Raw genomic sequence first — 46,351 nt, 5'->3', positions numbered from 1 at the left:
CATAATTTCTGATGCACAGTTTTGAGTTCATTCATGCAGTCGCAAGTTAAAATCTTGCATCACCGACCATTCTCCCTGAGTCTTAAATTTCCTATATAAAAATCTCATATCATCATAATTTCTGATGCACAGTTTTGAGTTCATTCATGCAGTCGCAAGTTAAAATCTTGCATCACCGACCATTCTCCCTAAGTCTTAAAATTCACGTATCATAATCTCTTATTACAATAATCTTTGATGCACAGTTTTGTGTTCATTCATGCAGTCGCAGGTTCAGCTCCGGTTCCATCGACCATTTTTATTTGTTACGCAACTTCCTTAAAAAAATTCTCTCTTTATGTCTCCAACCGGTCAGATTTTGACCATGCAAATGCGAGTTAAACACATGTCGTATCCGCAAAACTTCTTTATATAAAACAAATGCTTTAATTAATATGCCAACACCTCGCGCATCTCATTTAACGAGGGTTGTGTTCATGCTTGCAATGGTAATTGACATTTGCTGGACAGTTTTACTGCTCTCACTGAGCCCTAGTGAACAGGTGGCCATTTGGATTAGTGACAGGGCGTTATAACCACTATTCATCAGAATAATAGTAGTTTTTTATTTTTGTGATAATGGGGGGCGTTTTTGCAGAAAAAGTGAGCCGCGTGGATCTGTAATTTTGTTACAGTTATCAGGGGCTTCCTTTACATATTCTAGGTTTGAAAATACCGATGTTTTTTTCTAAATTAATGATAATTATCACTTATTTTTACTCCGTTAACTGTGGTTTTAAGTGTTGTACGCGTGGTGTTGGGTGGTAGGGCTAGGCTGTTTTTGTTAAACTATGCACCGATTTACATAACGGAGGAATTATGCTTAACCCATCCTGGCGTAGGGTTGTACTGAAAGTCGGCAGTGCCCTAATCGCGCCGGACAATGAAGGATGCAGCGAAAAGTATTTGCGTCCTATTGCCGAATTTATCCGCGAATGTCGCGCACTCGGTCGTGAAGTGATTTTAGTCTCTTCAGGCAGTGTAGCGGCTGGTCGACACCATTTTAATTTCCAGCATTATCGTGTGCCCATGGCTTTAAAACGCGCCATGGCTGCAGTAGGTCAAAATGAGATGATGAATTTCTGGAGCCGTTGTTTCGATTTTCCTTGTGCTCAGGTATTACTGACGCACGGTGATTTAAGCGATCGGGTACGCCACGTTAACGTGCAAAATACTATGCGCCGACTGCTCGATCATGGTGTATTGCCTATCGTTAACGAAAACGACACTATTGCCACCGAAGAATTAAAAGTAGGCGATAATGATAATTTAGCGGCAATGGTTGCAACGGTAACGCAGGCTGATGCCTTGATTATCTGTTCAGATGTCGATGGTTTGTATACTGCAGATCCAAACAAAGATCCGAAAGCGACCTTAATCCCTACTGTCAAAAAAATTGATCAACGCATTTATGACTTAGCCGGTGGTGCCACTTCATCAGTGGGTACGGGAGGGATGCGTACTAAAATTGAAGCAGCAGAAAAAGCCACCACACAGGGTGTTGATACCGTGATTTTAGACGGGCATCAGGCTGACAGTTTTCAGTGTCTTTTAGCGGGCAAGAATCCGGGCACCATATTTTATGCTCAAAAAAATCCGTTACCGGCTAAAAAACATTGGGTTAGACATACCTTACGTGCCAAAGGCGAAATTTGGGTTGATAGCGGTTGTATCGATGCGCTACGTGATAACGGTGCTTCTTTACTCAGCAGTGGTATTGTTGAAGTAAAAGGCGAGTTTGAATCAGGTGATGCGGTGATCGTTCGTTGCTCTAACGGCAAGCGCTCTATTGCTAAAGGCGTAACACGCTTTAGTGCGAGTGAACTGTTTTCGATTAAAGGACAAAAAACCCAGCATATTGCCGATTATTTAGGTTATTGTCCCAACGGTAGTAACGCCGTGATCCATCGCAGTGAAATGATGTTACTGGAGAAAATATGAGTAATGATGTTGCAGCTAAGCTTGCTGCAGAAGCCGCAGTGGCGGCAAAAGCGGTAGCGGTATTAAGCACCGAGCAAAAAAATATCGTATTGCAGTCGTTTGCCGATAAGATTCGTCAAGCCACGCCAACTATTTTAGCCGAAAACCGTGCCGAAGTAGCAGAGGCGACGGCCAATGGCACGGCCGCGGCCATGGTTGATCGTTTAACGTTAACGGCTGAGCGCATTGAAGCGATGGCCAGTGCCATTGAGCAAATTATCCAGCTGCCCGATCCGGTGGGGTTAACCCGCCAAATTGAGCAACGGCCTAACGGCATCAATATTGCCAAGCGTCGCATTCCGCTTGGCGTAATTTGCATGATCTATGAAGCGCGCCCAAATGTCACGGCTGATGCCGGTGCTTTGTGTTTCAAATCGGGTAATGCCGTGATTTTACGTTGTGGTCGGGAAGCGATTAAAACGAGCTTAGCAATTGCCGCTGCTATGCGTCAGGCATTAGCTGAGTATAATCTGCCTGATGCGGTGATTAGTATTGTGCCCGATCCTGATCGTAATTTATTACTAGCACTGTTAAAGCAGGATGATTACATCGATTTAGTGATCCCACGGGGTGGCGAAGGCTTAATTCGTTTTGTAACTGAGCATAGCCGTATCCCGGTGATCCAGCACTTTAAAGGTGTTTGCCATTTATTTGTGGATGCCAGCGCAAAACCCGAGATGGCCCTTAACTTATTAATTAACGGTAAAGTGCAACGTCCTGGTGTGTGTAACGCCTTAGAAGGCCTACTCGTACATCAATCGATTGCTGATAGTTTTTTACCTAAAGTTGCCGCGGCCTTAGCCGAAAATCACGTTAAGGTGCATGCTTGTGCACAAAGCTTACCGTATTTTAGTGGTGCCTCAGTTATTGCGGAAGATGAATTTGGCCAAGAATACCTTGCGCCGGAAATTGCCGTGCGGGTGGTTGCAGATTTTGACGGTGCCATTGCCCATATTGATCGTTTTGGCAGCCAACATACCGAAGTGATTTGTACAGAAGATCAAGCTAATGCTGACCGTTTTATTGCTACCGTCGATACTGCGGTGGTCATGCATAACGCCTCCTCACGTTTTTCAGATGGTGGCGAGTTAGGTTTAGGTGCAGAAATCGGTATTTCTACCAGTAAGTTACATGCTTATGGGCCAATGGGGCTTGAAGCATTAACCACCGAAAAGTATGTGGTTACCGGCGTTGGGCAAACCCGCGTTTAAAAGAACACGACGAAGTTATTACAGGCTTTATCTTTGATAAAAGCCTGTTTTTTTGTCTTGAAAAAGCATCGTATCTAAAGGCTCGACTAGCGGGTTATAGCTCGCTATAATGCCGCGTTAATTTTATAACAGGTCAGGTTCATCTTGAGTTTGTCGACACCCGGCCATCACAGTAAGGCGTATCAGAGCCGCCTGACATTGAATTTGAGGTAAAGAGATGCAAGTTTCTGTTGAAACCACCCAAGGTTTAGAGCGCCGTTTAAATATCGTCGTGCCAGCTGCCAGTATTGATTCAGAAGTGAAGAGCCGTTTACGCGAATTAGCTAAACGTCAGCGTATCGATGGTTTCCGTCCGGGCAAAGCCCCCGTTTCTATTATTCAGAAACGTTTCGGTTCTGCTGTGCTGCAAGAAGTCGCTTCTGAGCAAATGCAACGTTCATTCTACGAAGCTATTGTAGAAAACAAATTAACGCCAGCCGGTGCGCCACAGTTTGCACCTAGCGCCTTAGAAAGCGGCAAAGATTTAGCATTTACGGCTATTTTTGAAGTGTATCCAGAAATCACGGTAGCGGCTTTAGATAAAGTAGAAGTCACTAAGCCTACTGTTGAAATCACCGAGGCGGATTTGTCTAACATGTTAGACACTTTACGCAAGCAACACGCGAAATGGGAAGACAAAGCAGACGCTGCGGCTACTGGCGATCGCGTCACCATGGATTTCGTGGGTTCAATTGACGGCGAAGAATTCGAAGGCGGTAAAGCGACTGATTTCGTTTTAGAATTAGGCCAAGGCCGCATGATCCCAGGCTTTGAAGAAGGCGTTATTGGTAAAGCCGCTGGTGAAGAAACCACGTTAGAAGTGACTTTCCCAGCAGATTACCACGCTGAAAACCTGAAAGGTAAAGCCGCAAGCTTTGCTGTTACCGTGAAGAAAGTTGAAGGCCAGGTGTTACCTGAGCTGAATGATGAATTCGCCACTTTATTCGGTTTAGCCGATGCGTCTGTTGATGCATTAAAAGCTGAAGTAAAGAAAAACATGGAACGCGAACTGAAGCAATCCATCAAAGGCAAAGTAAAAGATCAAGTGATCAAAGGCCTGCTAGCAAACAACGAAGTTGAAGTGCCTAAGTCTCTGATCGCCAGCGAAGTTGATGTATTGCGTCAACAAGCATTACAGCGTTTTGGTCAAAACATGGATCCAAAACAGTTGCCAGAATTACCGGCGTCATTGTTTGAAGAACAAGCAAAAGACCGCGTAAAAGTAGGCCTGTTATTAGGTGAAATTATCAAGACTAATCAACTGAAAGTGGATGAAGCTAAAGTTCAAGAGCTGATCGACAACGTGGCCTCGGCCTATGAAGATCCAGCAGAAGTGGTACAGTACTACACCACTAACAAAGAGCTGATGCAAAGCATGCGTAATGTTGCGTTAGAAGAGCAAGCAATCGAAGTTGTCTTAGCTGCGGCTAAGGTGACTGAGCAAGCTGCCGCTTTTGACGAGATTATGAACCCAAAGTCCGCTAACTAAGATTGACTTCTTAGCGTGTGGCGGTTTTAATGGCTCGAACACGTGTTCGGGCCATTTTATTTTTAGGCACCGTCTTTTCGCCAGTATTACCCAGCTACAGCAGAGGGATCCCAGATTATGCCAATGTCTCGTGACATGAATGACATCGTAAATGCCTTAGTACCTATCGTTATCGAGCAAACGGCTAAAGGCGAACGTTCTTTTGATATTTATTCCCGCTTGCTGAAAGAACGGGTTATATTCTTAACTGGTCAGGTCGAAGACCATATGGCTAACCTGATTGTGGCACAGCTATTGTTTCTCGAATCAGAAAACCCAGAAAAAGACATTTATATTTATATTAATTCACCTGGTGGTTCAGTCACAGCCGGTTTATCGATTTACGATACCATGCGTTATATTAAACCCGATATCGCAACCGTTTGTGTTGGCCAAGCCGCCAGTATGGGCGCGTTCTTGTTATCCGGTGGTACCAAGGGTAAACGTTATTGCTTACCTAATGCCCGCGTGATGATTCACCAACCATTAGGGGGCTTCCAAGGCCAAGCGACAGATTTTGAGATCCATGCCAAGGAAATCCTGTATATTAAAGAGAAACTCAATCGCTTGATGGCTGAGCACAGTGGTAAGAGTTATGAGCAAGTATGTAAGGATACTGAACGCGACAACTTCTTAAGTGCGCAGCAAGCCTTGGAATATGGCTTAGTCGACTCCATATTGACCAATAGAGAAGCTAAATAATTGGATTATGCGGGCAGTATGTGCCCGCTGATTGGAAAAAGAGGTAGTTACATGTCTGATCACCGCACTGACGGCGACAAGAGCGGCAAATTACTGTATTGCTCTTTTTGTGGCAAATCACAGCATGAAGTGCGTAAGTTGATCGCAGGGCCACAAGTCTATATTTGTGATGAATGCGTTGACCTATGCAACGATATCATTCGCGAAGAAATCAAAGATATTTCACCTAAACGCGACGGTGAAAAATTACCGACGCCTCGTGAAATTCGGCAACACTTAGACGATTACGTTATCGGTCAAGAACATGCGAAAAAAGTGTTAGCGGTAGCGGTATACAACCATTACAAACGCTTACGTAGCTCGCAGCACAAACAAGACGTTGAATTGGGTAAAAGCAATATCTTGTTAATCGGTCCAACCGGTTGTGGTAAAACATTACTGGCTGAAACGTTAGCGCGTTTACTCGATGTACCGTTTACTATGGCTGATGCCACCACCTTAACCGAAGCCGGTTATGTCGGTGAAGATGTCGAAAATATCATTCAAAAACTACTGCAAAAATGTGATTACGACGTTGAGAAAGCCCAGCGCGGTATCGTGTATATTGATGAGATTGACAAAATATCGCGTAAGTCTGATAACCCCTCTATCACCCGTGACGTATCAGGTGAAGGGGTGCAGCAAGCCTTACTGAAACTGATTGAAGGTACTGTTGCTTCTGTGCCTCCACAAGGCGGGCGTAAACATCCACAACAAGAATTCTTACAGGTAGATACCTCTAAGATCTTATTTATCTGTGGTGGTGCTTTTGCCGGTTTAGATAAAGTAATTGAACAGCGTAGCGCCAAAGGTGCGGGTATTGGTTTCGGTGCTGAAGTAAAAAGCAAAGAAAGCAGTCGTAGCTTGAGCGAATCCTTCCGTGATGTTGAACCTGAAGATTTGGTGAAATATGGCCTGATCCCAGAGTTTATCGGGCGTTTACCCGTTGTTGCAACATTAACGGAATTGGATCTTGACGCTTTAGTGCAAATTTTAAGTCAACCGAAAAATGCACTAAGCAAGCAATTTGCGGCATTATTCGAAATGGAAAACGTTGAATTAGAGTTCCGTGACGATGCCTTAAAAGCTATTGCTCAAAAAGCGATGGAACGCAAAACCGGTGCGCGTGGTTTACGTTCTATAGTGGAAGGTGTTCTGCTTGATACCATGTATGAGTTGCCCTCTATGCAAGATGTGGCAAAAGTGGTCATTGATGAAACAGTGATCCGAGGTGAGAGTCAGCCCATACTAATCTATGAGAACAACGAACCGGCGGTTGCTGAATCACACTAAATAAAAAAGGAGCTGCAAAGCTCCTTTTTTATCAGATGAATTGAAGTTTGTAGATCCGTCCCCATATACTATTTATTGTCGCCTGCAGTAATTTAATTCGAGAGTAAATCAATGACCACAGAACATTCAGAACGTTTGCACATGCCGGTACTGGCGTTGCGGGACGTTGTTGTTTATCCGCACATGGTAATCCCACTTTTTGTCGGCCGGGCGAAATCCATTAAATGTTTAGATGCTGCTATGGAAAACGATAAGCAGATTTTCTTGGTGGCACAAAAAGACGCCGCTTTGGACGATCCAGCTGAAAGTGATTTGTATCGCATCGGTACCATTGCCACTATTTTACAATTGCTAAAATTGCCTGATGGCACTGTAAAGGTGTTAGTTGAAGGCGGCAAACGTGCGCAATTAGCTGAATTTACTGAAACAACAGAAAGCTTCGCCGCTTTTATTGATCCTGTAGTAACACAAGACATCGATAGCCGCGAGCAAGAAGTGTTTTTACGCTCGGCCATTAATCAGTTTGAAGGTTATATCAAACTGAATAAAAAGATCCCGCCAGAAGTGCTGACCGCCTTAAGCGGTATTGATGATGCGGCCCGTTTGGCTGACACCATGGCGGCGCATATGCCACTAAAAGTGGATGATAAGCAAAAAGTCTTAGAGCTGACCAATGTTACAGAGCGCATCGAGTATTTGATGGCGATGATGGAAAGTGAAATCGACATTTTGCAAGTTGAACGGCGTATTCGTAGCCGGGTAAAAAAGCAAATGGAGAAAAGCCAGCGCGAGTATTACCTGAACGAGCAAATGAAAGCGATCCAACGCGAATTGGGTGAGCTAGAAGATGCGCCGGATGAATTTGAAGCGTTAGCGAAAAAAATTACTGAAGCGAAAATGCCCGCTGAAGCCGAAACCAAAGCCAAAGCCGAACTGCAAAAGCTGAAGATGATGTCACCGATGTCAGCCGAAGCGACGGTGGTGCGCAGCTATATTGAATGGTTAACGCAGGTGCCGTGGCAAGCGCGGTCTAAAGTGAAGAAAAACTTAGCGATTGCTGAGCAAATTCTCAATGCTGACCATTATGGTTTAGATAAGGTTAAAGAGCGCATCATTGAGTATTTGGCGGTGCAACAGCGCGTGAATAAACTCAAAGGCCCGATCTTATGTCTGGTTGGCCCGCCGGGTGTGGGTAAAACCTCGTTGGGGCAATCCGTGGCAAAAGCTACTGGTCGTAAGTACGTTCGTATGGCACTTGGCGGCGTGCGTGATGAAGCCGAGATCCGGGGACACCGAAGAACCTATATCGGCTCAATGCCAGGCAAAATCATTCAGAAAATGGCAAAAGTGGGTGTCCGTAACCCATTATTCCTATTGGATGAAATTGACAAGATGGCTTCGGATTTCCGGGGCGATCCCGCTGCGGCGTTACTAGAGGTATTAGATCCTGAACAAAATGCTGCTTTTAGTGATCACTACCTAGAAGTGGATTATGACTTGTCAGATGTCATGTTCTTTGCAACCTCGAATAGCTTAAACATTCCAGCCGCGTTATTAGATCGGATGGAAGTGATTCGCTTATCGGGTTATACCGAAGACGAAAAACTAAACATTGCTCGTCAGCATTTAATCACTAAACAAATTAGCCGCAATGGTTTAAAACCCACTGAAGTGGTGATTGAGGATAGTGCAGTCATTGGCATAATTCGTTATTACACCCGTGAGGCGGGCGTGCGTAGTTTAGAGCGCGAATTATCAAAGTTATGTCGCAAAGCGGTAAAACAAATTCTTTTAAACAAAGATTTGAAAACCGTGGTGATTAACGATGCTAATTTGGAAGAGTTTCTTGGTGTGCATCGCTTTGATTACGGTAAAGCAGAAGACAGCAACCGTATTGGTCAAGTTACTGGTTTAGCTTGGACTGAAGTCGGTGGCGATTTATTAACGATTGAAGCGGCAGCTGTGGTCGGTAAAGGTAAATTAACCTACACCGGTTCACTTGGTGACGTGATGAAAGAATCTATTCAAGCGGCAATGACGGTGGTACGTAGCCGTGCAGAAGCGCTGCGGATAAACGAAGACTTTTATGAGAAACGCGACATTCACGTTCACGTGCCCGAAGGAGCGACGCCTAAAGATGGCCCCAGTGCCGGTATTGCCATGGTCACGGCGCTAGTGTCGGGTTTAACCGGTAATCCGGTGCGGGCAGATGTCGCGATGACGGGCGAGATCACCTTGCGCGGTGAAGTATTACCCATTGGTGGCTTGAAAGAGAAACTGTTGGCTGCGCACCGTGGTGGTATTAAACGGGTATTAATTCCGCATGATAACATTCGTGATCTAAAAGAAATCCCAGAAAATGTTAAAGGTGCCTTAGAAATTAAGCCGGTGAAATGGATTGAAGAAGTGCTAGAACTGGCCTTACAAGAGCCAATTGCTCGTGTTACGCCGGTTAATTCACCAAAAACAGCTGCAAAAAGCAAAAAAACCGAAAAAAATCCGGTTTAGGGGCTTTTTATTATCGTAGGCTGTGCTAAGTTATGGTCAGTTTCGGCCAAGCCCTTGTGTAGCAAGGGCTGCGGTCAAAGCCAAAATTATTAGTTTTCTCGTTTCTGCTGCTTGCAAGCAAAGTCGTTGCTTGTTATAACAAGCGGGCAACTTTTAAAAACTAATAGCTTGACGTTGTAGAAAATAATAACAATTGAAGGGGATGATATTGTGAACAAGTCTCAACTTATCGACAAAATTGCTGCGAATGCAGACATTTCTAAGGCCGCAGCAGGTCGTGCTTTAGACGCGTTCATCGACGCGGTTACCGAAGCTCTTAAGGAAGGTGATTCTGTAGCTTTAGTTGGTTTTGGCACTTACACTGTACGCGAGCGTGCTGCCCGTACTGGCCGTAACCCACAAACTGGTGCTACTATTCAAATCGCTTCTGCGAAGATTCCTTCATTTAAGCCAGGTAAAGCGTTAAAAGACGCAGTAAACTAACAGTATTCTGCCCGGCGCGCCGGGGAGGGTCCTTAAGCCCGCAGACAATGCCAAGGCTTCTATAAAAAAGGCGCATCTGTTAAGATGCGCTTTTTTTTTAGCACAAACTTTTGTGTCACCGATAACAGAGAAAGAGCAAAGATGTTAGAACGAATCAGAGAAGGCTCGCAAGGATTGACCGCCAAAATCATTTTGGGCTTGGTTATCCTGACATTCGCCCTTGCCGGCGTTGGTAATTACCTAAGTACGCCAAGTGATGCAGTTGTTGCCGTGGTTAATGGTGATGACATTAGTCAGGTGCAGTATGAGCAAGCATTACAAAATGAACGTGCTCGTATGCAACAGCAGTTTGGTGAAATGTACGATATGTTAGCTGCCGATCCAGCGTATATGGCTAACTTTCGTAATGAAGTGTTAGAACGTCTAATTGATGAAACTTTACAAAAGCAATTTGCTCGTAAGTTGGGTTTACGGGTAGGTGATGAACAAGTACGTGAAACCGTTACTGGCCTACCAGAATTCCAAGTTGATGGCGTGTTTAATCAAGACCGTTTTATTGCGTTATTACGCCAAGCCGGTTATCAACCTGCTGACTTCCGCGAAATGGTTCGGGAAGGTTTAGCCACGACCCAACTAATGCAAGGTTTAGTGGGCAGTGAGTTTGGTTTACCTGCCGAAATTAATTTATTGCTGTCGTTACAACAGCAAACACGTGACATTCGATATTTCACGGTGACTGCTGAACGTTTTGCAGAGCAAGTTAGTATCAGTGACGATATGCTGCAAGAGTACTATCAGCAAAATATCAGCCGTTTTATGACACCTGAGCAAATCTCTGCTGAGTATGTAGAATTGTCAGCGGCCAAGTTAGCGGAAGACATCGAAGTGACTGAGCAGCAAGTGGCTGATTACTATCAAGCTAACGCTGCACGCTATGGCACCGAAGAAAAGCGTGAATTTGCCCACATTATGCTGGAAAGCGAAAGTGAAGATGCTGCTATTGCTGCGCAAGCTACTGCCTTATTAGCGGAATTACAACAAGGTGCAGATTTTGCTGAGTTAGCAAAAGCCCGCTCTGCCGATACCTTTTCTGCCGAAAATGGCGGTAATTTAGGTGAGTTGGTGGCCGGTCAAATGGACCCTGTGTTCGAAGAAGCCGCTTTTGCGCTAACAGAACTAGGCCAATTATCTGGCGTAGTGAAAAGTGAATATGGTTATCATATTATCAAGTTAGCCACGCTTGAGCCGGCAGTGACTAAACCTTTAGCTGAGGTTGCTGCAGAAATTGCGACAACGTTAAAAGCGGAGCAAGCCACGGCCTTATTTTATGATCTGCAACAGCGTTTAGCACAAGTCTCGTTTGAACAGCCCGACAACTTAGAAGAAGCCGCTGATGTGATTGGCTTACAAGTTAAAAGTACTGGCTTATTTGAACGCGCTAATGCGGCAGAGCCCTTATCACAACCGGCTATTTTGAATCGGTTATTTGATTTGAACTTCATTGCCGAAGGCTTAAACAGCGATGTGATAGAAATTGCTCGGGAGCATGTTGTGGTGATGCGTGTTAAGGAGCATGTACCTGCACGTACCTTAGGTTTAAATGAAGTGCGCGCTGAAGTACAAAACGCAGTACAACAAGCTGAAATGGCCAAACAAGCTGCTGCCTATGCTGCAGAGCTCGTCGCCGCAGGTGGCGATTTAGCCGTGATGGCCAGTAAAGCAGAAGCGAGCATCGTTGCTAGTGCTGCCACGCCGCGTTTTGGTGGTAGTTTAGAAACAGAGATACGCAGTAAAGCGTTTGCTATGCCAAGACCTATTAACGATCAAGTCAGTATTGACTCGGTGCAGTTAAGTAACGGTGATGTGGTATTAGTGGCTGTCGATGCGGTTACCCCTGCCAATATTAGCAGTGTGCCAGATACCAGCCAGTTAGAAGCGATTGCACGTCAGCAAGCAGAGCTGCATTATCAAGCGCTGATTGCCACTTTAAAAGCTGACGCTAAGATCACGCGTCAATTGCGCTCGGCTGATTTGAGTGAGCAGCTGTAAGCGCACAGAAACGGCGTTAACGCCAAAACACTGAAAAGGGAGCCAATGGGCTCCCTTTTTTATTCATTTGAGCACAGGCTGTGCTGGCGGCGTTTTTCTTGGGTGTTAACCGCTACTTTTAATTAAACGCTTGGTATAGTCATGTACGGGGTTATTGAACACCGCGGTGGTATTACCTACATCGACCATTTGTCCTTCATGTAACACCAGCATCTCATCACTAATATGACGTACCAAACGTAAGTTATTGGTAATTAATAAATACGCCAAGCCATTTTTTTGCTGTAGCTCAAGCAGCAGGTTAACAATTTGGGCGCGTAAAGAAGGATCCAATGCGGTTAAGGCTTCATCTAAGATCAGCAACTTGGGATCGAGAATTAAGGCTCGTGCCAGCGCGACCCGTTGTAATTGCCCCCCGGAGAACATGTGCGGGTAGTACTCAGCATGTTCATCCAATAAACCCAAGGTGCGAAGGGTGCTACGGATTTTTACCCGGCGTTGCTCAGTATCTAAAATGGTACTAAGGCGCAGTACGTCTTCTAACATTTGCCCAACTTTTTGTAGCGGATTAAGTGAGTGACCAGCATCTTGAAAAATAAAACGGATAACGTGGTTATACTTTTTATAGTTAGTAATATCAACTTGCTGTCCTGACAGGCGAATAATGCCGCTATCGGGTTTTTCGATGCCCACTAACAACTTAGCCAAGGTGCTTTTACCTGAACCGGTTTCCCCGATAATTGCCAAGGTTTTACCGGTATCTAAGCTAAAGCTGACATCTTGTAAGGCAATAATTTTTTTACGGTTTAGCCCACGCTGTTTAAAATAGCATTTGCTAAGCTGTTCCACCTCGAGTAAGGCACTCATGATTCATCTCGCTTTTTCAGAGGGAAGTGGCAACTGTAATAATGATTTTGTAGTCGTTCTAGCACCGGTGTTTTCACACACTCTTTGCGAGCATTTGGGCAACGAGGCCCTAAGCGACAACCAATTGGTACATGTTGTAAGGTTGGAATACTGCCCGGTAATGCATACAGAGGTGTTTTATGGGCTAGGTTACTCTGAAATTCAGGTACGCTTTTAATCAGGGCATTAGTGTAGGGATGAAACGGGTGCTTCAGAATTTGGCTAGTTTCGCCGCTTTCTACTAATTGTCCACAATACAGCACACTAATATGTTGTGTGTAACGCGCGACACTCTCCAGTTCGTGGCTGATTAACAATACCGCCATGCCTTTTAATTGGTTAAAACTGGCCAGTAAACGAAACAGCTGCGCTTGGGTCGTACTTTCTAAGGCGGTGGTAGGCTCATCGGCAATAAGTAGTTTGGGGTTTTTCGCGATGGCCATGGCAATCATTACTTTTTGACAAATCCCCTCTGATAACTGATAGGGATAGCTTTGCATAATGCTTTTATGATCGCGGATCCCCACTTTGTGCAGCAAGGCGATGGCTCTTTTGCGCCGCAAAAAAGGTTTTTGCCACCAGCTACCGGTCAGCAGGTGGCTGGGGATGGCTTCTTCAAGTTGCTCACCAATTTCGGCGGTAGGATCCAAACTGCGGCTGGGCTCTTGATAAATCATGGCGATATCTCTACCGATAATTTTCCGCCGTTGTTCAGCCGTCACCCGCAGCATATCTTGGCCCATCCAGTTAAAGCGATCGGCGGTAACTTGCCAGCGACGATTAAGTACACCAACAATTGCTTTGGCTATCAGGCTTTTGCCTGAGCCAGATTCACCCACTAAGCCTCGTGTTTCGCCTTCGCGTAAACTGAGGCTCACCCGATCGACGGCGCGGATCAGCCCTTCAGGAGTTTCTAGTTCGATAGTCAGGTTTTTAATATCCAGCAGCAACATTAGCTTTCCCGCCGTTTTTGAATAGCCACTTTTAAACCATCACCTAATAAATTAACGGATAATACTGCCGCGAAAATGAGTAAGCCGGGCACTGCCACGCTGGCTGGCGCCACGTAGATCAGATCCATAGAATCACTGATCATCGCCCCCCATTCCGCGGTAGGGGCTTGTGCCCCCAAGCCTAAAAAGCCCAGCGCTGCGATATCTAAGATCGCCGTGGATAAGGCCATGCTGCTCATGACCGTAATTTTTTCCCAGATATTTGGGATCACAACACGGGTTAACACCTGCCAGTTATTCGCACCATCTAAGCGGTAGGCGGTAACATAATCACGCTTTAACTGATCGGCAATGGCATTACGAATGCCATGCACAAATTGTGGTAAGAGCGCCAAAATAATGGCCCAAGCGGTGTTAGCTAAACCAGGGCCTAAAATCGCCACGATGATAATCGCCAGCAATAATGAGGGAATCGTCAAAATCAAATCGAGTAAGTGATTAAAGACGCTGGATTTAACACCACGGCTCATGCCGGCTAATGCGCCCAATGCCAAACCGGCCATTAAGCTGGCTAATACTGTTACTAAAGCTAAACCAAAGGTGTAGGTGGTGCCTTTGAGCATTCTCGAAAGCAGATCGCGTCCTAAGTCGTCGGTACCAAACGGGTATTGCACTAAGCCTTCTGGTGCCCAAGACGGCGGCAGTAGCAATAAATTATCGGCTTGAAAATACGGATCATGCGGGGTGATAAAGGGCGCAATAACACTGAAAAGTAAAAAACTGGCAAAGAGAGTTAACCCCACCAAAGCGCTGTGTTGCCGAGAGAACTCACGCCACAACTGTGCCAGTGGTGAGCGATTGTTTTCTTCTATGTAGAGACGAAATTTAGCCATGTTAAGACTTCCTGGCCAGTGGGTTAAACAGCGTATGCAGAATTTCAGTCAGCATATTAACAGTAATTACCAACGTGGAAATAATCATTAAACCCGATTGGATCGCGGGAAAGTTGCGCTGATAAATACTGTCTATTAACCAACGGCCGATCCCTGGCCACGAGAATATGACTTCAGTTAACATCGCTAGCGTGATGAGCGCGCTAAACTGCAAACCGATTTGCCGAATCACTGGTAACAACGCATTACGCAAGCCATGTCGATATAATACTTGTAGCCGGTTTAAGCCTTTGGCTTTGGCCGTTTTTATATAGTTTTGATCCCACACTTCAAGCATCGCATCGCGTACAAAGCGGATCATCACGGTAGTGGGGTAGGTAGCGAGGACGAAGGTGGGTAAGATTAAGTGTGTTAGCGCATCGTTGAAGGCTGCTTGTTGATAGCTAACATCAGCATACATAATATCGAGCATAATAAAGCCGGTAACGCTGGGGATTTCGTATAACACACCGATCCGACCGCCAGAGGGAAACCAGCCGAGCCCAATACAAAAAAACATAATGAGTAACAAAGCCCACCAGAAAATCGGCAAGGAATAACCAATCAATGCCAGCCCAGAGATGGTCTTGCCAAATACCCCTTGCGGTTTAATGGCGGCTAAAATACCAAAGGGCACACCCAGCACAAAGGAAAGCAGTAGGGCGTAGGCCGTTAATTCTAAGGTGGCGGGCAGTACTTGCCATATTTCTTGTAACAGCGGTTGCTGACTGGCAAAGGATAAGCCCCAATTACCCGCGATAATGCGTTCAAGAAAAGCCAAATACTGTGCCAAGTAAGATTGGTCGAGCCGATACTCACTGATCAGTAAATCGCGCTGTGTACTGTCGATATAACGCAGACCACTGAAGTTTTGTAACGGATCTCCAGGAAATAAATAACCGAGCGCAAAAGCAAAGATACTTAGACCTAACAAGACGGTGCCAAGCAAAAACAAGCGACGTAATAAAAAAACAATCATGGTAGCACCCGCCTAGCGGCAAACAGCGCTATGCCACCGTAAGGGTTAATGATAACACCTTCAACATTAGCATTAATGGCCTGAAAACGCTGCGAGTGCGCAATCGCCACTAAGGGCATTTCTGCATGTAAATGGCGTTGTGCTGCAAGATAATAAGCGCGGCGCGCTTCTTGGTTGTCAGTACTGAGCGCTTGACTCAGCAATAAATCAAAGGTCGGATCACACCACAATGCGCGATTACTTCCGCTATCGGCTGCGGCACAGCTTAGTAGCGGGCTAAAGAAATTATCAGGATCTGGGTTATCAGCGGCCCAGCCAATTAACACCGAATCATGCTCACCTTCGGATAATTTACGCCGAAAGGTGTTCCACTCATAACTCACTATATTGGCGGTTACGCCAATATTAGCCAGATCGGCTTGGATCAGTTCCGCCATTTTTAACGCATTGGGATTATACAAACGCTGCACCGGCATCGCCCAGATATCCATGCTAAAGCCTGCAGCTAAACCGCTTTCTGCCAACAACTCGCGTGCGCGTTGTGGATTGTATTCTGCGTCGGGGAGCTTTTGCTCAAAGGCCCACGAGGTTGGCGGTAAGATCCCCTTGGCCGCAGTGGCTTGATTAAAATATACCGCCTGTAAAATCGCGCTTTGATTAATCGCTATTGCCAACGCTTGGCGCACTTTAACTTGGTCAAATGGCGCTTTGGTGGTGTTAAAAGCCCAAAAACCCACGTTCATGCTGGTGCTTTCTTGCACTTTAACATCGGGACGTTCGCTAATCAGCGTAAGCTCCGCCAGACGCGGAAAGGCCACGATATCACATTCATGCGTCAGCAATTTTGCCATGCGTTTGGCATTATTGGGCACAATATCAAATACCAATTGTTCCATCGCCGATTGGCCACGCCAATAGTCAGTATTGCGATATAGACGTACCAGCACATCTTTTTGATATTCACGAAAGCGAAATGGTCCCGTACCAATCGGTCGACTATCTAACAAAGCCTGCTGCCCATGGGTTAAAAGGTTTGCGGCATACTCGGCAGATAAAATCGCAGCAAAGTCCGTTGCTAGGTTAGATAAAAACGAGCTGTCAGGACGAGTCAGCTCAAAGCGCACCTGATTAGGAGCTATAGCGCTAACCTGCTGTACTAAATCGGCCCAGTTAACGCTTTGAAAGTACGGATAGTTGCCGCCACCTAAAAAGTGATAAGGATGGCTGGGCTCCATTATTCGCTCAAAAGTAAAGACAACATCATCCGCGTTGAAGGGCCTACTTGGGTTAAAAAAACGGGTTTGATGAAATTTAACATCTTGGCGTAAGGTGAAGTCATAGATCAGGCCATCGGCCGAGCGTTGCCAAGACACCGCTAAGCCAGGCAGCAAGTTACCGGTCTCAGGATCGATATCCAGTAAACGATCATAAAGTTGCTGGCTGATGATATCGATAGTCGTGCCTGAGGTCACCCGCTGAGGATTAAAGTGTTCAGGGGGGCCTTCTGCGCAATAAACTAAGCCCGAGCGCACTGTTTCGGGTACTTCTTGCTGGCACCCGACGAGCCAAACAACACTGACCAGCACCACGATTAATCGATTTTTCATGCTTGTTGGCTATCCAGCAGCTGATATTTTTTCATATAACCTCTTAACTGATGATAAGTCAGTCCTAGCATCTCTGCTGTTTTTTTCTGATTATACTGGCTTGCCGCTAGCGCTTGCTTGATTAAATTGATTTCAAAATCTTGCGACAGGATTTTAAAATCTAAAGGTTGGCTGAAGTCATGTTCGGTGGCAGAAGGCGGCGCAGGCGAAAAAGGCGTGGGGTTAGCAAGCTCAGTTGTTTTATCAACAACGGCTGGCGCTTTCGCGATATGGCGGGTCTTGGTCCGTTTTTGTGGGCGAAACGCCGATTCAAAAGGATCAAGTTGGATCTCATGTACCGGCACATAAGCATTATTATTGCGATATACCGCGCGCTCAACCACGTTTTTTAATTCGCGGACATTACCCGGCCAGTCATAATCGAGCAGGGTGCGTTTTGCACGCTCAGTAAAACCACTAAATAGCTCTAGGCCTAACTCGCGTACCATATTCATAGCAAAATGCTCGGCCAGTTGCATAATATCTTCACGGCGTTCACGCATCGGTGGCAAGGTGATCACATCAAAAGCGAGGCGGTCAAGTAAGTCGGCACGAAACTCGCCTAGCTCCGCCATTGACGGTAAATCTTCGTTGGTTGCGCAAATCAGGCGCACATCCACTCGGATCGGTCGACTGCCGCCAACACGTTCAAACTCACCGTATTCAATGACCCGCAGCAGTTTTTCTTGTACCATCGCGGGGGTATTCGCCAGTTCATCTAGAAATAAGGTACCACCACTGGCCCGTTCAAAGCGGCCTTCATGGCGTTTACTGGCACCGGTAAAAGCGCCGGCTTCATGGCCAAATAGCTCACTTTCAAGCAGGTTTTCGTTCAGTGCGGCGCAGTTAAGCGTTTGATATTGTTGATCCCAACGTTTAGATAGAAAATGTAGGCGAGCGGCAATCAGTTCTTTACCTGTACCGCGTTCACCAATGATTAAAACCGGTTTATCCAGCGGAGCCAATTGAGACACCTGGTCAAGCACGTTTAAAAAGCTGTTGGCTTGGCCGATGAGATTATCTTGCCGAAACTTTTGATTCATGGTGAGCTATTAGTTGGTTAAATTAACTAATTTATAGTGTATTTCATAACCGGTGGTAGGAACAGTTTTATTTTTATTTTAAATAAACTTGTTTATATTCATTAATTTAAAATTTATTTCCAAGTTGGCAAGGAATCTGAATAAGGTTAAGGGGTAAACACTATTTACTTAACGCAGAGGATTACATTATGGGCATTTTTTCCCGCTTTTCCGATATCGTCAACTCGAATATCAACGCACTACTGGATAAAGCTGAAGATCCAGAAAAAATGGTGCGGTTAATCATCCAAGAAATGGAAGACACCTTAGTCGAAGTGCGTTCTTCATCGGCTAAAACGATCGCTGAGAAAAAAGAATTACAGCGTGTGGTTAATCGCTTGCATGAAGAAGTGAACGATTGGCAAGCTAAAGCCGAATTAGCTTTATCAAAAGATCGCGATGATTTAGCGCGCGCCGCTTTGATTGAACGGCAAAAAGCCCAAACGCAAGCGGATGCGGTAAGCCGTGATATCGCTAATCTGGATGAACATATCAGTAAGTTGCAGGATGAAGTCTCGCAACTGCAAGAAAAACTGGCGGATGCCAAAGCACGCCAAAAAAGTATGCTGATGCGCCAGCAAACGGTGGCGAATCGTTTAGAAGTGAAGAAAACCCTAGATAGCACTAAGTTAAATGATGCGATGTATCGCTTTGAACGCTATGAGCAAAAAATTGATAACTTAGAAGCGCAGGTTGAAGCCTACGACTTAGGCAAAAAGACCTTAAAAGACGAGTTCGCTGAACTGGCGGCGCAAGATAAGATTGATCACGAATTGGCTGCTTTAAAAGCCAAGATACAGCAAGGTTCTAAAGACGCCTGATGACAGGCGTCGTTTCAAAAGGGTTAAACCATGGATTTACATGAATTAATTTTTGTGCCACTGATACTGTTTATGCTTTTTGTGGCACCGCTGTGGGTAATTATGCATTATCGCAGTAAAAATAAAATTAAGCAGGGGCTCTCGGCCAGTGAGTTAGAGCAATTAAATGAACTGGCGCACCGCGCTGAAAAAATGTCGGAGCGTATTAAAACACTAGAAGCGATTTTAGATGCAGAAAGTCCACGTTGGAGGACGCAACATGATTAAGAAAAGAGCTGAATTACTGCGCGATGATGAAAATGGCAAGATCGCGGGTGTGTGTGCCGGTATCGCTGATTACTTCGGCTGGGAAATTTGGCTGGTGCGCATTATTACCATTTCTGCCGCTTTTCTTGGCGCAGGTGGTTTAGTATTTGTACTCTATATTGCAGCTTGGGTGGTGCTTGAAAAAAAGTCACTGGCTCAACCGCCAACAGCCGGGGCAGGCAGTTCCATTTATAATGGGAAATCGGTTGAGCTTAAAACTCGAGTTTGGCAACGTGGTGAGTCGCCAAAACAGGCGTTACAGCATTTAAACCACCAGTTTAATAGCATGGAGTTGACGTTGCGTGATATGGAGCGGCATGTGACCTCAAGCCACTTTCAGTTAAATCGAGAGTTTAATAACCTCTGATGTCTTTACAGACTAAGCGAGTATTATGAGTTGGTTAGAAAGCATTCAGTATCAAAGTCAACAATGGGGCCAACGCGCACTGGATCGGCATTTGCGCCTTGGTGTGACGGGGCTCAGTGGTGCTGGAAAAACCGCATTTATTACTTCCTTAGTACATCAATTGACGCTGGGTGATCAGCCAGAACATTTGCCGTTTTTTGCTGTGGTTCAACAAGGGCGCTATTTAGGGGGGCGGCTAGCCAACAACCAACCGTTGGCTTTTCCGCGGTTTCCTTATGAACAAAACGTGCAGTATTTACAGCAACAGCCAGCAACATGGCCACCGTCTACGGCTGGTTGGAGCCAATTAAACCTCACCTTACGTTACAAATCAGCCGCGGGCTGGCGCTCGAAGATCCAACAGCGCAGTGAGTTACAGCTGGAGCTTGTCGATTACCCTGGTGAATGGTTACTTGACCTTCCAATGTTGCAGCAAGATTATCAGCAGTGGTCAAGGTTTTGTTGGACGCTGTTTGAGCAGCCACATCGTCAAGCTGAAGCACAGGTTTTTGCGGACTTGCTAGCCAATACCGATTTAAACGATGTCAGCGCATTGCAACTGCAACGTTTAACCGATGCTTATTTAAATTTATTACACACTTTTCGCGAGAATGCGGCGACGTTTTTGCATCAACCCGGTCGTTTATTAGTGCCTGGCGAATTAGCCGGCGCGCCAATGTTAAAACTCTTTCCGCTGTTACCGGCGCAATTAAAGCAGGATAGCCCGTTGTTGCAACAACTCAGCGAGCATTATCACAGCTATTGTGATTACGTGATTAAACCCTTTTATCGACAGCATTTTTCCCGCTTAGATCGTCAAGTCGTGTTAGTGGATTGCTTATCCGCACTGAATGCTGGCTTTGCCGCTATGCAAGAATTACAGCAGGCCTTAGGTTTAATTATGCAAAGCTTTCGCTATGGCCCCGCCAGTATTCTGGGCCGCTTATTTAAACCCCAGATTAATAAAGTGCTGTTTGCCGCGAGTAAGGCCGATCATGTCACACCCGAGCAACATAAAGCCCTGACGTTATTATTGCAGCAGCTTTTACAACAGCCGATTAAACATAGCCATTATGCGTCAGCAAAAAGTGAGGCCATGGCCTTAGCGGCGATTCGTGCTAGTAGCGCCGGATTTGTGCAACACGCTGGGCAAAAAAGCCCTTGTATCAGTGGTGTTGAGTTAGATAGCGGAAATAAGGTCACGCTGTTTCCAGGTGAGGTACCCGCTAAACTGCCGCATACGGCCTTATTTAACCGGCATCCTTTTCAATTTCCGGCGCTCGCGCCGTTGCAACACAGCGGACAACAACCAATGCCACATGTGCGGATGGATCACGCCTTGGAGTTTCTACTAGGAGACAAATTACAATGACGGATTTAAAGCCTGCGCAACGCTTTAGCGATGTAGCCGATGTGAATAGTCCTTTGTTACAACCGCGTGCACAGTTTAGCGAACACGCAATACAGCCAGAGCTACCAGAGCCCAGCGAGCTTGCCAGCGAGCCCGGTTCACGCCTCGTTAGCAAGTTAATCTATGTGGGTGTCGTGTTGGTACTAGTGTTGGCGATAGGGCAATGGTTAGCGTGGTGGCAACAAAGTTGGCAAGCCAGTATACCGATGGCAATACTCAGTAGCTTACTCAGTGTGGTGCTTGGTAGTGTCGTGTTGATCGTGGGTTTTAGAGAGTGGCAGTTATGGCGGCGTTTAAAGCAAAATCAGCGTTGGCAGCAACAAGCCGCAAGGATCAATGACAGCGTGCAGTTTGGAGAAGCACCAGCTTTATGCCAAGACATGTTAGCGGTTTTACCACCGAGTAGCTCGTTAACCGCAGCAACTGCGCGTTGGCAGCAAGCGCTGACGCCCGAGCACAGTGATCAAGAGCAGCTTAATTTATTTAATCAGTTGGTGCTAAGCGATGCCGATACCAAAGCGCGGCAGGTTATTTGGCGCGCCAGTACCGATAGCAGTTTGGCGGTGGCGATCAGTCCTTTTGCCTTGGCCGATATGTTATTGGTGTTATGGCGTAGCAGTCGTATGTTACGCGAATTAGCGCAGGTATATGGTGCGCCTATTGGTCAATTACGCAGTATGGCGATGTTAAAACGAACCTTTACCGCCTTATTGTGGGCGGGCGGCTCTGAGGTGGTGCTGGATATGGCGTCGGATGTGCTCAGTAGTGAGTTGACGGCGAAAATTTCAGCTCGCGCTGGACAAGGCGTGATTTCCGGTTTGTTGGTAGCCCGCATTGGCAGTTTAGCGCAGCAGCAATTACGCCCTTTACCCCTGCAAGTGAACCAAAAGGTCAGTGTGAGCGAATTAGCCAAAGTCTTAGTAGGGCGCTTTAAAGGCCAGACTGCAACTGACAATAAAAGCTGACAATCTTAACTGGTAAGATATGTTGTTGCTTCAGACAGCAAGCCGTCTGGCTTGCTTCCCTTTCTGCTGGCGCGAGTTAATGTTATTCACAAGTTAAGCCATCAGCAGACATCATTATGCATCAACCTAAAAATAAGCATTTAGAAACACTTTGTATTCACGCTGGCAAAGCTGTTGATCAGCATGGCGCGCTAAGTACGCCTTTGTATCAAACTTCAACCTTTGTATTTGATAATGCCGAGCAAGGTGCTGCGCGATTTGCAGGTGAGCAACCAGGTTATATTTACACCCGCTTAGGTAATCCCACCACCCGTGAATTAGAGTTAAAAGTGGCGGCCTTAGAAGGTATGGCTGATGCCGCGGCAACGGCAACGGGAATGGGCGCGGTGGCCGCTGCGACCATGGCATTTTTACAACAAGGTGATCACCTGATTGCTAGCCAAGCCATTTATGGTTGTAGCTTTGCACTGTTTAATCATCAATTTCGTCGCTATGGTATCGAGGTCAGTTTTGTTGATATGACCGATCATGCAGCAGTGCGAGCGGCGATCCAACCCAATACCAAGATGATGTTTTTAGAAACGCCGATTAACCCCAATTTAGTGGTGTTAGATCTGGCTTTTTTATGCGGGTTGTGTCGCGAGCACAATATGATGTCTGTCGTCGACAATACCTTTTTAACGCCGTTATTACAGCAACCTGCTCAATATGGCGCTGATATAGTCATTCACAGTGCGACCAAGTATCTCAATGGTCATGGTGATGTGGTAGCGGGGATTATTGTGTCGGATCAAGATAACATTCAACAAATCAAAATGACCACGTTAAAAGACATGGGGGCGACGATGAGCCCACATGATGCTTGGTTAATTATTCGTGGCTTAAAAACGTTATCGGTACGAATGCAGCGTCATTGTGAAAATGCCCAGCAAGTGGCTGAGTTTTTACAAGCGCATCCGGCGATCGCCGCTGTGTATTATCCGGGTCTGCCAGGACATCCAGGTTATCGCTTTATTGGTAATCAGATGAAAGCGGCCGGTGGTGTTATTGCTTTTGAATTAAAGGCCAGCTTGGAACAGAGCCGCCAAGTCATCAATCGATGTGAGCTGTTTAACATTGCGGTGAGTTTAGGTGATGCCGAATCATTAATTCAACATCCTGCGTCAATGACACACAGCCCATATACGGCAGAAGAGCGGGCCAAAGCAGGTATTAGTGATGGCCTGATCCGCGTTTCAATTGGCTTAGAGCATATCGATGATATTTTGGCCGACTTGCAACGTGCCCTGAATATTATCACTGTCGCGGTGCCACAACGCCAGAGCCACTCTCTGCCCGCTTGACGCTCACTGTAATGCCAGCTTTACGCTTGTGCATGACATTAATCGGGTGCACAGGATTAACTCCTGTCGCCCAATCATCTAGTATCTGCAGCTATTACGCTTGGCGCACCGCCCAACAATAATAATGCCGCCAAGCGATTCGGTTTAATACCGACCTTCATTAAGACAACAGGTAGTGTATGACTAAGACAAGTAAATACCAGTCACGGCAGTCGGATGATCAAGGCATTATCCACTGGAGTGCGGAAGAAAATCAGATTTGGCATGAATTAATCACTCGGCAACTCAGTGTGATCGAAGGTAAAGCTTGCGCTGAGTATATGGCTGGGTTAGAGAAATTACAGTTACCACAAGATCGCATTCCACAATTAGAGGAAGTGAGCCAAGTACTGCGCGAGTGTACCGGTTGGGAATGTGCCGAAGTACCGGCCCTGATCAGCTTTGATAAATTCTTCGAGTTGTTAGCGAACAAACGTTTTCCTGTGGCAACCTTTATTCGGAGCCGCGAGGAGTTTGATTATCTACAAGAGCCGGATATTTTTCATGAAATCTTCGGCCACTGCGCCATGCTTACCAATCCAGCCTTTGCTGAATTTACCCATACTTACGGCAAACTGGGTTTAGCAGCCAGTAAGCAAGACCGCGTTTACTTAGCTCGTCTTTATTGGTTTACCATCGAATTTGGTTTACTTAATACCGCCGATGGTCTTCGTATTTATGGCGGTGGGATTTTATCTTCACCGGGTGAAACGCAGTATGCACTGGGCTCAGATATACCCGAACGCAAAGTTTTTGATGCGGTGGATGTGCTAAGAACTCCTTATCGTATCGATATTATGCAACCCATCTACTTTATGATTAACAGCATTGATGATCTGTTCGACATCTCGCAGTTAGATATGATGCAGTTGGTTAACCAAGCTCGGGCACTCGGTTTACATGCCCCGAAATTTCCGCCAAAAGAAAAACAAGCCAGTTAGGAAGAGTTCATGACACAATTAACCACAATGAAATGTGAAGCTTGCCGCGCAGATGCCCCTAAAGTATCAGATGCGGAATTACCTGAATTAATGCGACAGTTGCCGGATTGGACGCCGATAGTGCGTAATGGCATCTTACAATTAGAGCGCGAATACAAGTTTAAAAACTTTAAGCAAGCTTGGGCCTTTCATAATAAAGTGGCCGAATTAGCTGAAGCCGAAGGTCATCATCCGGCGTTATTACTGGAATGGGGTAAATTAACGGTGACCTGGTGGTCGCACTCGATTAAAGGCCTGCATAAAAACGATTTTATTTGCGCCGCGAAAACCGACGCACTGCTGTCATGATGGCAGCTTGACGAAAAAACTGGCGCCGAGGGCGCCAGTTTTATTTTGTGCAGAATTCTTTACGAAAATAACTGGTCTGTCAGCCATTCTATACCGTATCATGCATCATCTGTTAAGCCAGAGGTGTAATAAGGCTATGCGTTTAGAAATTCTTTGTCAAAATCGGCTTGGGCTGGCGCAGGATGTGCTGAATATTCTGGTCAGTTACCAGCTTGATCTGCGCGGTATCGAGGTTGATCCTTCGTTAAACAAAATTTATGTATCTTTCCCTACTGTCGACTTTCAGCAATTCCAAGAGTTAATGGCAAAAATGCGCCGCATTAATGGCGTAGAAGACGTGAAAACGACGGCGTTTTTACCCTCTGAGCGTGAGCATAACGAATTAATGACATTATTACGTACTTTACCCGATGGTTTAATCGCCATTGATGCTAAAGCCAATGTAACGGTTATTAATGATGCGGCATTAGAAGCGCTGTCGGTTGCCCGCGAAGAGATTGCCGATCAATCGTTGCAAGGCATGGTCAAAGGTTTCAATTTTCTGCGCTGGTTAGAAGGTGATGACGTTTTGGCGCAAACCCGTCGTTTTGAAATTCATGGCAAACGCTTTATCGCCGACATTCTACCGGTACACGTGCCGGACGAAACGGGTAAAGATATCTTAGCGGGCGCGGTGATAAACCTGAAATCTGAAAGCCGCTTAGGTCAGCATATGATTGCCTTTAAAAAAGGCGATCAAGAAAGCTTTAATAGCATTCAAGCAACCAGTAATGCCATGCGCAAAGTGGTGCGTGAAGCACGACGGATGTCGCAACTCGATGCCCCTATTCTGATTATGGGTGAAACCGGCACCGGAAAAGAGTTACTGGCACGCGCTTGTCATGCCGCGGGCGGTCGTCACGGTAAACCGTTTTTAACCGTACCTTGCGCCTCAATGCCTGATAACGTCGCGGAGTCTGAATTATTTGGTTATGGCCCCAATGCTTTTGCCGGGTCGGCTGAAGGCAAAAAAGGCATTTTTGAACAAGCTAATGGTGGCACCGTTTTTCTTGATGAAGTTGGCGAGATGTCTCATCAACTACAAACGAAATTATTGCGCTTTTTACAAGATGGTAGCTTTCGTCGAGTGGGTGAGGAAAAAGAAGTTAAAGTGGATGTTAGAGTGTTGTGCACCACGCAAAAAGATTTGCCAGCGATGGTGCAAGAATCGAAGTTTCGCGAAGATTTGTTTTATCGGTTAAATGTATTGACGCTCAACCTACCGCCATTGCGGGAACGTCGTCAAGATGTGGTGCCGTTAGCAGAGTTTTTTATTGCGCGTTACGCTGCACGTTTAGGACGCAAAGCGCCGAAGTTAAGTGAAAGCTGTGGTCAATTTTTGCAGCAGTATCCTTGGCCAGGCAATGTTCGACAATTAGAAAATGCCTTATATCGTGCGGTTACCTTGTTAGATGGAAGCGAGTTAGATAAGCATCACTTACAGTTACCAAGCTATACCAATGACTTTGGTTACTTAGAGCAAGACTTTGATGGCACCTTAGATGAAGCCGTAAAACGCTTTGAAGCAAATCTTCTGCGCAAATTGTTTCCGGCCTATCCTAGCTCACGGCAATTGGCAAAAAAACTGGGGTTAAGCCATACTGCGGTGGCAAATAAATTACGTGATTATGGTATTAACCGTAAGAGTGTAAAAATATAAATACGATTTTGTATTTTTCGTTGTACATCGTTAAGGCCGTCAGCCAGTGCTGACGGCCTTTCTGTTTGAATAAGCGGAAAAACAGTGGTTTTGTATGTTTAACTGTACATTCTAGTCTCAGTGTCGTCTAAAGCTCTTCCTTAGCTTGCCCCTTTCTTTTTTCTGGCGCTCGCGCATGATGTCGGCAAAGACAAGGTAATAGGAGTTGTACAATGACTGATCATATTAATCCGCTAGGCACAGATGGTTTTGAATTCGTAGAATATACCGCTGCCGATGCTAACGGCATTCAAAAGTTAAAAGAGCTGTTTTTCGGTCTAGGTTTTACCGAAGTCGCAAAACACCGTTCAAAACAAGCTTGGCTGTATAAGCAAGGCGATATTAACTTTATTATCAATGCCGAGCCCAATTCGCAGGCTGAAGCCTTTGCACGCCAGCATGGTCCATCCGTGTGCGCCATGGCGTTTCGAGTAAAAGATGCCGCAACCGCTTTGCAACATGCTTTAGCGAATGGTGCAAAAGAATATAAAAACCAAATTGGCCCGATGGAGCTTAATATTCCCGCCGTTTACGGTATTGGTAGCAGCTTGCTGTATTTTGTTGATCGTTATGGCGCGAGCTCAGTGTACGACATCGATTTTAAATACTATGACAACTGGCAAGTTGAGATGGCCAAGCATGGTGTGGGTTTAGAAATTCTTGATCACCTCACGCACAATGTTATGCGTGGCAATATGAATTTGTGGGCCGGTTTCTATGAGAATATCGGTAACTTCCGTGAGATCCGTTATTTCGACATTGAAGGTAAACTGACGGGGCTGGTCTCCAAAGCGATGACGGCACCTTGTGGCAAAATTCGTATTCCAATCAATGAATCGTCAGATGACAAATCACAAATTGAAGAATTTATCCGTGAATACAAAGGCGAGGGTATTCAGCATATCGCGCTAACCACGGAAGATATCTATCAAACAGTTCGCACTTTACGTGAGCGCGGTATGGAATTTATGCCGACACCTGAAACCTATTACAACAAGGTAAATGAACGGGTCGAAGGCCATACTGAAGATCTCGATCAACTGCGCGATTTGCGTATTCTGATCGACGGCGCGCCGATGAAAGATGGCATCTTGCTGCAAATCTTCACTAAGACTGTGATCGGGCCAGTATTCTTTGAAATTATTCAACGTAAAGGTAATGAAGGTTTTGGTGAAGGTAACTTCAAGGCTTTATTTGAATCGATTGAAGAAGATCAGATCCAGCGCGGAGTGTTAAATAATGCGTAAATGGGCAGCCTTTCCATTAAAAGAAGGTGATATATCTCGTCAAGCGCATGCCGATTTTCCAGAGCAGGCCATTTATGAGCGTGAAGCGGGGCGCAGCGGCTTTTTTGGTCCCGCAACTCACTTCCATCATCGGCACGCACCCACGGGCTGGAGCGATTGGCAAGGCCCGTTGCGGCCACGTTTATTTGACTTTAATGCGGTGAATAGCAACAACACCGCTTCACCTTGGTCAGTACCGACCTTGTTACATAACGCCCATTGTAAATTTCGTACCTGGCGTTTAACTGACAAGATGTCGCGACTCGCTCGAAATGCCGATGGCGATGAGTTGTTGTTTATTCATGAGGGCAGTGCTGAGCTGTATTGCGATTATGGCCATTTAACATTGCGTGACGGGGATTACGTGGTGATCCCTCGTTCGACCATGTGGCGTTTAGAGCCGTCTGAGCCCATGCTCATTGTGTTAATTGAAGCAACTAACGACAGCTATCAATTGCCAGAAAAAGGCTTAGTGGGTAATCATGCGATTTTTGACCCTGCGATGCTCGATACGCCAAAAATTGATGAGGCGTTTAAAGCCCAATACAGTGAGCAGCAATGGCAGGTGGAAGTGAAACGACACAATGAAGTATCGGTCATTACCTATCCTTATAATCCGCTGGATGCCATTGGTTGGCATGGTGATTTAGCCGTGATGCGCATTAACTGGCGTGATATTCGGCCTTTAATGAGCCATCGTTATCACTTGCCACCGTCGGCACATACGACTTTTGTCGCTCAACGATTTGTGGTCTGTACCTTTGTGCCTCGGCCTATTGAAAGCGATCCTGGCGCTTTAAAAGTGCCGTTTTATCATAATAACGATGATTATGATGAAGTGCTGTTTTATCATGCGGGTGATTTCTTTAGTCGCGATAATATTGAAAAAGGTATGGTCACTTTCCATCCGGCCGGTTTTACTCATGGTCCTCATCCTAAGGCGTTTCAAGCAGGGCAAGAGTATCGGAAAAAGTTCACTGATGAAGTGGCGGTGATGCTCGATACGCGAGACGCGTTGATTGCCGGCGATGCGGCGGTGGCTACCGAAAACCCTGACTATGTTAACAGCTGGAAAGTTAAGCCTTAATTGCCTGCATAAGGATAAAAAATGAAGTTAGCAAGTTTAAAAAACCAAACACGTGATGGTCAGCTTGTAGTGGTCAGCCGTGATTTACAGCATTGTGTTGCTATTCCACAGATCGCACACACGATGCAGCAGTTATTAGATAATTGGCAACAACTAGCCAATAAAGCCGAGCAAGTTTATCAAGCGCTGAATCAAGGTAGCGTAAGTGATGCTAAGCCGTTTGAGCAGGCAGCGTGTGAATCACCGTTACCGCGCGCCTATCAATGGGCTGATGGCAGTGCTTATGTAAATCATGTTGAACTAGTGCGCAAAGCACGTAATGCTGAAATGCCAGCGAGTTTTTGGACCGATCCGTTAATGTATCAAGGTGGTTCAGATGATTTTATCGGCCCACGCGATCCTATCGTTGCGATCACCCCTGAACATGGCATCGATTTTGAAGGTGAAATCGCCGTGATTACCGACGATGTGCCGATGGGAATAAGTGCAGACGCGGCCTTAGACAAAGTGCGTTTACTGATGTTGGTGAATGATGTGTCGTTGCGTGGCTTGATACCGAATGAATTAGGCAAAGGTTTTGGCTTCTTTCAATCGAAACCCGCTTCAAGTTTTAGCCCTGTTGCCGTTACGCCTGATGAACTAGGACAGCATTGGCAAGCCGGTCGGTTGCATTTGCCCTTGTTATCCACCTATAACGGCGAAGCTTTCGGTAAACCGAATGCCGGTATCGACATGACCTTTAATTTTGGTCAATTAATTGCGCATGCGGCAGCAACACGCAACCTGGGTGCAGGTGCTATCATTGGTTCAGGTACAGTGTCTAATAAACAAGGTACTGACTATGGTACCGCCATTGCTGAAGGTGGCGTGGGCTATAGTTGTATTGCAGAAATCCGCATGATTGAGACCATTCGTGATGGTAAACCGACGACACGTTTTATGCAGTTTGGCGATACCATCCGTTTAGAAATGCTGGATCCACAAGGTCAAAGCATCTTTGGCGCTATTGATCAGCAAGTAACAGCTTCTCACTAAGCTGTTGTTGTTTGCAGGCGGGTGCGCCGCACCCGCCTATTGCTGAGGGGACAACTTAGATGAAACTATACAGTTATTGGCGTTCATCCGCGGCTTACCGTGTACGCATTGCGCTCAATCTTAAGCAGCTCAGTTTTGAGACGATTCCCGTTCATTTATTAAAAGAGGGCGGGCAGCAGCATCAACCGCCCTATCAGCGATTAAATCCAGCCGAGTTAGTTCCTGTTTTTATTGATGAGCAGGCAACACTGCATCAATCGTTAGCCATTATTGAATATTTAGAAGAGTGTTATCCGCAACATGCATTATTGCCTGACAATCCGGTTGCGCGAGCACAAGTTCGCGGCCTAGCGCTGGATATTGCTTGTGAGATGCACCCGCTGAATAATCTTCGTGTATTGCAGTACCTAACGGGTCCGCTGGCGCTATCTGAAGCGCAAAAGTTAGAATGGTTGCATCACTGGTTGCATGTTGGCTTTAAAGCCTTTGAGCAACGCTTATCATCCTGTGCTGGCGATTATTGCTATGGCGACAGTGTAAGTTTGGCAGATGTGTGTTTAGTGCCGCAAGTGTACAACGCTCTGCGCTTTAAACTCGATATGATGCATTATCCGCAGATCAATCGTATTTATCATCATTGTCAGCAATTGGCGGCATTTGCTCTTGCTGCGCCAGAACATCAAAGTGATGCGCAACTATAAATAACCTTACCTTCTCGATAGTGTTTGCTGTAAAGCGATTGCTGCAACGTTATCTTTACCGTATTGTGGTATTAACTGATGCAATGCTTCGCAAGTAAGGATTTTTCGAGGTTGGATTATTCAGAATGAGCAACGATGATATGTTCCAGTGGTGGCGACAAGCGCCGTTTGGGTGTGCTTTATATCAAGAAACCGCGACGCATCCAGAGCAATGGGTATTTGTTGATGCGAATGCAATATTCAAGGTGGTTACGGGATTAACGGCCGAGCGTTTAGCGGGTAGTCAGCCAGAGGAGTTTAACCGACATGCGGTGTACTTCTCAGAAAGCACCGCCTTATGTTACCAAGTAGATAGTTATGCCCCTGCCGCAGGTTTTTTTTTAGTGATCCTGCAGCAAATTCCCAACTTACATTTTGCCAGCCCGCCAACGGCCAGCCAGCGCAATCCTGTGGCTTTAGTCAGTTTACTGTTAGAGCTAGGCCAGCATTTTAGTACGGTCGAACCGGCTGCATTACCTGCATTCATCCAGCAAGCTTTAGCCAAATTAGGGCAAACCGTGGCGGCAGATCGCGTTTATATTTTTAATTATGATTTTAACAACAATACCTGTTCAAACACTTTTGAGTGGTGCGCTGAGGGTGTTATGCCGGAGATCAACAGTTTACAAGGCGTGCCTTTAGCGGTTATCCCGCAATGGCTGCATGCACATCAAACAGGGCAAGAGATGCACATCCCTGATGTACCGGCACTGCCAAAGGGGGATGCGTTAAAACAAATATTACAACCGCAGGGGATTAAAAGCCTTCTCACTATACCCTTGTTGGCGGGTATGGAACTGTTAGGTTTTGTTGGTTTTGATTCGGTGAAACAGTATCGCTATTACACTGAGCAAGAGCGCTTAGTATTAGGTGTTTTTGCCAGAATGCTGGTCAATTTGGAAGTGTCGGCAAGGAATCGGATATTAAAGTGATGAGAATACGTTTTCCAAAACGTTGGTTAAATCGCACGTTCTGTTATGTGGGGATTTTTGGTTTAGTCTTTCAAGGCACCGCAGCTATCCATGCTTGGTGGAATCAGATCCCCATAGACTATTTCTGGCCATTATTACTGGCACCAGTGCTCTGTTTAGCTTCAGGTTTAATGCCCTTATTACAACTTCAAAAAGAGCCTTAACGTTTCGGTTTAAACATTCCTCGCACATTTAACTCACTAATACCGTTGTCAGTTAAACTGAAATTAATTTGGGCTGGACCTTTACTAAAATAATAGAACTCATCATTGATTTGCAGAACAAAACGGCCTCGCGCAGAACGGGCATTATCATCCTTATTCAGCTTAATAACATATTGGCCAAGTTGCAATGTAAAGCCATGCAAAGGCTGGTTGCTCAAGTCGGTAACCCAGACATCAGTATCATCTTGTAAAATTAAAGCCATCGAATAAGACTGCGGCGGCATCGCAAAACGGGTTTGCTGTTGGCCAACAGTAAACTGATAGGCACCGGCTTCACGTTTCAATTGCAGGGTAAAAATCTGCTGACGTTGTTCGCCACTGGCCGTTTGCAATTGCAATTGGCCATGGTATGCAAAGTCAGCATAACTGAAATGGCTGCAACACAGTAACCAGGCTAATACTACATATTTCATCTGATACCTCGGTAAAAATCAGACATCTGTTGCATCGACTAATAGCGTTAATTGTTGTCCAGGCTGAAGATAGCGTTCAGTATTAATATTATTCCATTTTACGATATCTGCGACTGTAATGCTGAAACGCTGGGCAATTTTAACTAAAGAGTCGCCAGGTCTCACTCGATAATTAAGGGTACGGGTTTGCTGAGTTGCGGTTTGTAATGGGCTGTTGCTCCAAAGCTGGATGCGCTGCCCCTCATTTAAGACACTGTTAACGCTTAGTTTATTCCAGTTACGAAGCTGTGCTACCGTCACATCATATTTACGGCTTAAATCCCATAAGGTATCACCGCGCTGAATAATATGCTCGGTCATTTCACCGTTGCTGCTTTGGGCACTGTCGTTAGCGGCAATGCTTTGCGTTGAAGTGCTTTGGTTGGTGCTGTTGGGGATCAATAATTCTTGACCAATTCGAATGGTATTGCCGGACAATTTATTTAAGCGCACTAACACGTCAACCGAGGTTTGATAACGACGCGCAATTACGCCTAAGTTATCACCACTTTTCACGCGGTAAGGTTTAAATTGCATTAATTGCGTTACTGGTGTATTGGCTAACGCTTGGTTAAATACCTCGGCTTGCTCAATCGGTAATACCAGTTGATGGGGGCCATCCGGTGCGGTCGCCCATTGGCTAAAGCCAGGGTTTAACGCCTGCAAATCCGCGACGCTCATGTTGGCCAAGTCTGCTGCAATGGCCAAATCAACTTGGTTACCTACATCAACCACGGTAATTTTTGGCTCATTTGCAATAAACTTCCAGACAATTTGGAATTCTTCAGGGCGTTGTAAAATGTCAACCAAAGCTAATAATCTTGGAATGTAAATGGTGGTCTCTGCCGGTAAATCGAGCGACCAAAAATCAGTGGGTAAGCGCCGTTTTTGATTCGCTTTAATCGCGCGCATAATCCGGCCTTCGCCAGCATTGTATGCGGCAATCGCGTTTAACCAATCATGTTCTAAGGTATCGTACAGATATTGCAAATAATCTAAAGCGGCTTGGGTAGATTGCACTACATCACGACGGCCGTCGTACCAGGTGTTCTGTGCTAAGCCAAAACGTTTGCCGGTGACGGGCATAAATTGCCACATGCCAACGGCATTCGCCGGAGAGGTAGCCAGAGGATCAAAGGCGCTTTCAACAATGGGCAGTAACGCCAATTCTAACGGCATTTGGCGCTTTTCTAGCTCTTGCACTATGTAGTACAAAAAAGGCTGTGCTCGACCCGCCACCTTATCTAAATAGGCTTGATTATCAGTATAAAAATTACGTTGTTCGACGATAGCGCGGGTTTGTGGCACCTTAAAACTTAATTGCGCTTGGATACGCAACCAAAGATCTTCCAACTCGCTGGCATCAAGCAGTTGTTCTTCACTGAGGCCTGAAGCCCATAACCTGGCGGCAATTTTCTCAGCCGAAGCGGTATTCTTGTGAAAATCTACAGCTTTAGTTTTTGCTGGTTGTGGCTGTGGTAACTGAGCTGTCGTTTCAGCATCAGACCCTGTCGTGCTGACACAGCCGGATAACAGTGCCAGTAAAACTACGGCAGAGATTCTTACAAACATAACGGAGATCCAGTTTTAAAAAAATAAATATTACCTGTCTGACAGCTCAATGCAAGTCAGGATTTAAATTGATCTTTGGCTGCTCTTAAGTAAGTAAACAGCTCAAGAGCCGAGCTTTGTTTAAATTTGTGTTGTAACGCTATGTTTTCACAGCGTAAAAAAGGATTAATCTTTTTCTCTAATGCTAAATTAGAAGGCAAAGTTTCCTGATTATTTTGTCGCTTTAACTGACTTTGCTGCTGATAATGCAGTAAATCAAGGTTATCGGGCTCAACCTCACGGGCAAAACGCAAATTTGCCAAGGTGTACTCATGTGTGCAATACACTTTAGTGGTGCTGGGCAAGCTAGCGAGTCGCTGCAAAGATTGCAGCATCTGCGCGGGTGTCCCTTCAAATAAACGGCCACAACCGCCGCTAAATAAGGTATCACCGCAAAACAAAACGTCCGCTGAATAATAGGCTACGTGCCCAGCCGTATGACCCGGCACTTGTAGAGTCTGACAGTGCCAATTAAGTTCCGGAAAATGAATGATGCTATTATCGGCTACGGTTTCGGTTAATAATGGAATTTTATGTTGTTCTGCCTCAGGGCCGATGATCCGAACCTCAGGCCACCGCTGTTTTAATTGCGCTAGGCCTCCGGTATGATCAGCATGATGATGAGTAATTAAGATCCCAAGCAATTGTTTGCCGGTTTGCTGAAGGTACTGATTGACCACCGTGGCATCACCCGGGTCAACCAGCAAACAATAGGGTTGGTTCTGGCGTGACACAACCCAGATATAATTATCCTGAAAGGCATGAATAGGGCTAATATCCAGCATTGGGAACTCCTTTGCATTTAATCAGGGCAGAACATTAACATGAAACCGGCACTTCGTGACAATCATCCTGCAGTCCCTTCCGGCTGGCACTGTTTTCGGCAAGGTCATGCCTTAGCCAGTGCGCTAGAGCAGGAGTTAGAGCCGTGGTTGCAAAAAATCTTCGGTTATTACTTATTGAAGATTGGTGATTTAAGTAGCCAATTAAGTTTACCCAGTGCCCGCTTACGCCAACAATTAACGCTAGGCTCTGCCGAAGGGCAAGCAGAACTCCCCACCGGCGCAAAAATGATTGCCGAGCCCGACGCGCTGCCAATAGCGGCAGCGAGCGTTGATGCGGTGCTATTAAGTCATTGTTTAGAATTTCAATCCGATCCGCATCACGTGATCCGCGAAGCGCACCGTGTGTTAATTGGCGATGGTTATTTATTGCTTAGCGGCTTTAATCCACATAGTGTGGTTGGATTAACCCGCTTTGCGCCTTGGCTAAAAAATGAATTTCCGTGGCAAGGTCATTTTTTTAGTGCGGCGAGGATTAAAGATTGGTTGCACTTAATTGGTTTTGAAGTGGTCGGTGAGCAGCGGTTTTTTTGCAGTTCAATGTTAAGTCCAGATTATAAAGCTGGGCGTTGGCAACGTTTCAGTGAACGTCATTTACGTTATTTTGCGTCGAGTTATTTGTTGGTGGCGCGTAAAAGAGAATTACCCTTAACGCCGATCAGACCAAAATGGCAGGTACAAACTGGCTTTTCTACCGCACAGGGTATCAGCGCGAGGCATGGCGCCCAGCGCAAATCAATAAAATAAAGCTAAAAAAGCCCAACAGATCCTTGAAAGCAGTTGGGCGTCGTTGTTGCGTTAACGCTTTAATCGTGCAACTGTTCAATACGATAGCCGCGATCGGCCAGTAATTTTAATAGGCCATCTTCACCGACCATATGCAGTGCTCCCACTAATACCATCGTATCCTTACCTTCCAGTTGTGTTAGCGTATCTAGCCAAGCATAGTTGCGTTTTGCCAAGGTAATTTGATAGATCTCAGGGGTTTTTTTCATGTCATCAATGTATAGATCAGCCAATTGCTCAGCATGACCACTGCGCCAAGCAGCCTTCATTTGCCCCAACATGCTTTCGATTTTTTCTAAATCTTGTAAGGTTGAACTGATGACTTTGTTGGCGTCAATTTCATTTAATGCTGTCAGCACCGCCAGATGTTCATCGACCGTTTCTAAACCACTTATACGCTTTTGCTGTTGCAAGCCTAATTGCAAATAGTGCATATCTACGCCGGTAGAAGCGGCACCGAGGCGTTGCAGTTCTTGAACTGAAATCATCATTGCGGCAAAAGCCGGTTTAAATTGTTCTATGGCAGTGAGTGGCCATTGCCGCTCTTTCGCCATGGCTTGCAGCTGCTGATATACTTTATTGGATAACACATCTTTTAAGTTCTGCCCCGGCCGATAAGTGTTTTGAGACATCATCTTATTCATCCCTGCTGGGCTGGTAAGTTGTTGCATGTCGGTTTCAAAAATCAAATGCTGGCTGGCATTAAAGGCGGTATCAAAAGCGTTAGGGAGAGGGAAGTCGTTTTCACTGAGTAGATGCACAGTGCCAACTAAGTAAAACTGGGTTTGATCTTTACTCACTTGCCAAACAGAAGCGGCAAAGACCGCTTGGCTGACACCGAAAAACAGCAATAATCCAATACTGAGTAGTTGCCGCATAGCAAGCTCCTTCATTTAATAAAAATATTAAGAGAAGAAGCCCGCCTTGTATTGTTACCACATCAAATCATCAGGAATTTGGTAAGCGGCATACGGATCTTCTTCATCGGCCTGTTCGGCAGGGCGATCCTGTTGCACAATAACGCTTTCTGGTTGGCGCTGTGCAATTTTAGCAGCAATTGCTGCGGGCACTAACACATAGTTTTCACCCTGCTTAACGATCGCAAGTAAACCACGAGTTAATTCATTATGCAACTTGTTATTAACGTATAGCCGCTTAACTACTTTGCCGTCAGTAAAGTTAAAGGCCACTTCACCACTGGGCTTAATGGTATTGCTAGTTATTAATTGCGAAACTTGCGCCGCAATGGCTTTTTTCTGCAACAACTGTTCTTTTTGGCGGTTTAATTCTTGATCGCGTGCCACCTGCTCTTGGCGGCGTTGCTCGGCCAGTAAGGTGGCCTCGGCAACCACTTTTTGGTTTTTACCTGATTGCACACGTTGCTGATGTTGTTGCTTTTTTGCCGCTTTTAGTTTTTTCGGGTCGGCTAAACCGGCTTTAAGCAGTTGCTCTTTAAAGGCATTACTCATGAGGTTACTCTTAACGAATTACGGGAATATTGCTTATACTAGCTCGACACAGGGCACTAACTCAAATCTGTCAGTTGAGGTATCATAGGTGCCTATCGTAAAGAGAGGTATATTTTGGTTTTTCAGGACTTAGGGCTGGACCCGCGATTATTGCGCTCGGTACAACATTTAGGCTTTGCCACGCCTACAGAAATTCAGCAAGAAGCTATCCCTGCAGTATTGGTGGGCCGTGATCTGATGGTCTCGTCCAAAACCGGTTCGGGTAAGACCCTGGCTTATTTGTTACCGATGATGCAGCGGCTGTTGAAAAGCCGCCCTTTGTCTAAGCAAGATGCCCGTGCGTTAATTTTGGCACCCACCCGCGAATTGGCAAAACAGGTGTATGCACAATTACGCTTGTTTGTGTCAAATACGCCTGTTACCGCAGCATTAATTGTGGGCGGCGAGAATTTTAATGATCAAGAGAAGCTATTAAAACGCCAGCCGACCGTCATAGTGGCGACGCCTGGGCGTTTTTTAGATCATCTAGAGCACAAGTCAGTGTTTCTGCAAGGCTTAGAAATGCTGATCTTAGATGAAGCGGATCGCATGTTAGACTTGGGCTTTATGCCGCAATTAAATGCTATTAATAAAGCCGCCGAGCATCGATTACGTCAAACCTTATTGTTTTCAGCAACCTTAGATCACACTGAAGTTGATGAGCTAACGGTTGCCTTATTAAAAAACCCGTTTCGGGTTGCCTTAGGCAGTGGGCATGAGCAGCACAGTGATATTCAGCAGCAATTTATGTTTGCCGATAACCTCACGCACAAAGAAGCCTTATTAGCACATGTGCTCAAACACGAGCCGGTGAAACAGCTCATTATCTTTACCGCCACTCGTGACGATGCCGAGCGCCTAGCGACCGTGTGTGTTGATAACGGTTTTAGCGCCATGGGCTTAAGTGCTCGGTTAAACCAAGGCCAACGTAATGCGGTGATGCAGCAATTCGCAGCCGGTAAATATCAAGTGTTAGTGACCACTGACTTAGCCTCGCGTGGCCTAGATTTACTGCAAGTGACTCATGTTATCAATTTTGACTTGCCAAAACACCCCGAAGAATATGTGCATCGGATCGGTCGGACAGGTCGTGCCGGTGCGAAGGGGCAGGCTATTTCCTTAGTCGGGCCAAAAGATTGGGCATCACTGCAAAAAATTGAAGGTTTTTTACGCCGGCCTGCAGAGTTTAGCGAGGTGGAGGGTTTAGTGGCGCGCTTCAAAGGCCCAACCGAGCCAGTAGAAAAAGCCGGTAAAGCGGCAGCGAAGTCAGCTAAAAGCTCCACGAAAGCTAAACACTCGGGCAAGCCCAGCGCGAAAACGGTGAAAAAAGCACCGGCAAAGGTGTTCTTCCAAGGTGGCGATGACGGCTCGGCGCCCGTGCGACGTAAAAAAACACCACAAGATTGATGGTTTTTTCCACATTACTGCTACACTGAGTAAGTAAGGCTTAGCAGTCCTTGCTGGAACGGCCCAACAGAAAACTATTTTCTGTTCGTCTCGGTATTTATATTGACCACTTAATCAGCATCCCTGATAATGCGGTCGAAGTAAGTATCAGCTCGATGACGTGGCCGGTATTATTTAAGTCGCCGGAATTTCGGCAAAATTTGTTAAAGTAAGAGAGTGTTATGTCACAGTTAATTTCTGGTACAGTTAAGTGGTTCAATGAAGATAAAGGTTTTGGTTTTATCGAGCGTGAAGGCGGTAAAGATGTTTTTGTTCACTTCCGCGCTATCAACGGTACAGGCCGTAAAACGTTAGTTGAAGGCCAACAAGTGACCTTTATCGTTACTGAAGGCCAAAAAGGCCCACAGGCTGAAAACGTAACTGTTATCGGTTAATTAGTAAAGATTTTAAAGAGCCGGCCTTAGCGCCGGCTTTTTTATTGCCGAATACCTTGCCTAAGTTACGCCTTTAAAAAGTGGTGCCTTCTAACGGTAGGGCTAATTGTTCATGACAAGCCGATTTAAAGCCCAGTTGTATGCCAATTAAGCGCACGCTGTGTTCTTGCCTGCGTTGCCAAGCCTGCGCTAATAGTTGTGCCAATAAGCGCGGATCTAAACGATGACATTGGGTTTCTACTGTCGTTTGCCGAAAATCACTGAATTTTAATTTCACGCCAATTTTTTGTAGTAATGCCGCTTTACCGCTTTGCGCTAAACGCTGCTCTAAGGTGGGTAATAACTGTAGCATTTCTTGTTCGGCTTGCTCTAAGTCCGCGATGTCGTTCGGCAATGTCTGTTCTACACCGATCGATTTACGTTCACGATCTTGCCGGACCGGGCGTTCATCAATACCTTGGCTGCGTTTAATTAACGTAGCGGCGAAGCTGCCAAAATGCCGAGATAACAAGGCAAGTCGCTCTGTACTGATCTCTTCACCTGGCTGACAAATATCACGGCAAAAATGAAATCCGAGCTTGGCAAGTTTGTCTGCGGTTTTTACCCCAACACCAGGGATTTTGCGCAGGGCGAGTTGCAGAACAAAATCGTTGATGGCCTCGGGTGGGATCACAAATAAACCATCGGGTTTTTGTTCATCACTGGCGATTTTGGCGAGAAATTTATTGGGCGCTACCCCAGCAGAAACGGTTAAACCGGTTTCTGCTAACACCGTGCGGCGAATATCCGCAGCAATCAGCGTGGCGCTGGCTTTAAATTGCTTACAATCGGTGACATCTAAATAGGCTTCATCTAAAGAAAGTGGTTCGACGTGCTCGGTATAACGGCGAAATATGCTTTGGATCTGTTGGCTAACGGCTTTGTATTTATCCATGCTCCCACGCATTAAGGTTAGATGCGGGCAACGCTTTAAGGCTTCATGTGTCGGCATGGCGGAGCGCACACCAAAAGCCCGAGCCGGATAATTGCAGGTGGCAATCACGCCGCGTTCAGATCGACTACCGCCAATAGCTAACGGAATATGCCGCAGGGCAGGGTTGTCGCGCATTTCAACCGCGGCAAAGAAGCAATCCATGTCTAAATGGATAATTTTTCGATGCGACATAATCCTGCTGTAAATAGCGCTGTATGAATAACCAGTAATTTACGCCCCTTGTAACACGTTGTAAAGCAAGTGGCAGTATTTCTGCACAGCCAGTAAGATTTTTTTAGACTTCATTTCATTTAGCTGTCTGGATGTCTGTTTTTTCAGTGCAAGAATTAAAAAATAAGAGTAGAATAACCAACAATTTTTAGACTGTTGTCAATCGATCAGCGTGGTAGCCGCGCGCAGGAGAAAGCATGTTAAAGCGTGAAATGAATATTGCAGATTTCGATCCGGAATTATGGCAATCCATGGTACAAGAAACTGAACGTCAAGAAGCCCATATCGAGCTTATCGCTTCAGAAAACTATGCCAGCCCTCGGGTATTGCAGGCGCAAGGTTCACAGTTAACGAATAAATATGCCGAAGGTTATCCGCATAAGCGTTACTACGGTGGTTGTGAATATGTTGATTTAGCCGAAGATTTAGCCATTGCACGTGCCAAAGAATTGTTTGGTGCTGACTACGCTAACGTACAGCCACACTCTGGCTCACAAGCTAACTCAGCGGTATTTTTAGCGTTATTAAACGCTGGCGATACCATTTTAGGTATGAGCTTAGCGCATGGCGGTCACTTAACGCACGGTGCGAGTGTCAGCTCATCCGGTAAACTTTATCATGCTGTGCAATATGGCCTACATCCCGAAACCGGCGTGATTGATTATGATCAAGCCGAAGCCTTAGCGCTAGAACACAAACCTAAGCTGATTATTGCTGGTTTCTCTGCTTATTCCGGTATTGTTGATTGGCAGCGTTTCCGTGATATCGCGGATAAAGTCGGTGCATACTTACTGGTTGATATGGCGCACGTTGCCGGTTTAGTGGCGGCGGGTTTATATCCAAACCCCGTACCTATTGCTGATGTCGTGACAACGACAACGCACAAAACCTTAGCCGGTCCACGTGGTGGTTTAATTTTGGCGCGTAAAAACGAAGCCATTGAGAAAAAGTTAAACTCAGCGGTGTTCCCAGGCGGCCAAGGCGGCCCTTTAATGCACGTTATTGCGGCAAAAGCAGTAGCCTTTAAAGAAGCCTTACAGCCTGAATTTAAAGTGTATCAGCAACAAGTGTTACTAAATGCCAAAGCCATGTGTGCTGAGATGATCTCTCGCGGTTATAAAGTGGTATCAGGCGGTACGGAAAACCACCTGTTCTTGATGGATCTCATCGACAAAGATATTACCGGTAAAGAAGCGGATGCGTGGTTAGGTTTAGCGCACATTACCGTTAATAAAAACTCAGTGCCTAACGACCCACGTTCACCTTTTGTGACCAGTGGCTTACGAATTGGTACTCCGGCTATTACCCGTCGTGGCTTTAAAGAAGCTGAAGCACGTTTAGTCGCCACACTGATTTGTGAAGTGTTAGACAGCCGTGGTGATGAAGCGGTTATTGCATCCGTTAGAGCCCGTGTTTCTGAGGTATGTAGCCGTTTCCCAGTTTATGCGTAAACTAAAATAACATGTTATGATGGCCGCAATTGCGGCCATTATTTTATCCGGCCATCTCAAAAAGTCCCGATAGGGTGATATAGAGAGCTCAGCATGTTTTGTCCCTTTTGTAACGCGGATGACACCAAAGTCATTGATTCTCGTTTAGTCGCCGACGGTCATCAAGTGCGCCGGCGTCGTGAATGTCTAGCTTGCCATGAACGTTTTACGACCTTTGAAGCTGCCGAACTGGTAATGCCACGCATTATTAAGCGTGATGGTTCGCGTGAACCTTTTAACGAAGATAAATTACGCAATGGCTTATTGCGTTCGTTAGAAAAACGCCCGGTATCTACCGAAGAAATCGAACAGCTGATCCATAAAATTAAATCGCAATTACGTGCAACGGGCGAACGTGAAGTCGGTAGTCATTTGCTGGGTAATTTAATTATGGATGAGTTAGTTAAAGTCGATAAAGTGGCCTATGTGCGCTTTGCTTCCGTGTATCGCTCATTCAAAGATATTCGTGAGTTTGGCGAGGAAATTGCCCGCTTGGGAGAGAAGTAACGGTGTCCTTTTCAGAAGCCGATCATCAGTATATGACGCTGGCGTTAAGCTTAGCTGCGGCTGGGCGTTTCACCACCGATCCTAATCCTAATGTGGGTGCGGTGTTGGTGAAAAACGCTCAGGTTATAGGGCAAGGCTATCATCGACAAGCGGGGCAGGGCCATGCCGAAGTGTATGCTTTACAACAAGCCGGCTCTGCGGCAGCAGGCGCGACTTGTTATGTCACGTTAGAGCCTTGTGCGCATTATGGTCGCACCCCGCCTTGTGCCGAAGCGTTAGTGAAAGCTGGGGTCAGTCGCGTGGTGATTGCCATGTTAGATCCGAATCCACTGGTGGCAGGCAAAGGCGTCGCTATCCTCGAAAGCGCAGGGATCAGCGTGCAGCATGGTTTGCTTACGAACGCCGCCCGGGCGCTCAATCCGGGTTTTCTCAGTCGGATGGAACGTCAACGACCTTATGTCTGGCTCAAAATGGCCGCCAGTTTAGATGGTCGCACCGCGCTAGCTAATGGCGTAAGTCAGTGGTTAACCGGGGAGGTTGCGCGTGATGATGTGCAGCAGTTTCGAGCGCAGAGCAGCGCGATTTTATCAACGGCGAGCACGGTATTAGCCGACAATGCACGCTTAACCGTGCGACAAACCGCCAGCGAGGCCATTAGCTGTTTAGCCGATGGTAGCCTTCGCCAGCCACTGCGTGTCATTTTGGATCGGCAACAGCGTTTAACGGGGACTGAAGCCTTGTTTAGCCAAGGTGGCGCGGTGTTAATTTGCTATGACGGCAGACAAGCGGCAAAACAACTTAGCGCCAGTGCGGTTGCGGTAACGCAATGGCCTGTTGCATTGTTGCCATCAGGCCAATTCGATTTATCGGCTTTGCTTAAAGTGTTACATCAGCAGCAGATCAACAGTGTTTGGACGGAAGCTGGCAGCACCCTAGCCGGGGCCTTATTGCAGCACGGTTTAGTCGATGAATTGATCTTGTATCAAGCGCCACTCCTGTTGGGTGACTGTGCTCAACCCTTAGCGAAATTGGGCGATTTCCAACAATTAACCGCAGTACCGCATTTAACACTGCTGGATGTACACCAACTCGGCAACGATATTCGAATTCGGGCGAAGCCCACTACAGCAACTGTTGCCAACCCAACAAAAGAGAGCTGATATGTTTACCGGTATTATTGCTGCCACAGGTCACATTAGCCACTTAACCGCTAAAGGCGGCGATTTAGAAGTGCAGATCCACAGTGAGCAGTTAGATTTTAGCGATGTGCAGTTAGGGGACAGTATTGCCAGCAATGGGGTCTGTCTTACCGTTACCAAATTGCTAGCCCAAGGTTTTGTCGCTGATGTATCCGCTGAAACACTCGCCTTAACCCGCTTTAGTCAGTATCAGGTGGGACAGAGAGTGAATTTAGAAAAAGCCTTATTAGCCACCGGTCGATTAGGTGGTCATCTGGTCAGTGGTCACGTTGATGGCGTAACCGAGCTGCTGCGTATTGAAAAAACCGCGCGCGCCTGGCAACTCTGGTTTGCTATGCCTGCGGCGTTAGCCCCTTATTTAGCACATAAAGGTTCGGTAACCATTGATGGCGTCAGCCTAACCGTAAATGAATTAAGTGCCACAGCCTTTCGTTTAACGATAGTGCCGCATACGGCTGCGCAAACGACATTGCTGCAGTTGCAAAAAGGCAGCTTGGTCCATATAGAGGTAGATCTGATCGCGCGTTATTTAGAACGCTTACTCCATACTAAAACACCTGCCCCTACAACAGGTGTTGATCTGGCGTTGTTAGCGCAACGCGGGTTTTTATAAAGAAGGTTAGCTATGCAACTGAATACACCTGCAGAAATTATTGAAGATATCCGCCAAGGTAAAATGGTTATTTTGATGGATGATGAAGATCGCGAGAATGAAGGCGATTTGGTGATGGCCGCCGAGTATGTCACGCCTGCTGCCATCAATTTTATGGCAAAGTTTGGTCGTGGCTTAATTTGTTTAACCTTATCGAAAAAACGCTGCCAGCAACTCAACTTACCCTTAATGGTCGATGCCAATAAATCACCGTTTGCTACCAACTTCACGGTATCCATTGAAGCTGCAGAAGGCGTGACCACCGGTATTTCAGCGGCCGATCGCGCTAAAACAGTGAAAGCGGCGGTGGCGCGTGATGCTCGCCCAACAGATATTATTCAACCAGGGCATATCTTTCCTTTAATGGCGCAAGATGGCGGTGTATTAGTTCGTGCCGGCCATACTGAAGCCGGTTGTGATTTAGCGCGGTTAGCCGGGCTGGAACCTGCAGCTGTGATTGTCGAGATCCTTAATGATGATGGCACTATGGCGCGCCGTCCTGATCTCGAAGTGTTTGCGAAAGAGCATGATATTAAAATCGGCACCATCGCTGATTTAATTGAATACCGTAACCTCAATGAAACCACCATTGAAAAAGTGGCGACTTGTCAGTTGCCAACCGAGATGGGCGACTTTGAATTAGTGACCTTTAAAGACACGATTGATAATCAGTTGCACTTTGCTTTAGTTAAAGGCGAGATTGTCGCTGATGAGCCAACCTTAGTGCGGGTGCATTTACATAACACCTTTAATGATTTATTGCTGACGACGCGTGGGACTCATCGTAGTTTTCCACTGCATACCGCCATGCAGCGCATTGCTGATGAAGGTGGCGTCTTGGTGTTGTTAGGTAAGCACGAAAGCACCTCAGAGCTAGTGCAGATGGTGCAACATTTTGAAGCAGAAGATAAAGGTGAGAAACCGCCAGTGGCACCTTGGAAAGGCACCTCACGAAATGTGGGGGTGGGTTCACAAATTTTAGCCAGTTTAGGCGTGAAGAAAATGCGCTTATTAAGCAAGCCGATTAAGTACCATGCGTTATCCGGCTTTGGTCTGGATGTAGTGGATTACGTTTCTGAATAAGGCTATGCCCGAGTGTCAGAAATTATGCTATTATACACGGCTAAATTTTGACGGCAGTTAAATAGTAAGGACAGGTCATGCAGGTAATTGAAGCAGGCTATGCAGCAAATGGTAAGAAAATTGCGATAGTAGTCGCACGCTTTAACGGTTTTATTGTTGAGAGTTTACTCAGTGGCGCCATCGACACCTTGCGTCGCGTGGGTAATATCGCTGAACAAGACATCACTGTTGTACGTATTCCTGGCGCTTTTGAGTTGCCATTAGCGGTACAACGTGTTGCTGCAACCAAGAAATATGATGCGATTGTGGCAATTGGTGCGGTGATCCGTGGTGGCACACCACACTTTGAGTATGTCTCTGGCGAGTGTGTCAAAGGTATTGCCCAAGTGGGTATGCAGTATGACCTGCCGGTGGCTTTTGGCGTTCTAACCGTAGACAGTATTGAGCAGGCGATTGAGCGTGCGGGTACTAAAGCCGGTAACAAGGGCGGCGAAGCAGCTATGTCGGCACTCGAAATGATCAATGTGCTTGCACAGCTGTAACAGGAAGCACAGATGAAACCTAACGTCCGTCGTCAATCTCGCTCACTCGCTGTACAAGGCATTTACAGCTGGCAAGTTAGCCACAACCCGATAGCTGATATTGAGCAGCAATTGTTATTGGAAAATAATGTTAAACATATTGATGTTGCGTATTTCCAAGACATTTTACGCGGTGTGGTATTACACCATTCCAAATTAGACGAAGCGATTAAGCCGTATCTCGAGCGCCCGTTCGAAGATATCGACTTGGTCGAAAAAGCGGTATTACGTGTTTCAGCCTATGAACTGAAGTACCGTTTAGATGTCCCCTATAAAGTGATCATCAATGAAGCTATTGAATTAGCCAAAGCCTTTGCGGCTGATGATAGTCATAAGTTTGTGAACAGTATCCTGGACAAAGCGGTCAAGGTATTGCGTCCAAATTAATGGAGAAGCCGACGTCAGTCGGCTTTTTATACGCTATGGGTGAATTTGATTTAATCGCGCGATATTTCTCGAATATCGGTGTGAAGCGCACTGATGTCAGTATTGGAGTCGGTGACGATGGTGCGGTATTACAGGTGCGTGATGGTTACGACATCGTTGTTACAACAGATACCATGGT

At 46.0% G+C, this 46,351-nt stretch carries 46 protein-coding genes (1 of these 46 only partly in view); 34 read left to right on the top strand and 12 right to left on the bottom strand.

From position 1 onward, the window contains the following. Positions 1-858 precede the first annotated feature (858 nt). The 8 genes from proB to ORJ01_RS02970 all read left to right on the top strand — a co-directional run bounded on the left by proB (position 859) and on the right by ORJ01_RS02970 (position 11,871). Positions 859-1,980, top strand: coding sequence for a glutamate 5-kinase (gene proB / locus ORJ01_RS03005; RefSeq protein ID WP_306176923.1), 1,122 nt, complete (start codon positions 859-861; stop codon positions 1,978-1,980). Next, positions 1,977-3,230: a glutamate-5-semialdehyde dehydrogenase gene (locus ORJ01_RS03000; protein WP_306176922.1), complete on the top strand. Its 1,254-nt coding sequence runs from the start codon at positions 1,977-1,979 to the stop codon at positions 3,228-3,230. The genes proB and ORJ01_RS03000 overlap by 4 nt, the downstream gene beginning before the upstream one ends. Before the next feature lie 217 nt (positions 3,231-3,447). Then, complete coding sequence (tig, locus tag ORJ01_RS02995; RefSeq protein WP_306176921.1) at positions 3,448-4,758, top strand: trigger factor; 1,311 nt, start codon at positions 3,448-3,450, stop codon at positions 4,756-4,758. A 123-nt stretch (positions 4,759-4,881) separates the two neighbouring features. Then, the gene (clpP, locus tag ORJ01_RS02990) at positions 4,882-5,499 is read left to right on the top strand and encodes an ATP-dependent Clp endopeptidase proteolytic subunit ClpP (protein ID WP_226749960.1); all 618 of its coding nucleotides are present in this window, start codon (positions 4,882-4,884) and stop codon (positions 5,497-5,499) included. Positions 5,500-5,550: 51 nt separating this feature from the next. Then, the gene (gene clpX / locus ORJ01_RS02985; RefSeq protein ID WP_226749791.1) at positions 5,551-6,831 is read left to right on the top strand and encodes an ATP-dependent protease ATP-binding subunit ClpX; all 1,281 of its coding nucleotides are present in this window, start codon (positions 5,551-5,553) and stop codon (positions 6,829-6,831) included. A 111-nt stretch (positions 6,832-6,942) separates the two neighbouring features. Continuing rightward, the gene (lon, locus tag ORJ01_RS02980) at positions 6,943-9,339 is read left to right on the top strand and encodes an endopeptidase La (protein WP_226749792.1); all 2,397 of its coding nucleotides are present in this window, start codon (positions 6,943-6,945) and stop codon (positions 9,337-9,339) included. A 210-nt stretch (positions 9,340-9,549) separates the two neighbouring features. Continuing rightward, positions 9,550-9,822: a nucleoid-associated protein HU-beta gene (hupB, locus tag ORJ01_RS02975; protein WP_226749793.1), complete on the top strand. Its 273-nt coding sequence runs from the start codon at positions 9,550-9,552 to the stop codon at positions 9,820-9,822. A 141-nt stretch (positions 9,823-9,963) separates the two neighbouring features. Beyond that, positions 9,964-11,871, top strand: coding sequence for a SurA N-terminal domain-containing protein (locus ORJ01_RS02970; protein WP_306176920.1), 1,908 nt, complete (start codon positions 9,964-9,966; stop codon positions 11,869-11,871). A 105-nt stretch (positions 11,872-11,976) separates the two neighbouring features. On the opposite strand, the gene ORJ01_RS02965 is transcribed toward ORJ01_RS02970, so the two are convergent. From ORJ01_RS02965 to pspF, 6 genes are read right to left on the bottom strand one after another with little or no spacing between them, the layout of a single operon-like run. Next, the gene (locus ORJ01_RS02965; protein ID WP_226749795.1) at positions 11,977-12,738 is read right to left on the bottom strand and encodes an ATP-binding cassette domain-containing protein; all 762 of its coding nucleotides are present in this window, start codon (positions 12,736-12,738) and stop codon (positions 11,977-11,979) included. Further along, the gene (locus ORJ01_RS02960; RefSeq protein ID WP_306176919.1) at positions 12,735-13,730 is read right to left on the bottom strand and encodes an oligopeptide/dipeptide ABC transporter ATP-binding protein; all 996 of its coding nucleotides are present in this window, start codon (positions 13,728-13,730) and stop codon (positions 12,735-12,737) included. The genes ORJ01_RS02965 and ORJ01_RS02960 overlap by 4 nt, the downstream gene beginning before the upstream one ends. Then, the gene (locus ORJ01_RS02955; RefSeq protein WP_226749797.1) at positions 13,730-14,623 is read right to left on the bottom strand and encodes an ABC transporter permease subunit; all 894 of its coding nucleotides are present in this window, start codon (positions 14,621-14,623) and stop codon (positions 13,730-13,732) included. Before ORJ01_RS02955 ends, ORJ01_RS02960 begins: the two co-directional genes overlap by 1 nt. A gap of 1 nt (position 14,624) precedes the next feature. Next, complete coding sequence (locus ORJ01_RS02950; protein WP_306176918.1) at positions 14,625-15,641, bottom strand: ABC transporter permease subunit; 1,017 nt, start codon at positions 15,639-15,641, stop codon at positions 14,625-14,627. Then, a complete protein-coding gene (locus ORJ01_RS02945; RefSeq protein WP_306176917.1) occupies positions 15,638-17,248 on the bottom strand; it encodes an ABC transporter substrate-binding protein in 1,611 nt (536 codons plus the stop codon). Before ORJ01_RS02945 ends, ORJ01_RS02950 begins: the two co-directional genes overlap by 4 nt. Then, the gene (pspF, locus tag ORJ01_RS02940; protein ID WP_306176916.1) at positions 17,245-18,330 is read right to left on the bottom strand and encodes a phage shock protein operon transcriptional activator; all 1,086 of its coding nucleotides are present in this window, start codon (positions 18,328-18,330) and stop codon (positions 17,245-17,247) included. Before pspF ends, ORJ01_RS02945 begins: the two co-directional genes overlap by 4 nt. A gap of 188 nt (positions 18,331-18,518) precedes the next feature. Here pspF and pspA point away from each other — a divergent pair, with 188 nt between their 5' ends. From pspA to ORJ01_RS02865, 15 genes are all read left to right on the top strand, one after another. After that, on the top strand, positions 18,519-19,190 hold the full coding sequence (pspA, locus tag ORJ01_RS02935) for a phage shock protein PspA (protein ID WP_226749801.1): 672 nt from the start codon (positions 18,519-18,521) through the stop codon (positions 19,188-19,190). Between the two features lie 30 nt (positions 19,191-19,220). Continuing rightward, positions 19,221-19,457, top strand: coding sequence for an envelope stress response membrane protein PspB (pspB, locus tag ORJ01_RS02930; RefSeq protein ID WP_226749802.1), 237 nt, complete (start codon positions 19,221-19,223; stop codon positions 19,455-19,457). After that, entirely contained in the window at positions 19,450-19,863 is a 414-nt protein-coding gene (gene pspC, locus ORJ01_RS02925; protein WP_226749803.1) for an envelope stress response membrane protein PspC, read from the top strand. Before pspB ends, pspC begins: the two co-directional genes overlap by 8 nt. Positions 19,864-19,888: 25 nt before the next feature. Beyond that, positions 19,889-21,274, top strand: a complete 1,386-nt coding sequence (locus ORJ01_RS02920) for a YcjX family protein (protein WP_306176915.1) — start codon at positions 19,889-19,891, stop codon at positions 21,272-21,274. Continuing rightward, the gene (locus ORJ01_RS02915) at positions 21,271-22,278 is read left to right on the top strand and encodes a TIGR01620 family protein (RefSeq protein ID WP_306176914.1); all 1,008 of its coding nucleotides are present in this window, start codon (positions 21,271-21,273) and stop codon (positions 22,276-22,278) included. The genes ORJ01_RS02920 and ORJ01_RS02915 overlap by 4 nt, the downstream gene beginning before the upstream one ends. A 116-nt stretch (positions 22,279-22,394) precedes the next feature. Further along, positions 22,395-23,621 carry a methionine gamma-lyase gene (gene megL / locus ORJ01_RS02910; protein WP_306176913.1) on the top strand — a complete coding sequence of 409 codons (1,227 nt, stop codon included), beginning with the start codon at positions 22,395-22,397 and terminating at the stop codon, positions 23,619-23,621. A gap of 179 nt (positions 23,622-23,800) precedes the next feature. Continuing rightward, the gene (gene phhA / locus ORJ01_RS02905; protein WP_236128587.1) at positions 23,801-24,601 is read left to right on the top strand and encodes a phenylalanine 4-monooxygenase; all 801 of its coding nucleotides are present in this window, start codon (positions 23,801-23,803) and stop codon (positions 24,599-24,601) included. Positions 24,602-24,610: 9 nt separating this feature from the next. Further along, entirely contained in the window at positions 24,611-24,949 is a 339-nt protein-coding gene (locus ORJ01_RS02900) for a 4a-hydroxytetrahydrobiopterin dehydratase (RefSeq protein ID WP_306176912.1), read from the top strand. 136 nt (positions 24,950-25,085) lie between these two features. Then, positions 25,086-26,648 carry a transcriptional regulator TyrR gene (gene tyrR / locus ORJ01_RS02895; protein WP_306176911.1) on the top strand — a complete coding sequence of 521 codons (1,563 nt, stop codon included), beginning with the start codon at positions 25,086-25,088 and terminating at the stop codon, positions 26,646-26,648. A gap of 212 nt (positions 26,649-26,860) precedes the next feature. Further along, the gene (gene hppD / locus ORJ01_RS02890; RefSeq protein WP_226749810.1) at positions 26,861-27,934 is read left to right on the top strand and encodes a 4-hydroxyphenylpyruvate dioxygenase; all 1,074 of its coding nucleotides are present in this window, start codon (positions 26,861-26,863) and stop codon (positions 27,932-27,934) included. Continuing rightward, positions 27,927-29,060: a homogentisate 1,2-dioxygenase gene (locus ORJ01_RS02885; protein ID WP_229584938.1), complete on the top strand. Its 1,134-nt coding sequence runs from the start codon at positions 27,927-27,929 to the stop codon at positions 29,058-29,060. Before hppD ends, ORJ01_RS02885 begins: the two co-directional genes overlap by 8 nt. A 21-nt stretch (positions 29,061-29,081) precedes the next feature. After that, entirely contained in the window at positions 29,082-30,095 is a 1,014-nt protein-coding gene (locus tag ORJ01_RS02880) for a fumarylacetoacetate hydrolase family protein (RefSeq protein WP_306176910.1), read from the top strand. Positions 30,096-30,154: 59 nt separating this feature from the next. Further along, a complete protein-coding gene (gene maiA / locus ORJ01_RS02875; RefSeq protein ID WP_226749813.1) occupies positions 30,155-30,796 on the top strand; it encodes a maleylacetoacetate isomerase in 642 nt (213 codons plus the stop codon). Between the two features lie 125 nt (positions 30,797-30,921). Continuing rightward, positions 30,922-31,767, top strand: a complete 846-nt coding sequence (locus tag ORJ01_RS02870; protein WP_306176909.1) for a GAF domain-containing protein — start codon at positions 30,922-30,924, stop codon at positions 31,765-31,767. Further along, positions 31,764-31,970, top strand: a complete 207-nt coding sequence (locus ORJ01_RS02865; protein WP_371930706.1) for a hypothetical protein — start codon at positions 31,764-31,766, stop codon at positions 31,968-31,970. Before ORJ01_RS02870 ends, ORJ01_RS02865 begins: the two co-directional genes overlap by 4 nt. On the opposite strand, the gene ORJ01_RS02860 is transcribed toward ORJ01_RS02865, so the two are convergent. The 3 genes from ORJ01_RS02860 to gloB are packed head-to-tail and all read right to left on the bottom strand — an operon-like array spanning position 31,967 to position 34,878. After that, positions 31,967-32,443 carry a hypothetical protein gene (locus ORJ01_RS02860; protein ID WP_306176908.1) on the bottom strand — a complete coding sequence of 159 codons (477 nt, stop codon included), beginning with the start codon at positions 32,441-32,443 and terminating at the stop codon, positions 31,967-31,969. The two genes, ORJ01_RS02865 and ORJ01_RS02860, sit on opposite strands and share 4 nt — an antisense overlap. A gap of 18 nt (positions 32,444-32,461) precedes the next feature. Beyond that, the gene (locus ORJ01_RS02855) at positions 32,462-34,054 is read right to left on the bottom strand and encodes a LysM peptidoglycan-binding domain-containing protein (RefSeq protein ID WP_306176907.1); all 1,593 of its coding nucleotides are present in this window, start codon (positions 34,052-34,054) and stop codon (positions 32,462-32,464) included. Positions 34,055-34,110: 56 nt separating this feature from the next. Beyond that, positions 34,111-34,878 (bottom strand): hydroxyacylglutathione hydrolase, encoded by a 768-nt coding sequence (gene gloB / locus ORJ01_RS02850; RefSeq protein ID WP_306176906.1) that lies wholly within the window; start codon positions 34,876-34,878, stop codon positions 34,111-34,113. A 39-nt stretch (positions 34,879-34,917) separates the two neighbouring features. Between gloB and ORJ01_RS02845 the strand changes: the two genes are divergently transcribed. Beyond that, entirely contained in the window at positions 34,918-35,682 is a 765-nt protein-coding gene (locus tag ORJ01_RS02845) for a class I SAM-dependent methyltransferase (protein ID WP_306176905.1), read from the top strand. A gap of 59 nt (positions 35,683-35,741) precedes the next feature. On the opposite strand, the gene ORJ01_RS02840 is transcribed toward ORJ01_RS02845, so the two are convergent. Beyond that, positions 35,742-36,599, bottom strand: coding sequence for a TraB/GumN family protein (locus ORJ01_RS02840; protein WP_306176904.1), 858 nt, complete (start codon positions 36,597-36,599; stop codon positions 35,742-35,744). Between the two features lie 54 nt (positions 36,600-36,653). Then, positions 36,654-37,190 carry a DUF2058 domain-containing protein gene (locus ORJ01_RS02835; RefSeq protein WP_306176903.1) on the bottom strand — a complete coding sequence of 179 codons (537 nt, stop codon included), beginning with the start codon at positions 37,188-37,190 and terminating at the stop codon, positions 36,654-36,656. A 114-nt stretch (positions 37,191-37,304) separates the two neighbouring features. On the opposite strand from ORJ01_RS02835, the gene ORJ01_RS02830 reads away from it, so the two are divergent. Together ORJ01_RS02830 and ORJ01_RS02825 are read left to right on the top strand one after the other, a co-directional pair. Next, positions 37,305-38,636, top strand: coding sequence for a DEAD/DEAH box helicase (locus ORJ01_RS02830; protein WP_306176902.1), 1,332 nt, complete (start codon positions 37,305-37,307; stop codon positions 38,634-38,636). Between the two features lie 221 nt (positions 38,637-38,857). Further along, positions 38,858-39,070 (top strand): cold-shock protein, encoded by a 213-nt coding sequence (locus ORJ01_RS02825; protein ID WP_226749822.1) that lies wholly within the window; start codon positions 38,858-38,860, stop codon positions 39,068-39,070. 73 nt (positions 39,071-39,143) lie between these two features. Here ORJ01_RS02825 and dinB read toward each other — a convergent pair whose 3' ends face one another. Continuing rightward, positions 39,144-40,235 carry a DNA polymerase IV gene (gene dinB / locus ORJ01_RS02820; RefSeq protein WP_306176901.1) on the bottom strand — a complete coding sequence of 364 codons (1,092 nt, stop codon included), beginning with the start codon at positions 40,233-40,235 and terminating at the stop codon, positions 39,144-39,146. A gap of 236 nt (positions 40,236-40,471) precedes the next feature. Between dinB and glyA the strand changes: the two genes are divergently transcribed. The 8 genes from glyA to thiL all read left to right on the top strand — a co-directional run. Further along, on the top strand, positions 40,472-41,725 hold the full coding sequence (gene glyA, locus ORJ01_RS02815) for a serine hydroxymethyltransferase (protein WP_226749824.1): 1,254 nt from the start codon (positions 40,472-40,474) through the stop codon (positions 41,723-41,725). A gap of 93 nt (positions 41,726-41,818) precedes the next feature. Continuing rightward, positions 41,819-42,271, top strand: coding sequence for a transcriptional regulator NrdR (gene nrdR / locus ORJ01_RS02810; RefSeq protein ID WP_226749825.1), 453 nt, complete (start codon positions 41,819-41,821; stop codon positions 42,269-42,271). Between the two features lie 2 nt (positions 42,272-42,273). Further along, the gene (gene ribD, locus ORJ01_RS02805; protein ID WP_306176900.1) at positions 42,274-43,431 is read left to right on the top strand and encodes a bifunctional diaminohydroxyphosphoribosylaminopyrimidine deaminase/5-amino-6-(5-phosphoribosylamino)uracil reductase RibD; all 1,158 of its coding nucleotides are present in this window, start codon (positions 42,274-42,276) and stop codon (positions 43,429-43,431) included. Position 43,432: 1 nt separating this feature from the next. Then, complete coding sequence (locus ORJ01_RS02800; RefSeq protein ID WP_306176899.1) at positions 43,433-44,083, top strand: riboflavin synthase; 651 nt, start codon at positions 43,433-43,435, stop codon at positions 44,081-44,083. Between the two features lie 12 nt (positions 44,084-44,095). Next, complete coding sequence (gene ribBA, locus ORJ01_RS02795) at positions 44,096-45,205, top strand: bifunctional 3,4-dihydroxy-2-butanone-4-phosphate synthase/GTP cyclohydrolase II (RefSeq protein ID WP_226749828.1); 1,110 nt, start codon at positions 44,096-44,098, stop codon at positions 45,203-45,205. Positions 45,206-45,282: 77 nt separating this feature from the next. Then, positions 45,283-45,747 carry a 6,7-dimethyl-8-ribityllumazine synthase gene (gene ribE, locus ORJ01_RS02790; RefSeq protein WP_226749829.1) on the top strand — a complete coding sequence of 155 codons (465 nt, stop codon included), beginning with the start codon at positions 45,283-45,285 and terminating at the stop codon, positions 45,745-45,747. Between the two features lie 12 nt (positions 45,748-45,759). Beyond that, positions 45,760-46,173, top strand: a complete 414-nt coding sequence (gene nusB, locus ORJ01_RS02785) for a transcription antitermination factor NusB (protein WP_226749830.1) — start codon at positions 45,760-45,762, stop codon at positions 46,171-46,173. 35 nt (positions 46,174-46,208) lie between these two features. Then, positions 46,209-46,351, top strand: partial view of a thiamine-phosphate kinase gene (gene thiL / locus ORJ01_RS02780; RefSeq protein WP_306177520.1) — the beginning only. The gene runs 820 nt beyond the window's last position; the window shows 143 of its 963 coding nt (coding positions 1-143); it begins with the start codon at positions 46,209-46,211; its stop codon lies beyond the right edge, outside the window.

Source organism: Alishewanella sp. SMS8, assembly GCF_030737935.1.
GTDB classification, from domain to species: domain Bacteria; phylum Pseudomonadota; class Gammaproteobacteria; order Enterobacterales; family Alteromonadaceae; genus Alishewanella; species Alishewanella maricola.
The sequence above is the reverse complement of the archived record's forward strand: the minus strand, read 5'-3'. Positions and strand labels throughout refer to the sequence as shown.

What these genes read in the sequence shown, in the direction of transcription:
- proB (WP_306176923.1), top strand. Translation starts at nt 859, where the DNA reads ATGCTTAACCCATCCTGGCGTAGGGTTGTACTGAAAGTCGGCAGTGCC.
- ORJ01_RS03000 (WP_306176922.1), top strand. Translation starts at nt 1,977, where the DNA reads ATGAGTAATGATGTTGCAGCTAAGCTTGCTGCAGAAGCCGCAGTGGCG.
- tig (WP_306176921.1), top strand. Translation starts at nt 3,448, where the DNA reads ATGCAAGTTTCTGTTGAAACCACCCAAGGTTTAGAGCGCCGTTTAAAT.
- clpP (WP_226749960.1), top strand. Translation starts at nt 4,882, where the DNA reads ATGTCTCGTGACATGAATGACATCGTAAATGCCTTAGTACCTATCGTT.
- clpX (WP_226749791.1), top strand. Translation starts at nt 5,551, where the DNA reads ATGTCTGATCACCGCACTGACGGCGACAAGAGCGGCAAATTACTGTAT.
- lon (WP_226749792.1), top strand. Translation starts at nt 6,943, where the DNA reads ATGACCACAGAACATTCAGAACGTTTGCACATGCCGGTACTGGCGTTG.
- ORJ01_RS02970 (WP_306176920.1), top strand. Translation starts at nt 9,964, where the DNA reads ATGTTAGAACGAATCAGAGAAGGCTCGCAAGGATTGACCGCCAAAATC.
- ORJ01_RS02965 (WP_226749795.1), bottom strand. Translation starts at nt 12,738, where the DNA reads ATGAGTGCCTTACTCGAGGTGGAACAGCTTAGCAAATGCTATTTTAAA.
- ORJ01_RS02960 (WP_306176919.1), bottom strand. Translation starts at nt 13,730, where the DNA reads ATGTTGCTGCTGGATATTAAAAACCTGACTATCGAACTAGAAACTCCT.
- ORJ01_RS02955 (WP_226749797.1), bottom strand. Translation starts at nt 14,623, where the DNA reads ATGGCTAAATTTCGTCTCTACATAGAAGAAAACAATCGCTCACCACTG.
- ORJ01_RS02950 (WP_306176918.1), bottom strand. Translation starts at nt 15,641, where the DNA reads ATGATTGTTTTTTTATTACGTCGCTTGTTTTTGCTTGGCACCGTCTTG.
- ORJ01_RS02945 (WP_306176917.1), bottom strand. Translation starts at nt 17,248, where the DNA reads ATGAAAAATCGATTAATCGTGGTGCTGGTCAGTGTTGTTTGGCTCGTC.
- pspF (WP_306176916.1), bottom strand. Translation starts at nt 18,330, where the DNA reads ATGAATCAAAAGTTTCGGCAAGATAATCTCATCGGCCAAGCCAACAGC.
- pspA (WP_226749801.1), top strand. Translation starts at nt 18,519, where the DNA reads ATGGGCATTTTTTCCCGCTTTTCCGATATCGTCAACTCGAATATCAAC.
- pspB (WP_226749802.1), top strand. Translation starts at nt 19,221, where the DNA reads ATGGATTTACATGAATTAATTTTTGTGCCACTGATACTGTTTATGCTT.
- pspC (WP_226749803.1), top strand. Translation starts at nt 19,450, where the DNA reads ATGATTAAGAAAAGAGCTGAATTACTGCGCGATGATGAAAATGGCAAG.
- ORJ01_RS02920 (WP_306176915.1), top strand. Translation starts at nt 19,889, where the DNA reads ATGAGTTGGTTAGAAAGCATTCAGTATCAAAGTCAACAATGGGGCCAA.
- ORJ01_RS02915 (WP_306176914.1), top strand. Translation starts at nt 21,271, where the DNA reads ATGACGGATTTAAAGCCTGCGCAACGCTTTAGCGATGTAGCCGATGTG.
- megL (WP_306176913.1), top strand. Translation starts at nt 22,395, where the DNA reads ATGCATCAACCTAAAAATAAGCATTTAGAAACACTTTGTATTCACGCT.
- phhA (WP_236128587.1), top strand. Translation starts at nt 23,801, where the DNA reads ATGACTAAGACAAGTAAATACCAGTCACGGCAGTCGGATGATCAAGGC.
- ORJ01_RS02900 (WP_306176912.1), top strand. Translation starts at nt 24,611, where the DNA reads ATGACACAATTAACCACAATGAAATGTGAAGCTTGCCGCGCAGATGCC.
- tyrR (WP_306176911.1), top strand. Translation starts at nt 25,086, where the DNA reads ATGCGTTTAGAAATTCTTTGTCAAAATCGGCTTGGGCTGGCGCAGGAT.
- hppD (WP_226749810.1), top strand. Translation starts at nt 26,861, where the DNA reads ATGACTGATCATATTAATCCGCTAGGCACAGATGGTTTTGAATTCGTA.
- ORJ01_RS02885 (WP_229584938.1), top strand. Translation starts at nt 27,927, where the DNA reads ATGCGTAAATGGGCAGCCTTTCCATTAAAAGAAGGTGATATATCTCGT.
- ORJ01_RS02880 (WP_306176910.1), top strand. Translation starts at nt 29,082, where the DNA reads ATGAAGTTAGCAAGTTTAAAAAACCAAACACGTGATGGTCAGCTTGTA.
- maiA (WP_226749813.1), top strand. Translation starts at nt 30,155, where the DNA reads ATGAAACTATACAGTTATTGGCGTTCATCCGCGGCTTACCGTGTACGC.
- ORJ01_RS02870 (WP_306176909.1), top strand. Translation starts at nt 30,922, where the DNA reads ATGAGCAACGATGATATGTTCCAGTGGTGGCGACAAGCGCCGTTTGGG.
- ORJ01_RS02860 (WP_306176908.1), bottom strand. Translation starts at nt 32,443, where the DNA reads ATGAAATATGTAGTATTAGCCTGGTTACTGTGTTGCAGCCATTTCAGT.
- ORJ01_RS02855 (WP_306176907.1), bottom strand. Translation starts at nt 34,054, where the DNA reads ATGTTTGTAAGAATCTCTGCCGTAGTTTTACTGGCACTGTTATCCGGC.
- gloB (WP_306176906.1), bottom strand. Translation starts at nt 34,878, where the DNA reads ATGCTGGATATTAGCCCTATTCATGCCTTTCAGGATAATTATATCTGG.
- ORJ01_RS02845 (WP_306176905.1), top strand. Translation starts at nt 34,918, where the DNA reads ATGAAACCGGCACTTCGTGACAATCATCCTGCAGTCCCTTCCGGCTGG.
- ORJ01_RS02840 (WP_306176904.1), bottom strand. Translation starts at nt 36,599, where the DNA reads ATGCGGCAACTACTCAGTATTGGATTATTGCTGTTTTTCGGTGTCAGC.
- ORJ01_RS02835 (WP_306176903.1), bottom strand. Translation starts at nt 37,190, where the DNA reads ATGAGTAATGCCTTTAAAGAGCAACTGCTTAAAGCCGGTTTAGCCGAC.
- ORJ01_RS02825 (WP_226749822.1), top strand. Translation starts at nt 38,858, where the DNA reads ATGTCACAGTTAATTTCTGGTACAGTTAAGTGGTTCAATGAAGATAAA.
- dinB (WP_306176901.1), bottom strand. Translation starts at nt 40,235, where the DNA reads ATGTCGCATCGAAAAATTATCCATTTAGACATGGATTGCTTCTTTGCC.
- glyA (WP_226749824.1), top strand. Translation starts at nt 40,472, where the DNA reads ATGTTAAAGCGTGAAATGAATATTGCAGATTTCGATCCGGAATTATGG.
- nrdR (WP_226749825.1), top strand. Translation starts at nt 41,819, where the DNA reads ATGTTTTGTCCCTTTTGTAACGCGGATGACACCAAAGTCATTGATTCT.
- ORJ01_RS02800 (WP_306176899.1), top strand. Translation starts at nt 43,433, where the DNA reads ATGTTTACCGGTATTATTGCTGCCACAGGTCACATTAGCCACTTAACC.
- ribBA (WP_226749828.1), top strand. Translation starts at nt 44,096, where the DNA reads ATGCAACTGAATACACCTGCAGAAATTATTGAAGATATCCGCCAAGGT.
- ribE (WP_226749829.1), top strand. Translation starts at nt 45,283, where the DNA reads ATGCAGGTAATTGAAGCAGGCTATGCAGCAAATGGTAAGAAAATTGCG.
- nusB (WP_226749830.1), top strand. Translation starts at nt 45,760, where the DNA reads ATGAAACCTAACGTCCGTCGTCAATCTCGCTCACTCGCTGTACAAGGC.